We start from the raw sequence: 55,457 nt of genomic DNA on the forward strand, positions 1-55,457 counted from the left end.
GCGAACCTGAGCCTCTGCAAGCTCAACCAAACCCAAAAATGTAGTGGTAACACTCGCGCCGGTGCGTGCATGTCATTGAACAAAAATGCCTTTTCCAAAAGCACTGTTCAAGTTGGGTCAGGCAGATCAAGGAGAACGTCAATTTCGAGCATCATGTGCCTTGTCCGCTTTTCAACGATTGTGAGAGCGGAAGCCATGCCATCGCCCCGGATCGCAGCACCTTCAAGTGCAAGGATGCTGGAAACTAGCCCATCGTCGCAATATTTTTCCAGCGTCGTTAACAAATTCCGGGCCAAGAATGCCAATTGTTGATAGTCATGATCTACAAGAGTGATATGAAAATCACGAATATGCTCCCGCGTTTTCTGCTGGGTTAGGCGCAGAAGGCGACATATTGATTCATGCCCGTAGCTTTTTGTGAGCTGATTAATCCGCACTTGGTTGAGATGATGCGTCACATGATTATGTGATGTTACAAATTCCATATTGTCGCGGTACGCCAAGCCAAGGTTGACATAGAGTTGACTCAGATCAATGGGCTTGCTTAAAACGGCATCAAATTCCTCAGCCGCAATTCGATAGTCCGGACTGCTTCGATTTGCGGCGGTCATGATCACAATTCGAGCATGGCTATCGAATTGACGGATCTGCTTGGCGGCCTCCAGCCCGTCCAGAAACGGCATTCGCATATCCATGAGAATGGCGTCGAAAAAGCCATTGGCGGCCTGTGCCGCATCAACAGCCGCCAGACCGTTGACGACCTCCGTCACGGACGCTCCCGCTTTTGTGAGGGCCATCCTCAACCACTCGCGGTAAAGCTCGTCATCATCTGCAATTAATATTTTCATGGCGTGGCTCTGGAAAATCTCAGATAGCGCAATCGCTTGCACGGCCACCGCGTGCAATAGTCCGTTCGATGGAACGAGCCATATACATTCCATCGAATGGACTATTTCATCCACAGCATACGCAGCGCTAGATGGTGCCAACGTTCGGGTCGCAAATGTCGAGCGTGGCCCGGCTCTGGCGCTCAGCAGCGTCCAGGGTCGGGTCTTTTCCAGGCAGGTAGCCGTAAAACAGGCTGAAAGGTTATTCGCGTGCTTGGGAATAGCGAATGAGCGCCTGCGACCTACTTGTCACGCCAAGTTTACTGAAGATTTTCGCAAGATGCGATTTAACCGTTGATTCTGCTAGGCTAAGTTCAAACGCAATCTGCTTGTTGCCAAAGCCGAGCAAAAGACACTGCATGACACGATCTTCAGCCGGGCTAAGCAGTTCAGCGTCAACATGGGCGTGCGAATCCAAGTTCGGCATAAAATAAGAGCCATCTGCAAACAATTTTCTTAAAGCGATGGTCATTTGGCTAAAAGACAAGGTTTTAGGAATGAATGCTACTACTCCTAAAGCCCGTACTTTTCGTAAAACATTTGCTTCAGTTCTTCCGCTAATAATTGCGACCGGATAATTCATGAATTTTGATATTATACGCTCCACTCCTGAATACCCATCGGAATCTGGAAGTATAAGATCCATAAGAATAAATTTAATGTGACGCCCATCAAAATTCTGATTTTCAACACCTTGAATTTTTTCGTATAGCAAAACTTCGCAATCAGGATAAATTTCACGTATCGAAGACTCTATTGCAGATGCATAGAGTGGGTGGTCCTCTATTATTATTATAGTTTCGTTTTTTTTATTCATATTTATTATTCTTTATTGTCCAGCCTTCGTATAAATTAAGTTTGCCGATTATCGTTTTTGATGAAATGAAAGAATCTTGTAAAATAAAGCAATCAATTTTTCCAGCTTGCCAGGCGATCTCATTGCACAGTGCGAAGTTGGTTTATAGTTACCTTCACGTCGCGGCGTGGCGAACGAAACAGTCCCTTTATAGTCGGAATTTTCGCGTGGGACGAGTGCTTTCGGGAATTTTCAGCAGGGAGTGTTGATTGCCGCTGAGAAGTGACCCCAGTAAATATGACTGCGATGCATTCGCCCTCAAACCGTAATGCTGCTCTGGCCAGCCCAACCGCAAAGTTGCCCGATCTCTCGACGAAGGCGCACGTGACTTGGCAAGGGATCTGCCTAAAGCTGACGCCTATGTCACATCCCGCCGCGAGCGGAGATGCTATTCACGCACCTCAAGCGCATCCTGAGGCTGGACCGCCTGCGCGGTCCAAACGGCGCAAGAGAAGAGTTCCTCCTCGCAGCCACCGCTCAACACCTCCGCAAGATGGCTAAGCTCATCCTGAGGCCCGCCACCCCACCGCCCGCATAAAGGGGACGAGCCCTCCAGAGCGTGCCTAAGCTGCACTAAGCCTCGATCTCAGCGGCGGGCTTTTCAACACAATCGGTCGACTGCTACCGGAAGCGACGCAACGCGAACGGCGGCTATCCGCCCCCCCTCCAAAGCGACGTTCGCTTATCGGCCATTAGCAAGACCCGACGAAAAGACAGAGTGGGATCGTCAGCCGGTGAGCAAGCCCGCCATGGATACTGGCAGCCCCCCTGTCTGATCCGCCTACCCAGTTCCATTCATGGTCCTTCCCTCGTATCTGCCATTCTGATATAAGTAATTGGGAAACCAATGAGATTCCCGATTCCAGCAAGAACGAACTGGGGCCTTCCTGGGGGCCTTACCGCTCATCTCATTTTCATTACATATCTGAAAATTAAACCAGAATTATTGTGGATTGGATTCCGGCTCGGCCTGTTCCGTCGCTGGTTTCCCGCTCTCGACTTATGCGCGCCGCTGCGGCTAAAGCAGCGGCATGATGAAGCTGTTTATCGGAAACAAGGCCTATTCGAGCTGGTCGCTGCGCGGCTGGCTGGCGTGCAAGCTGTCCGGCCTGCCCTTTGAAGAGGCGGTCGTCCCCCTCTATGATGAGGAGTGGGAAAAACGGCGCGAAGGCGACGAATTTGCGCCCTCGTCCGGCAAGGTGCCGATCCTGTGGGATGGCGACGATATTGTCGTGTGGGACAGTCTGGCCATCGTCGAATATCTCAATGAAAAGACCGGGAATGAGAAATTCTGGCCGGCCGATCCCGCCGCGCGCGCCATGGCCCGGTCGATGGCCGCCGAAATGCACTCCAGCTTCGCCGCGCTACGCCGCGAGCATAGCATGAATATCCGCCAGATTTACGATGCGGTGCCGCCGTCCGAAGCGGTCAAGCAGGATCTGGCCCGCCTGATGCAGCTATGGGCACAGGCCCGCGCCCGGCATGGCGGGGATGGCGATTTCCTGTTCGGCCCGTTCGGCGCCGCCGACGTGATGTTCGCGCCGGTGGTCACGCGCCTCATCACCTATCAATTGCCCGTGGCCCGCTTTGCCGAGGCCTATATGCACGCCATCATCGCGCACCCGTGGATGCAGGAATGGATCGGCGGCGCACAGGCCGAAGATTGGGTGATCGACCGGTTCGAAGTGCCACCGCAGGCTGTGTAGTCAAAAAAAGGGCCGGGAAGCACGCGCTCCCCGGCCCTTATTCATTCTCACGCCGCAGCGTGGATCAGCCGACAATTTCTTCCGGCTTGAAGAAGAAGGCGATTTCGGTCGCGGCATTTTCTTCGCTGTCCGAACCGTGGACCGAATTGGCTTCGATCGATTCGGCCAGTTCCTTGCGGATCGTGCCGGCGTCGGCATTGGCGGGGTTGGTCGCGCCCATGATGTCGCGGTTGCGCTGCACGGCGTTTTCGCCTTCCAGCACCTGGACGACGACGGGGCCGGAAATCATGAAAGCAACCAGGTCAGCAAAAAAGGGGCGTTCCTTGTGGACGCCGTAAAAGCCTTCGGCCTGTTCGCGGCTCATGCGGATGCGCTTGGATGCGACGACACGCAGACCGGCTTCCTCCAGCATCTTGGTGACAGCGCCGGTCAGGTTGCGACGGGTCGCGTCGGGCTTGATGATCGAAAAAGTGCGCGTGACGGCCATGGCCCTCGATACTCCGAATGGTTGGAAATGCTGGGCGCGCCTTTAGACGGGGCAGGGCCTGGCCGCAAGGGGCTTCACCCTGGCCCCTTCTATGCCATTTGCAGCCACTTGCGGCCGTCTTGCTTGAAATAGCGGGTTTCGATCCCGTCGCGCTTGGCCAACGCCCGCCAACTCGCCCGCGCCGCCTCGATCGTTGAATCGTCGAAAAAGTGAAAAACCCGATCGAAATCCAACGCTTCTTCGCGCCACAACCCGTCAGCCAGCGCGACGTGGCGCGCGCCATTGGCCGCATGGCAGGACGCGCCCAGCAGGATCGGCTGATGCCCATCCCCGGCCTCGCCCGCGCGGCCATGGGCTAGGAAACTGTCGGGCGGGCCATTCCACAGCCCGGCGGAAATCCGCTCCAGCCGGTCCGCTTCGTCCGCCACCACCAGCAAGCGCGCGCCCATGGCCAGGATGCGCGCCGCAATGGCGGGCAGCACCTGATCGACGGGATCGCGGCTCAGCTGATAGAAATCGACCTGCATCAGCTCTCAAACTTGTCCGCAACAAACTGGTCGAGCAGACGCACGCCATAGCCGGTCGCGCCCTTGTCGAAGGTTGCGCCGGGCTTGTCGGACCAGACCATGCCGGCAATGTCGAGATGCGCCCATTTGACGCCATCGTCGATGAAGCGCTTGATGAACTGCGCGGCGGTGATCGACCCGGCATAGCGGCCGCCGATATTCTTCATGTCGGCGATCGGGCTGTCGATCAGCTTGTTGTAGGCGTCGGACAGGGGGAAGCGCCACAGCGGTTCGCCGCTCGCCTTGCCAGCCGCTGTCAGATCGTCCGACAGGCCGTCATCGTTGGAGAACAGCCCGGCATATTGATCGCCCAGCGACACCAGGATCGCGCCGGTCAGCGTCGCCAGATCAACCACCGTATCGGGCGCATAGGTTTTTTGCGCCCAGGTCAGTGCGTCGCACAGCACCAGTCGCCCTTCGGCATCGGTGTTGATCACCTCGATCGTCTGGCCGGACATGGATGTCACAATGTCGCCGGGGCGCTGGGCATTGCCGTCGGGCATATTCTCGACCAGCCCGCAAATGCCCACGACATGCGCCTTGGCCTTGCGTCCCGCCAGCGCCTTGATCGCGCCTGCGACCGCGCCCGCGCCGCCCATGTCCCACTTCATATCCTCCATGCCGGCGGCGGGCTTGATCGATATGCCGCCGGTATCGAAGGTCACGCCCTTGCCGACGAACACGAGCGGCTTTTCGGCCGCGCCATTCGTGCCGTCCCATTCCAGCGCCAGCATCCGCGCGTCGCGCACAGACCCCTGCGCCACGCCGAGCAGCGCGCCCATGCCCAGTGCTTCCATCGCCGGGCGATCCAGCACGGTGATCTTGACGCCCAGCTCAGCCAGATGCTGGCAACGCGCGACGAAGCTTTCGGGGTAGATGATATTGGCCGGTTCCGACACGAGTTCGCGGGTCAGGGCCACGCCCGCCGCGACCGCCGCGTGCCTGTCCCATGCCGCACCGGCATCGGCCGATACGATGGTCACCGTCGCCAGTGTCGGCTTGGCCTTTTCCGGCTGCCGGGTGCGATAGGTGTCGATCCGCCAGCCACGCAGCAACGCGCCCAGCGCCAGCCGCGCCGCGCCCTCGCCGCTCGCGCCGCCGACAAATTCGACCGCCGCATGGGCCGCGCCGCTGGTCAGCAGCCGTGCGGTCAGCGCGCCACCAGCCCGCTCCAGGTCCGCGTCGCTGCCCGTGCCGGTGCCCAGCAGGACGATGCGCAGCACCTTGCCGCCCTCATCCGCGAAGCTCTCGAACGTCGCGCCCGCTTCGCCTGCAAAGCGCGCCGCCGCAGCGCCCGCCACCAGCGTCGCGGATGCGGCGACCGGCAGGCTGTCCGGCGCGCCCTTGGGCAGGGCCAGGACCAGAGTGTCGGCATCGGGACGGGTCGGGCTGATCGCGATATCCATCAAGGGACCTTTTCTTGTTCGGGCTTTGGGACGTAATCCTTGCCAAATAGTGCGGCTTGCCCCGTCTGGCAAAGGCGTTCGACCGATTTTGCCGGAAAAGAGCGTAGCGCAGCGATTGCGGCGCGCGCCAAGCAGTGCGATAGGCAGGCGCTGATACCGCCCCTTCATGAGGCCTGACCTTTTGGCTATCTCCTCTATGTCCCTGTCTTTGCGCCCTGCCCTGCTGATCGGCTGCGCTTTGTCCTGCCTTGCGGTCACCGCCCCGGCGGTGGCGCAGCAACTCAACGAACCGCAGGTGCCGATCAGCGCGCCCGACGCCCCCGTTCCGGCGAGCGACGACCAGATCGGCTTTTCCGCCGACGCGCTGCAATATGACAGCAATAGCGAAATCGTCACCGCCAGCGGCGCGGTTCAGCTGCTGCGCGATGGCAATCGCCTGCGCGCCGACAAGGTCGTGTGGAACCGCACCAGTGGCAAAGTGGAGGCGATCGGCAATGTCTCGGTCACCGATCCCGACGGCAATATCGCCTATGGCGACCGGTTCGATGTCACCGATACGCTCAAAGACGGCGTGGTCTACAATATGCTGCTGGTGCTCCAGTCGGGCGGTCGGCTGGCAGCGGCGACCGGCACCCGCACCAACGGCATCTACACGCTCAACCGCGCCGCCTATACCGGCTGCGCGGTGGAAGATAGCGACGGCTGCCCCAAAGAACCGACCTGGCAGATCAACGCGGTCAAGGTCGTCTATGACCCGACGCGCGAGCGGGTGACCTATACCAACGCCAATATCGAGCTGTTCGGCCTGCCGCTCATCCCGCTGCCCGGCCTGTCCCATCCGGTGGGTGAAGGCGGCGGCAGCGGCCTGATGGTGCCCAATCTGCGCTATGACCGGAACAACGGGTTTGAAGTGGCACTGCCCTATTATTTCAAGCTGGCGCCCAATCGCGACCTGACGGTCACCCCGCACGTCTATAGCAACAGCCTGCCGATGCTGGAGGCGGGCTTTCGCCATCTCTATGATCGCGGCGCATACCAGATCACTGGCTATGCCACCTATGGCAGCCGCGTGGCCACCGGCGACACCAGCGGCACGACGCCTGCCGCATCCGAAAAGGATCCTCGCTTTTATCTCGACGCCAGCGGCGGATTACAGCTGACGCCGGAATGGAGCGTCGATGGATCGATCCGCTTCGCCAGCGACCGCACCTTCCTGCGCCGCTACGACATCAGCCGCGATGACCGGCTGCGCTCGACCCTCGGCGCGCAGCGAATCGGCCAGAACAGCTATTTCTCGCTGCGCGGCTGGGCGGTGCAAACCCTGCGCGCAGGCGATTCGCAGGGGCAGACGCCGATCGCGCTACCAGTCATCGACTATCGGCTGCGATTGAAAGACCCGCTGCTGGGCGGCGTGCTGCAATTGCAGGCCAATACGCTGGCGATCACCCGCACCCATGGCCAGGATACGCAGCGCGCCTTTGCCGCTGCCGAATGGAATCTGCGCACGCTGACCGGCATGGGGCAGGAAGTGACCTTCACCGGCTATCTGCGCGGCGACGCCTATCACAGCAGCGACAATGCGCTGACGACGACCGCCAGCTATGCCGGCGATCCGGGCTGGCAGGCGCGCGGCATCGCCGCCGCCGCAGTGGACATGCGCTGGCCCTTCATCGGCGAAGCCTTTGGCGGGGTGCAGCGGATCGCCCCGCGCGTCCAGATCGTCGCCGCGCCAAAAGTCGCCAACCTCTCGCTCCCCAATGAGGATGCCCGCGCCGTCGATCTGGAGGACAGCAACCTCTTCGCGCTCAACCGCTTTGCCGGCTACGACCGGTTCGAGGATTCGACGCGAATCACCTATGGCATCGAATATAGCCTGGCCCTGCCCGACTTCTCGCTCCAGACCATCGTCGGGCAAAGCTATCGCCTCAGCAGCCGCACCAGCATATTGCCCGACGGCACCGGCCTGTCGGATCGCACGTCCGATATCGTTGGCCGCACGACAGTGCGCTACAAGGATTTCATCAGCTTCACCCACCGGTTCCGACTGGACAAGGACCATCTGGCCGTCCGCCGCAATGAGCTGGACGCGACCGTGGGCAGCAAGAATACCTATGCCATGGTCGGCTATCTGCGGCTCAACCGCGATGCATTGGCCGCGCTGGAGGATTTGCAGGACCGGGAAGAATTGCGGCTGGGCGGGCGTATCCAGTTCGCGCGCTTCTGGTCGGTGTTCGGCTCTACGGTGATTGATCTGACCGATGGGAAGGAAGATCCGCTCAGCATTGCAGATGGGTATGAACCGGTTCGCCATCGCCTGGGCATCGCCTATGAGGATGATTGTCTGACGCTCGGCCTCACCTGGCGGCGCGACTATCAGGCCAATGGCGACGCGCGAAAGGGCAATGCTTTCCAGCTTCGGCTAGCTTTCCGCAATATTGGCATATAAGGATCACCCTTCCCGCTACCCTGTCAGGGCTGGTTCAGGCGGATTGGCGCATTCGTGCCGGACCGTATTGGAGATATTTGCCGACGATGCTGCCTGTCGTTTCCACGCCCACCCGCATGTTTCCGGCCGTTCGTTCGGCCCTGCGCACCCTGTTCCTGTCCACCGCGCTGCTTGGCGTCGGGGTGCAGGGCGTTTCCGCGCAGACGGTCGATGATGGCGGCGACGTCGCAAGCCAGCAGCTCAACCTGCCCAAGGACGTCACCGTCTTTGGCAAGAGCGACCCCAATGTCCGCAAGGCCACGGCGATCGTCAACGGCCGCATCATCACCGGCACGGATATCGACCAGCGCCTCGCGCTGATCATCACCGCCAATGGCGGCAAGGTCGAAGCGGAAGAAAAAGAGCGTCTTCGGGTGCAGGTGCTGCGCAACCTGATCGACGAAACGCTCCAGATTCAGGAAGCCGCCGCCAACGACATCAAGGTCGATCCGGCCGAAATCCAGCAAAGCTATGAGCGGGTTGCGGCGAATTTCCGCCAGTCGCCGACCCAGTTCGACGCCTATCTGCGCACACAAGGCAGTTCGGCTGCCAGCATCAAGCGCCAGATTGAGGGCGAACTGGCCTGGAGCCGCCTGCAACGGCGCAATATCCAGCCCTTCGTCAATGTGTCGGAAGATGAAGTGAAGTCGGTGGTCGACCGGCTGAACGCGGCCAAGGGCAGCGACGAGCTGCGCATCGGCGAAATCTATCTGTCGGCGACCCCGGAAAATCGCGAACAGATACTCGCCAACGCCCGCAACATCATCCAGCAGATTCAGCAGGGCGGCAGCTTCGGTGCTTATGCCCGGCAATTTTCCGAAGCATCGACCGCAGCGGTCGGTGGCGATCTGGGCTGGGTCCGCCCGGTCCAGCTGCCGCCCGAACTGGCCACCGCTGCCGCCGACATGCAGGTTGGCCAGATTGCCGGGCCAATCGAGGTCGCAGGCGGCGTGTCGCTGATCTACGTGATGGACAAGCGCAAGGTGCTGACCGCCGATCCGCGCGATTCGCTGCTCAGCCTGAAACAGCTCTCGGTCCTGTTCCCGCAAGGCACGACCAAGGAGCAGGCGAGCGCCAAGGCCGCAGGTTTCGCCGCCGCGATCAAGGAGATCAAGGGCTGCGGTCAGGCCAATGAGGTCGGCGCAAAAATCGGCGCGGACGTGGTCGACAATGACAATGTGAAGCTGCGCGACCTGCCGCCCCAGTTGCAGGAAATCCTGCTCAACCTCCAGGTCGGCGAAGCCACACCCCCCTTCGGCTCCATCACCGACGGCGTGCGCGTGTTGATCGTCTGTGGCCGTGATGATCCGGCGTCCGCCAATGCGCCCAATCCCGAACAGATTATGGCGCAGCTGGAAGAAGAGCGGGTCAACAAGCGTGCGCGCATCTATCTGCGCGATCTGCGTCGTGATGCGATCATCGAATATAACTGACGCCGCGCCCCCGGTCGGCCAGTCGCCGCTGCCCTTTGCGGTCTCGCTTGGCGATCCCGCCGGGATCGGGCCGGAAATCGTCGCCAAAAGCTGGGTGATGCGCGACGCGCGCGGCCTGCCGCCCTTCTTCGCGGTAGGCGACGTCGCGGCTTTGCGCGCGGTCTGGCTCGGCCCGATTGCAATGATCAGCGCGCCGGAGGAGGCCGCCGCCGCCTTCGGCTCGGCCCTGCCCTGCCTTCAAGTCGGACAGGCTGGGGAGATCATTCCCGGCACCCCCAGCGTCGATGGCGCGCGCACGGCGTTTGAATCGCTCGAAGCCTCGGTCGGCCTTGCCCGGTCGGGGTCCGCAGCGGGCATCGTCACTGCGCCGGTGGGCAAGGAACAGCTGTATGGCGTGGGCTTCACCCATCCCGGCCAGACCGAATTTGTCGCCGAACGCTGTGGCGTGTCGCCGCACAATGCCGTGATGATGCTGGCCGGACCATCGCTCAAGGTGGTGCCTGTCACGATCCATATTCCATTGAGCGAAGTCCCGTCCGCGCTGACCATCGACCTGATCCGCGCCCGCGCCATCACCACGGTCAAGGGACTGCAAAAGAATTTCGGCATCGCCCGCCCGCGCCTCGCCGTCGCTGGGCTGAACCCCCATGCGGGCGAAGGCGGCGCGCTGGGGCGTGAGGAAATCGACATCATCCGCCCGGCGGTCGAATCGCTGCGCGACGAAGGCTATGACATAGTCGGGCCGCTGGCCGCCGACGGCATGTTCCATGCCCGCGCCCGCGAAGCCTATGATGCAGCGCTGTGCATGTATCATGATCAGGCGCTGATCCCGATCAAGACGTTGAATTTCGACGATGGTGTCAACATCACGCTGGGCCTGCCGATCATCCGCACATCGCCCGACCATGGCACCGCCTTTGGCATTGCAGGCACCGACAGCGCCAATCCCGGCGCGATGATTGCCGCGCTGCGCATGGCCGCCGACGCAGCCCGCGCGCGTGCCGCCTATGTCTGTTGAGGGCAAGATGAAGCTCCCGCCACTGCGGGAGGTGATCGCCACACACGGGCTTCAGGCCAGCAAGGCGCTGGGGCAGAATTTCCTGCTCGACGAACAATTGCTCGACCGGATCGCCGCCGTCCCCGGCGCGATCGACGGCCAGCCCGCGTTCGAGGTCGGTCCCGGTCCCGGCGGCCTGACCCGCGCCATCCTGCGCGCGGGGGCCAGGCTGGTCGCCGTCGAGCGTGACCGGCGCTGCCTGCCGGCGCTCGCTGAACTGGACGCCGCCTTTCCGGGGCAACTGCGCATCCTGTCGGGTGACGCGATGGAGATCGACGCCCGCGCTGAAGCGGGGGATGGCGCACATATCATCGCCAACCTGCCTTATAATGTCGGCACCGCGCTACTGATCGGCTGGCTGTCGGCCCCATGGGAGCCGCTGCCCTGGTGGTCCACCCTGACGCTGATGTTCCAGATGGAGGTCGCCGAACGCATCGTCGCCCAGCCCGGCACCGACCATTATGGTCGCCTTGCCATCCTGTCCCAATGGCGCAGCGATGCGCGTATCGCGATGAAGGTCCACCGCAGCGCCTTCACCCCGCCGCCCAAGGTCATGTCCGCCGTCGTCCACCTGACGCCCAAGTCCGCGCCGGACGGTGTGCAACTCAAACATCTCGAACGCCTGACCGCCGCCGCCTTTGGCCAGCGCCGCAAGATGCTCCGGCAAAGTCTGAAAGGCCTGCCCGGCGCGCTCGATGCGCTGGCCGAAATCGGCATCGACCCGCAACGCCGCGCCGAAACGGTCAGCGTCGAGGAATTTGTCGCGGTGGCGCGGGTGCTGGGGCGGTAGCCTCGTCTTGCGCACTACGGCGCGCGGACTTCACTTTGATCCGTTCGTTTCGAGCGAAGTCGAGAAACCGGCGCGCGCCCGTTTCTCGACTTCGCTCGAAACGAACGGAGGTGGAGGAATTACCACCCACCAGACGCACGGCAGGGCCACTGTCCTACTCGCAGCCAGCCATGTTATACCAAGCTGCATGATCGTGCCCTGTCAGACTCCTCCCCCTTGAGGGGGAGGTTGGGTGGGGGTGTACCACGCCAGCGTGGACGCTCGGCTTCGCCTCGCTCCCCCTCCCCTTGATTGGAGGCGCGTGACTCCAATCAACCCTCCCCGTCGGGGAGGGTTGATGAGTCACAATCATCGCACGTCGGTATTACATTGCGCGCGCACGCTCTTTCTCACCGTCCACACCCAAAACGGCCCGCATAATAATCTATCGCAATCCGATAACAAAATGTCGCATTTACCGGGAAATATGCGAAGTTAAGCGCCGCAAATCCTATTTACGGCGTCTCGGTCGGCACCGTCTTGGGCGCGGTCGGAACGGCATCCTTGGCAGTCAGCGCCACCGCGGGCGGCCCTTTCTGGATCGCGGCGGCCAGCTTGCCCACCGGCGCGCAATCGGTCTTGCACAGGCTCTGCGCCTTGGCCAGCACCTCCTTGGCCTTGGCCAAAGCGCCCTTCTCCACCATCGCCTCGCCCTGCCCCGCCAGCGCGGTCACGTCGGTCGGGTCGAGCAACAATGCTTCCTTGTAAAGCCGGATCGCCTTGCCTTGCAGCCCCTGCGCGCGCGCGACCTGGGCCAGATCGACATAGGCGGCGCGGTTGCGCGGATCGACCGCCAGCGCGCTTTCCAGCGCATCGGTCGCGCCGTTCAGATTGCCTGCCGCGAAGGCCGCAGCACCGGCTTTCTGCCATTCGATCGAGCGCGGCTCGATCTGCGCGTCGGGACGCTGGGTCAGGCCGACGCTGGACACGGTGGTCAGGACAGCGGCGAGCGCGATCGAGGCGGGGGTAAAACGCATGAGTGTCTCCAGCCATGTTTCAGGCATTGATGTGGCCCAACTGTCGCCATTTTGCGGGCGCTTGTCCATGGCCTGTTTCACGCCGCCGCTTTCATGCCGACCGGCGCAGCCGCGCAAAGAAGAAACCATCAGTGCCATCATGGCCCGGCGTCAGCAGCCAACCAGCCCCATGGGCGCGGCCCAGCGGCATATCCAGCACTTCCGCCGTCCATCCGTCATGCCGGTTCAGAAAGCCATCCACCCGATCGCGTCCCTCCCGATCCGTCAGCGCGCAGGTAGCATAGACCAGCGCCCCGCCGGGGGCCAGCAAGGGCGCGGCAAAATCCAGGATACGCGCCTGTTCCGCGACCAGCCGATCGAGCCGCGCCTGCGTCAGCCGCCACCGCGCCTCCGGGTTGCGCCGCCAGGTACCGGTGCCTGAGCAGGGCGCATCGACCAGCACGACATCGGCCTGGGCCTTCAGGCTGTCCAGCCCCCGCCCCTCATGCCCCTGATCGATCAGCAGCGTTTCGATGAAGGTCGCGCCCGCCCGCTCGGCCCGCGGGCTGAGCCGCGCCAGTCGCGCGCGGATCGTATCGGCAGCAATCAGCGTCCCCTGCCCCGCCATCGCGGCGGCCAGCGCCAGCGTCTTGCCGCCCGCCCCGGCGCACATGTCGACCACGGTCATGCCGGGCGCGACGGCGCAGGCCAGCGCAATCATCTGGCTGCCGCCATCCTGCACCTCGACCAGCCCCTGTCTCCACGGATCGGCCTGTTCGACCGGGAAGCCTTCGGGCAGGCGCAGGCCATCGGGCAATCCGGCGATCGGCTGCGCGTCGGGCAGGTGCGGCGCGACAGCGGCAGGCGTGGCCTTCAGCCGATTGACCCGCAGATCGACTGGCGCGCGGCCCAACAGGGCGTCCTGCTCGACCGGCGCAGCCAGCAGCGGCACGAGCCAGGCTGGCACCGCCCCGGCGCTGGCCCCGGCCTCGCCCGGCTCGATCGGCATCGGCGCATGGGCCGACCCGTCGAACAGCGCAGCCAGATCGGGCCGTTCCTGCGCCAGCCCGATCATCGCCTCGCGCCCTGTGTCGGGCCGCTCGCCCGCGCGCCGGATCGCGTCATAGACATGGTCACGCACCGCCCGCCGGTCACGCGACCCGGCATAGCGCCGCTCCTTGAAATAGCGCGCGATCAGCGTGTCGGCGGCAGGCCCACCGTCCCGCGCCGACGCGATGATGGCGTCGAGCAGCTCGATCGCAGCCTGAAGGCGGGCGGCGGGGGTCATATCCTCCCCGGCACGGGGAGGGGGACCGGCCGAAGGCTGGTGGAGGGGGCGGGAGGCAAGCGCAACGACAGGAGAGGTAGCGCCAAACAGCATCCCCCCTCCACCACTGGCTTCGCCAGCGGTCTCCCTCCCCGTACCGGGGAGGACTCAGCGCGTCGGATAATTAGGGGCTTCCCGCGTGATGGTGACGTCATGGACATGGCTTTCGGACAGCCCGGCATTGGTGATCTGCACGAAGCGGGCGCGCTCCTGCAGGTCGGGGATAGTGCGGCTGCCGGTATAGCCCATTGCGGCCTTCACGCCGCCGACCAGCTGGTGAATGACATCCTTGGCCGGTCCCTTGAACGGCACCTGGCCTTCAATGCCTTCGGGAACCAGCTTCATCTGGTCCTTGATATCCGCCTGGAAATAGCGGTCGGCACTGCCGCGTGCCATCGCGCCGACGCTGCCCATGCCGCGATAGCTCTTATAGGCGCGCCCCTGATAGAGGAAGGTTTCGCCCGGCGCTTCGGCGGTCCCGGCCAGCAGCGATCCCACCATGACGCAGCCTGCGCCCGCTGCCAGCGCCTTGGCCACGTCGCCGCTCGTGCGCAGGCCGCCATCGGCGATCACCGGCACGCCGAGCTTCGCGGCAGCTTCGGCGGAATCCATGATCGCGGTCAGCTGCGGCACGCCCACGCCTGCCACCACGCGGGTGGTGCAGATCGATCCCGGCCCGATGCCGACCTTCACGCAATCCGCGCCCGCGCCGATCAGCGCGCGGGTTGCTTCGGCGGTGGCGACATTGCCGGCAACCACCTGAACATGGTTGGACAGGCGCTTGACCGCTTCGACGGCGGCGGAAACCTGTTTGCTGTGGCCATGGGCGGTGTCGATGACGATCAGGTCGCATTCCGCGTCGATCAGCGCCTCGCTGCGCTCCAGCCCCTTGTCGCCCACCGTGGTCGCCGCCGCGACGCGCAGGCGGCCGGTGCCGTCCTTGGTCGCCTGCGGATAGGTGACCGCCTTTTCCATATCCTTGACCGTGATCAGGCCGACACAGCGATAGGCGTCATCCACCACCAGCAGCTTTTCGATCCGGCGCTGGTGCAGCAGACGCTTGGCCTCATCCTGGCTGACGCCCGCGGGGACGACGGCGAGATTATCCTTCGTCATCAATTCGCTGACCGGCTGGGCCGGGTTTTCGGCAAAGCGGGTGTCGCGGTGGGTCAATATGCCGACCAGCTTGCCCGATTCTTCCACCACCGGAATGCCGCTGATCTTGTGCCGCTGCATCAGCATCTGCGCGTCGGCCAGCGTGGCGCTGGGCAGAATGGTGATGGGGTTCACGACCATGCCGCTCTCGAACCGCTTGACCGCGCGCACCGCGTCGGCCTGTTCCTCCACCGTCATGTTCCGGTGCAGCACGCCGATGCCGCCCAGCTGCGCCATGACGATCGCCATGTCGGCCTCCGTCACCGTGTCCATCGCTGACGACAGGATCGGGATGTTCAGCTTGATCTCGCGCGTCACATAGGTGGACGTGTCCGCCTGACTGGGCAGCACGTCGGATTCGCCGGGCTGCAACAGCACGTCGTCAAAGGTGAGGCCAAGGCGGATATCCATGGAAAATGCCACTTTCTGATGCGGAACCTCTGGTTGGTTCCGGGGGATTTGTGGCGGCTCATGTAACCACTATGGGCGCGGACGGCCAGTCCCTTTGGGGCATTTTATTGCGCTGGCGGCAGGGGCGTGAAAAAGGGCGCGCAACCCTGCGGTCGCGCGCCCTGTCGATATCTTGGCGGATCAGGCTCCGGCGGGCGACGGGTTGCCGAACGGTCCCTTGCGCTTGCCCGCGCGGGGGATGGAGGAACCGGCTGCCGGAATGACCGACGGCTTGATCGTCGTGCCATCGTCGCGGGTGATCTCACCCTTTTCCAGCAGCGCCTTGATCTCGTCGCCGCTCAGCGTTTCATATTCCAGCATCGCGTTGGCCAGCAGGTGCAGCTGGTCCTCATGACCGGTCAGCAGTTCCTTGGCCCGGTTATAGCCCTGCTCGACCAGCCCACGAATTTCCTTGTCGATCAGCTTGGCGGTCTCGTCCGACATATGGACGCGCGCGCTCTGCGAATAGCCAAGGAAGGTTTCGCCCTGCTGCTCTTCATATTGCAACGGACCCAGCTTGTCGGACATGCCCCATTGGGTGACCATGTCGCGCGCCAGCTTGGTGGCGTACTGGATGTCGCCCGAAGCGCCGCTCGACACCTTGTCATAGCCAAAGATAATCTCTTCGGCGACGCGGCCACCCATGGCGACCGCCATGTTCGCGTGCATCTTGTCGCGATGATAGCTGTAGCTGTCCCGTTCGGGCAGGCGCATGACCATGCCCAGCGCACGACCGCGCGGGATGATGGTTGCCTTGTGGATCGGGTCGGACGCGGCCTCATGCACCGACACGATGGCATGGCCAGCCTCATGATAGGCGGTCATCTTCTTTTCATCGTCGGTCATGACCATGGAGCGGCGTTCCGCGCCCATCATCACCTTGTCCTTGGCCGCTTCAAACTCGTCCATCGCAACCAGCCGCTTGCCGCGACGCGCCGCCATCAGCGCCGCTTCGTTGACAAGGTTGGCGAGGTCCGCGCCGGAAAAGCCGGGCGTCCCGCGCGCGATGGTCCGCGGTTCGACGTCGGGTGCCAGCGGCACCTTCTTCATGTGGACGGCCAAAATCTTCTCGCGACCTTCAATGTCGGGACGCGGCACGACGACCTGACGGTCGAAGCGACCCGGACGCAGCAGCGCAGGGTCCAGCACGTCGGGGCGGTTGGTGGCTGCGACGATGATGATGCCTTCATTGGCTTCAAAGCCGTCCATCTCAACCAGCAACTGGTTCAGCGTCTGCTCGCGCTCGTCATTGCCATTGCCAAGGCCCGCGCCACGATGGCGACCGACCGCGTCGATTTCATCGATGAACACGATGCAGGGCGCGTTCTTCTTGGCCTGCTCGAACATGTCGCGCACGCGGCTTGCACCGACGCCCACGAACATTTCGACAAAGTCGGAGCCGGAAATGGTGAAGAAAGGCACGCCTGCCTCGCCCGCGATCGCGCGGGCCAGCAGCGTCTTGCCAGTGCCGGGCGAACCGACCAGCAACGCGCCCTTAGGAATCTTGCCGCCCAGACGGGCGAATTTGGTCGGGTTCTTGAGGAACTCGACGATCTCCTGCAATTCCTCGCGCGCCTCGTCAATGCCCGCGACGTCATCGAAGGTGACCTTGCCATGCTTTTCGGTCAGCAGTTTGGCCTTCGACTTGCCAAAACCCATCGCGCCGCCGGCGCCGCCGCCCTTCTGCATCTGTCGCAGCACGAAGAAGGCTATGCCCAGGATCAGCAGGAAGGGGAGCGACTGGTAGATGAGGATCATCCAGAAGCTGGGCTGCTCCTCGGCCTGGCCCGAATATTTGACGCCATTGTCATCCAGCAGAGTCGTGAGGCCCGGATCGCTGACGGGAATGGTGTTGAACTTCTGGCCGCTGGCCAGCGTACCCGAAATCTTGTTGGGCGCGATGGCGACGTCCTTGACCTGCCCTTCCTGCACTTTCGAGCGGAATTCGGAATAGGCGATCCCTGTCCCGGCAGTGGAGGCGGAACGGCTGTCGAACATGGACACGAACAGCAACAGGGCAACAATCACCCCTGCCCAAATCATCGCGCTCTTGATCCAGGGATTGCCCTGCGGGTCTTTCTCGTCGTTCATCATCACTCTCTTTCACCGGCCAAGATAGGGCGCGTCGGGCAAAGCGCAAGCTTGGGCCTGACCCTATATGGCAAGGATTAACCGACGGTGAGTTGGACAATGACGAGATAGGCCAGCACCAGCGCCAGCCCCGCCGACAGGCCGCAGAGAAGATAGCCCAGATAGAGCAGCAGTGGCGGGTGTGGCCGGGCCAGCTTCTGGTTACGTTGCGCTGCCGAAAGAATGACACTGGCCAACAGGCCATAGGTCAGGGCCGCAAATTCCACCATCGCTGCAAATCTCCGCTTATTTCCGCGCAGAATGGCGCATGGGCGGCGTTAAGGAAAGACTGTTGCGGCGCACAAAAACGGCAGGCCGTTGGGTTCATACGTCGGGTTGTGGAACTTTTTTGGAATCGGCGCGCGGCGGCGCAAGGCGTAACGTCCAGACCGACCCACCCCGCAGCAGCCAGTCCCCCAGATTCGCTTGCCCCCCGGCCTGCGCCGCGCAGATCGCGCGATCCAGCGCATCGCCCCGCGGCAAGGCCGCATCGGGCGCAGCGGCGTGCAGCATGTGGAGGATCAGGCGACGCAGATATTCGCGCGGCAGGTCGGTGCGATCGAGCCGCCACTGCGCGTCGTTCCGTTCGACATGACGCGCCGCCAATTCGGCAATACTCCAGTCCAGCGCAGCCTCCGCCTCCGCCAGCGCCGCTGCGCTGCGGGCTGCAGCTTCCGGGTTCAGCCAGTCGGCCCCGGCAAGCGCCACACGCAATGCCGCCCGGTCGAACCGTGGATCGGCATTGGAGGGGTCATGGACATGCGGCAGCGCTTCATCATCCACCAGTTGCTGCAACGCCGCCTTGCGCACGCCCAGCAGCGGGCGGATGACCGTGCCTGACCGCCCGCGCACCCCGGCCAGACCGCCAACCCCCGACCCCCGGTTGAGCCGCATCAGCAGGGTTTCAAGCTGATCGTCGGCATGATGGGCCGTCATGATCCAGTCGATGCCCTGCGTCAGCCGCCATTGTTCGATCATCGCATAACGATGCGTGCGCGCCCAGGCCTGAATGTTGCCAACGGGCGGCGTATCGGGCGTTGCGACATGGTGAGTGATGCCCTGCCCCGCGCACCAGCGCGCAACCATGGCCGCTTCGTCGGCGGAAGCGGGGCGCAGGCCATGATCGATCGTCACCGCCGCCACCCGCCCGGCAAAGGCCTGTGCGGCCAGATAGAGCAGCGCCATGCTGTCCGGCCCGCCCGACACCGCAACGCCAAAGCGCGCCGCCGGGTCATCCCCGACCAGCGCCTGTGTCGCCGCGATCAGCCGGGCTTGCAGGCCAGCGCGGTCACTCGTCAGCTGCACTTCGCCCTGGCGCGGCCCTTGTCCATCATGCCCCGCAGGCTGGCGGACAGGCTCGTTCCATAGACCTGCTCCAGTTCTGCATAGACTTTGCAGGCGTCGGCGGGCTTTTTGAGCTGGATCAGCGCTTCGCCGAGATAGGCGAGGCTGTCGGGCGCGCGGTCGCCGCGTGGGCGCTTCTGATAATTTTCATAGAAGGCGACCGAGGCCAGAGCAGGTTTGCCCTCGTCCAGATAGGCGCGGCCGAGCAGATTCTGCGCCCGGCTGGCAACCGGCGACGTGCCATATTTGTCGACCGTGGCTTTCAGCTGCGCCTGCGCTTCGGGATAATATTTCGCGTCCCACAGACGATAGCCATAGCTGTAGGCATCCATCGGCGCGTCGCCCGTATCGGGCCGCTCGATCGCCGCGACCGCCGCCTTGCGGGCCTCGCTCACGACCGGGGTGGCAGACGCAGGCGCAGGCTTGGGTGCCGCTGGCTTGGACGCAACCGGTGCGGGATCGACCGTCACGGGCGCCGCCGCCGTCGGCTTCACCGCGGGCGGGGTTTCGGGCTGGAGCAGGCGGCCTTCGATTTCGGCCTTATATTTGTTGAAAGCCTCTTCCAGCTGCTTGAGCTTGAAGCTGTTTTCCTCGACCTGGCCTGTGATCGACGCCAGCTGCGATTCCAGTGCGCCGACGCGCGCGGTCAGGTCCGATATGGGCGAAGAGGATGGCGATCCGGGCGCGAGCGTCGGGGCAGCCGGACGGACAATCTGCGCTTCGATGGGCGCGCCGGCCGGAAACACCTTGCGCTGGACCGCCTTCATTTCCTTTTCCAGCCGGTCGACCCGCACCTCGACCGGCGCGGTTTGCGCGATGGCGGACGGCGCGATCGCCAGCAGCAGCGGCGCGCTCCATGCCAGGCAGGAGGTCGCGAAAAAGGCGTGACGCATGATATTCCCCGACTAACTCTATCGCCTTAACCATAAGGCGTTATTTCGCGCGGTAAAGCGTGACGTTTGGCCACGCCCGCGCCCGGAACCGACACTCAGCCGCCCGTGCCATCGCCCGATGCCGCCGGTGCCGGCGGAGCAGATGCAGGCGCGGCGGCGGGTGCCACGTCGCCAGCTGATGGAGACGTGGTTTGGCGCGGGGTCGCCCGGCGCTGCGCAGGACGGGACGACGGCGTTGCAGACGAAGCAGCAGCGGCGGGCGCGGCAGCGGCAGTGCCGCGCGCCAGCAGCGCTTCGGCACTGACTGGCACATCGGCGATCGTCCGATCAGGTGCGCCCAGCGGCGCCACGACCTTGCTCCCGACAGTGACGCTCAGCGATTGCGGCCGCCCAGTCAGGATCATCGGGTTACGCGCGCCCGTTGGCAGGGTGAAAGCCTCGCCCTTCTTGAGCAGGCCGTCCTTCAGCCGTTCGCCCGCTTCATCATAGATACGCAACCATACATCGTCGATGGCGGTAAAGACGACCGGCTGTGCGGCTGGCGCGACCCGCGCAGCACTGGCGGCGGCGGGGGCTTTGGCCTTTGCCTGTTCCTGGGCGATTTCCTCGCCGGTCGGCGGCGTCAGCGATTGCGAGCGCCAGAGCGTATAACCCGCGATCAGGACAAGGACGATGATGGCCGCGGTCCAGGCCAGCGTGCGCGAAGGCACGCGGGCGGGATCGACTGGCTCGAACGCTTCGTAGCGATTGGCGCCCATGTCGCTGCTATGCACCGCCTGGCGCACTTCGGCAGCAATCGCCACCTCGTCCAGATCGACCGCGCGGGCATAGGCGCGTGCGAAACCGACGGCATAGGGGATGCCCGGCAGGGCAGCATAATCGTCACGCTCGACTGCTTCGAGCTGCCGCAGCGCTATGCGCGTGCGGGTGGCGACCTCCGCCAGCGACAGGCCCAACGCCTCCCGCGCGGCACGCAATTTCGCGCCGGGGGTGTCGGGCTGCATTTCCGGTGCGCTGTCCGCACCGGTGTCCAATTCTGTTTCGTCTGCCATGCTGCTCCGCGACCTTCGATGGTCGGTCTTGTCTCACTGTGGGACGGGGATTGTCAACGCCGCGCCGCGTTCTTGCGGCTCACCTCACCCCAGTTCGATGTTCCGTTCAACCGCCCATTGCGTCAGCCGCGCCCGGATGTCGCGCGCGCCGCCGTCCAGCAGTTCGCGCATCAGCGCCTGCAATTCCGCAGCGTCGATCGCGCGGATCATCGCCTTGACCGGCCCGACCGATGCCGGGGTGATCGACAGGCGGCGGATACCCAGGCCAACCAGCGCCATGGCTTCAAGCGTGCGCCCGCCCATTTCGCCGCAGACGCCGACCGGAACCTGATAATCCTTGCAGGTCCGCACCACCCGGTCGAGAAAGCGCAGGATCGCGATACTCAGCCAGTCATAGCGTTCAGCCAGGCGCGGGTGGGCGCGGTCGGCCGCGAACAGAAACTGGGTCAGGTCGTTGGTGCCGATCGACAGGAAATCGAGCCGGGGCAGCAATATGTCCAGCACCTCGGCAAGCGCCGGCACCTCCAGCATCGCGCCATATTTGACCGCGATCGGCAGCTTCTTCCTGCGTTCCTGCAACCATAAGCGCTGATGTTCGACCAGCGCACGCGCCTCCTCATATTCCCAGGGTTCCGACACCATCGGAAACATGACATGCAGCACCTTGCCCGCCGCCGCCTCCAGCAGGGCGCGCGCCTGCGCCTTCATCAGCCCGTCGCGGTCGAGCGCCAGCCGCAGCGCGCGCCAGCCCATCGCCGGATTATCCTCCAACTCCTCATCTTCACGCTGCATATAGGGCAGCGCCTTGTCGCCGCCGATGTCGACAGTGCGGAAGATGACCGGGCGGTCGCCCGCCGCGTCCAGCACATCCTTGTAGAGCCGCTGCTGCTTTTCGCGCTGCGGCAGGGTGGCCGACACCAGAAACTGGAATTCCGTGCGGAACAGGCCGATGCCGTCCGCGCCCACCATGTCGAGCGCCTGCGCATCCTCGCGCAGGCCCGCATTGACCATCAGTTCCACCCGCTGGCCGTCGGCGGTGACCGATGGCAGATCGCGCATCGCGACAAATTCGGCGCGGCGCTTTTGCGTCACATGCAGCTTATTGTCGAACGCCTCCTCCATGTCGGCGGTCGGGCGGATCAGCAGCGCATTGGCGTTGACGTCCATCTGGATGAGGTCGCCCTCATTGACCAGATGGCGGATGTCCCGCACCCGGCCCAGCACCGGCACGCCCATGGCGCGCGCGACGATGGTGACATGGGCGGTCAGCGATCCTTCCTCCAGGATCACGCCCTTCAACCGGCGGCGATCATATTCCAGCAGTTCGGCCGGCCCCAGGTTGCGCGCGATCAGGATCGCGTCCTGCCGCAGCCCCATCTGCGCCGCCGTACCCAGCTGCCCCGACACGATCCGCAGCAGCCGGTTGGCCAGATCCTCCAGATCATGCATCCGGTCGGACAGCAGCGGATCGTCAATCTGGCGCATCCGCATCCGGGTGCGCTGCTGCACCCGTTCGATCGCGGCTTCGGCGGTCAGGCCGCTGTCGATCGCCTCATTGATCCGGCGGGTCCAGCCTTCGTCATAGGCGAACATCTTGTAGGTTTCCAAAACCTCCTGATGTTCGCCCTCCATGCCGAATTCAGCAGCGCCGGTCATCCGGTCGATCTGTTCGCGCATTTTGGCGAAGGCGGAAATGACCCGCTGCCGCTCGGCCTCGGTATCCTCCGCGACCGTATGTTCGATATGGACGCGCGGCTGGTGGAATACCGCATGGCCGCGCGCCATGCCCATCACCAGTTGCAGCCCGTGCAGCATCGTCGTGCCGGTGTCGGTGACGCGCTGGTCGCTGGGACCGTCATCGGCGAGTTCTGCATTGGCGATCAGTTCCGCCATCACCATCGCGACGGTCTGGAGCGCCTCTATCTCCACTTCCTCATATTTGCGCGGTTCGGCATGTTGCACGCACAGGACGCCGATCGCCCGTTCGCGCCGCACGATCGGCACGCCGGCAAAGCTGTGGAACAGCTCCTCGCCGGTTTCGGGACGGTAGCTATAGTCGGGGTGCGACGCGGCTTCGTCCAGGTTCAGCGTCTCGACATTAGTGGCGATCAGACCGACAAGCCCCTCCCCCATTGCCATGCGGGTGACATGGACCGCCTCCTGCTTCAGCCCGCGGGTCGCGAACAGTTCCAGCACGCCCTCGCGCACCAGATAGATGGAGCAGACCTCGCTCGACAGCGACTGGCCGATAATCTCCACCACCTTGTTCAATTTGGCCTGCGCGCTGGTGCGCGACGCCATCACTTCCTGAAGGCGGGTGAGGATCTGGCGGGCGGCGGCGGCGGGTGTGCTGGGCATGGCGTCAGCGCTATCAGATCGGCGGCCTGCTTTCCAAGGCGATTCATGCAGCGCGACGTTCAAGCAGAGGTCATTTGCATGGCGGAAACATTCTGTACAATCGTCTAAGAATGTAAAATCGGCTTTCAGGGAGAATGGGACCATGGCGACATCAGGTGAAACGGCGTTTGAACGCGATCTTCTGGACCGGGGCTATTCGCGGCGGCAACTGGCCAAGGCGACCGCGCTCCTGGGCGCTGGCGCAGCGGCGATCCGCGCGACGAGCGCCGTGGCGCAGCAGGCGGCCAAGCCGGTCGCTGGCGCTGTCCGAATCGGCGCGAATGAATGCTGGACCGGCCCCTTCCCGATTGCCGCCGAAGCCGCGTTCAAGCTGGTGACCGAGGGCAATCGCTACGAGCCGGACAATGAGCATCAAAAACTGTTTGATGCCGTGGCCGCAGTCGAGGACGTTCCTGCCGACCGTATCGTCGCCTGGCCCGGATCGTCCGATCCGCTGAGCCGCGTCGCGATCGCCTTTGCCTCGCCCACGCGCGGCATCGTGACGGCCAACCCGACCTATGAGGCCATCTGGCGGACCGGCGACTGGCTGGGCGCGAAAGTGACCAAAGTGCCGCTGACCAAGGATTATGCGCATGACGTGAAGGCGATGCTGGCGGCTGATCCCAATGCCGGGCTTTATTATGTCTGTTCGCCCAACAATCCGACCGGCACGGTAACGCCGATCGCCGACATCCAGTGGCTGGCCGACAACAAGCCCAAGGACGCGATCCTGGTGGTGGATGAAGCCTATATCCACTGGACCGAGACCGGCACCGCCGCCAGCATGGCCGCGACCCGCAATGACGTCATCGTGCTGCGCACCTTCTCCAAATTGTTCGGCATGGCGGGGATGCGGCTGGGCCTGACCTTCGCCGCGCCCGTGCTGATGGAAAAGATGATGCGTTATGATGGCGGGCAGGTGACTGGCATGTTGCCGATGACCGCCGTCGCCTGCGGCACGGTATCGGTCGCGCAGGCTGACCTCATCAAGGCGCGCCGCGCGGAGATGAACGCCAATCGCGACAAGGCGATCGCCTTCCTGACGAAGAAGAAGATCAAGGTCATCCCCGGCAGCCACGCCAATATGTTCATGATCGATTGGGGCAAGCCCGCCAAGCCCATGGCCGACGCGCTGTTGGCGGAAAATGTCCAGATTGGCCGCAGCTGGCCGATCTGGCCCAATGTCTCGCGCGTGTCGGTGGGGTCGGCGGTGGAAATGGACGCTTTCTGCGCGGCCATCGACAAGGTGTGGAAAGCGTAACGTCATGTCTTTTTAGGGTCCGCACCGGCCCGCACCCCCACCCGACCGCCCACAGAGTGTATCCTGAATGGGAGGTCGGGTGGGGGTGGGCCGGTACGGTAACCGAAATGCGCTCTTTCGCGCATTTCGCAACAGACCCTTCACCGCCATAAATTTTGCAAACTCTGGCGGCGGCGCATTGCGGAAATGCGCCGCCGCTTCGTTTATCCCCATGAACCCCCGGAAAGAACGCCCGGACGGCAGGACAAAGGGACAGACGACATGACCATGATGCTCGACAAGGATGCCAGAGACGATCTGATCGAACGCGGCTATTCGCGCCGCCAGCTGGCCGAAGTGGCCGCGCTGCTGGGCGCAGGCGTTGCCGCCAGCACGTTGCTGGGCAATGCTGCGATGGCGCAGCAGCAGGCCGGGCGCGGCATCAAGGGTGCGGTGCGTATCGGCGCGAACGAATGCTGGACCGGCCCCTTCCCGTCCGGCGTCGCCGCCGCCGCCGAAGCTGCATCCTTTGGCAACTGGTATGATCCCGACAATTATCGCGGCGACCTGGTCAAGACCGTCGCCACGGTCGAGGGCATCCCCGAAAGCCATGTCATGCCCTGGCCCGGTTCGGGCGGCCCGCTGGTCAGCATCGTCGCGGCCTATTGCTCGCCGACCAAGGGTCTGGTGACCGCCGACCCGACCTTCGAGTCCGCCTGGCGCACCGCCGACTATATGAAGGCCCCTATCGCCAAGGCACCCCAGGCCATCGGCAAGGGCCATGACGTAAAGGCAATGCTGGCCGCCAATCCCAATGCGGGCCTCTATTATATCTGCACGCCCAACAACCCGACCGGCACGATCACGCCTTTGGCCGACATCCAGTGGCTGCTCGACAACAAGCCTGCCGATTCCATGCTGCTGGTGGACGAAGCCTATCTCCATTTCTCGGAAAGCCCGAGCGCCGCGACGCTGATCGGCACCCGCAAGGACATCATCGTCATGCGGACCTTCTCCAAGCTGTTCGGCATGGCCGGTGTGCGCCTGGGCCTCACCTTCGCCGATCCCGAAGTGCAGAAGCGCATCATGCTGTTCGGCCCGGCGGCCGGGGGCCTCGCGATCACCGCGATGCATTGCGGCAATGCGGTCTATACCGAAGCCGCCCTCATCAAGGCGCGCCGGAACGAGATGATCGCCAATCGCGAGGAAACCATCGCCTGGCTCACCAAGAAGGGCATCGAGGTCCATCCCGGCAGCCAGGCCAATATGTTCATGGTGAACTGGAAAAAGCCCGCCAAGGAGATGCAGGCCGCGCTGCTGGCTGCCCCGGAAAAGGTGCAGATCGGCCGCAGCTGGGCAATCTGGCCCACCGTCTCCCGCGTCACCGTCGGCTCCGCCGACGACATGGCCAAATTCCGCGCGGCAGTCGACAAGGTCTATAACGCGTAAGGCCTCCCCTTTCCTTACGACACGAAGAAGGGCGTCCGGGCAACCGGACGCCCTTTTTTTGGGAGGGGGGGGAGACGGGGTGGCGGATGGGATGGATGCTGGTTAACCTATGCGGATGAACCCGAAGACTTCTCTGTGTTGGAAGGGCTTGCGGTAGTGCAATGAATGCACTAACCTCCTCTTATGGTCACGATGTATCGCGCTGCCCGCTGGAAGATCGCTGTGTATGGCCGCGATCATGGCGTGCCGCATTTTCATATCGAAGGCCCGGATTTTCGCTGCTCGGTGGCGATTGCCTCGTTCGAATTGATCATAGGGCATGTGCCAACGGCGATATTGGATGATGCAGTCGAATGGGCGCGTCGCAATCAGGCCTTGCTTATGCAGACCTGGCAGGAGTTGAACGGATGAGCATAACCGACAAGATGCGCACGATTAGCGCCGTCCATGCGACCGGAGCGACGACGCTGCATATCAGCTGGTCGGACGGGACCGAGGCCGATCTCGATCTGGCCGGATTGATGGCCGACCGCGCCTTTGCCACGCTACGCGATCAAGCAGAGTTTGCGCGGGTGGAAATCGGCGATTGGGGGCATGGGCTGGCATGGCCCAGCGGGGCGGAGTTGGGGGCGGACAGGCTCTGGCTGGAAACGCTGGCGGCGACCGGCCATGATGATGCGCGGACATTTCTGGAATGGCGAATGCGGCATGGCCTGTCGCTGTCCAAGGCCGCCGAGGCGCTGGGGGTGTCCCGGCGCATGGTCGCTTATTATTCCAATGGCGAGAAAGTCGTACCCAAGCCGGTCTTGCTGGCGTGCAAGGGCTGGGAGGTGAGTGAGGGGTTGAGGGCGGCGTGAAAGGTAAGCTACTACTAGAGATCAGCCGCTTCATCGGAAGGATTGATGGTATCATTATCCAGCATTTGACCGAAACTTGGCCTCATATGCAGAGGGAGCGGTTCCAACGGACCGAAATATTCGACTGCTGGAGCAATGCTTCCTTGCGCTCTCACGTAAAGATTTAGCGCAAGTGCTGAAGGTTCAATGTTTACAATATTGGATCCGACCCAAAATCCACCTCCTTCTTCAACTAGGCCAATTTTTCTTAAATGATCCAACTGAATATCAAGTGATATTATATCATCTGTTCCAGCAATTTTGCATAATTCACTAATATTTATTTTGAATTCATTACTTACTACAAATCCCAATTCATCTTGGAATTTTTTAGTATTGAAGCACATATAATTTAGTAGATGAACTTCCATCGCTGTCATTTGCGCAAGTAAATTCATGAAAATTAGGTTCTCTTGCGATTGCCCAGAACCATCACAGGCGGATGCCAACAGTCCTGCCCATGCCTCCTGAACCTCATCCGCGTCGTTCCACGAACCCTGTTCAAGAGCCAACATGACCAATCGCGGATGAGCGTGAAGCCGTTCAGCATTCATTCTCTTTGCTAACTTAGCTTCGGCCTTCCTAATTATACTCGCCGCCTGATCTTGACGCCAACTGCTTATTCGGTCCCTCAAAAGGAGGCCGAATTCCTCAGCGGCAGGCAGGCATATTCTACTGAGGAATGATCCGAGGCCATCGACCGTACCTTTAGTAGCAATTTCTACCGCTTTACTGACGGGTTTTATGCCTAAGAGATCAACGCTCCGTCCTTTGTCGCCCATGACCCACCTTTTGCCTTATTTCAAACTCGACTTCTGTATCTCACGTTATTGTTGCGGACAGACAAGTCCTACAAAATTCGCCGATTTGCACGGATATAAAACGCAAAACAATGAATGTAGATCGCCTCAATCCAAATTCGGCCTTAAATACCGTTCCGCCGTGTCGATATCGATCCCCCGCCGCACCGCATAGTCCTCCAACTGATCACGCCCTACCCGCGCCACGCCGAAATATTCCGATTGAGCGTGGCCGAAATAGAAACCGCTAACGGCGGCGGTCGGGAGCATCGCGAAACTTTCGGTCAGCGTAATGCCGGTGGCGTGATGGGCGTCCAGCATCTCGAACAGGATCGTCTTGAGGCTATGTTCGGGGCAGGCTGGGTAGCCGGGGGCCGGGCGGATGCCGCGATATTGTTCCTTGATCAGGGCTTCGTTGGTCAGCTGCTCCCCTTCCGCATAGCCCCAGAGCGCGGTGCGGACATAATGGTGGAGGCGTTCGGCGAAGGCTTCGGCCAAGCGATCGGCCAGTGCTTTCAAAAGAATGTCCGAATAGTCATCGATCGCATTCTTGAACCGGGCCAGATGCGGTTCAATGCCGTGCATCCCGACGGCAAAGCCGCCCATCCAATCGCCGTCATGGCTGATGAAGTCGGCGAGGCACATATTCGCGCGGCCCTCGCGCTTCTGGATCTGCTGGCGCAGCATCGGCAGGGTGTAATGTTTCTCATCCTCGACATGGACGATGATGTCGTCGCCTTCGCGGCGGCAGGGCCACAGGCCCGCGACGCCGCGCGCGACCAGCCATTTTTCGGTGACGATCCGATCCATCATCGCCTGCGCATCGGCAAACAGGCTGGACGCGCTTTCGCCCACCACCGGATCGGTCAGGATCGCGGGATAATTGCCTGCCAGTTCCCAGGCGCGGAAGAAGGGCGTCCAGTCGATATATTGGATCAGATCCTTCAGATCCCAGTCGGGGAAGCGATGGACGCCGGGCAGGCGTGGGCGCGGGGCTTTCAGGCTCTCATCAATCTCGAACCCATTGGCGCGGGCGTCCTCCAGCGGCACGAGCGCGCTCTGTCCCTTATTCGCGCGGGCGACGCGGACATGCTCATAATCATCCTTGGTTTTCTGGACGAAATCATCCCGCTGGGTTTCGGACACGAGCGCGGTGGCCACGCCGACCGCGCGGCTGGCGTCCAGTACATGCACCACCGGGCCGGTATAGGCAGGGTCGATGCGCAGCGCGGTGTGGACTTTGGAGGTGGTCGCGCCGCCGATCAGCACCGGCATGGTCATGCCCGCGCGCTGCATTTCGGTGGCAACCGTGACCATCTCGTCCAGCGAAGGGGTGATGAGGCCCGACAGGCCGATCATGTCGGCGTCATGATCGTTCGCGGCCTTGATGATGTCATGCCAGGGGACCATCACGCCCATGTCGACGACTTCAAAGCCGTTGCACTGCAGGACGACGCCGACGATATTCTTGCCGATGTCATGGACGTCGCCCTTGACCGTGGCCATGATGATCTTGCCCTTGCCCTTGGCGCCCGGTTCCTTGGCCGCCTCGATAAAGGGGAGAAGGTGCGCGACCGCCTTCTTCATGACGCGGGCGGATTTGACGACCTGGGGCAGGAACATCTTGCCTGCGCCGAACAGGTCGCCAACGACGTTCATGCCGTCCATCAGCGGCCCTTCGATCACATGGATCGGCTTGTCGGCGGTCAGGCGGGCCTCCTCGGTATCATCGACCACATACATGTCGATGCCCTTGACCAGCGCATGTTCCAGCCGCTTGGCGACCGGCCAGCTGCGCCAGGCTTCGGCGGCCTTGTCCGCCACCGCGTCGGTGCCGCGATATTTTTCCGCCAACGTGACCAGGCGGTCGCCCGCTTCGGGATCGCGGTTGAGGACGACATCCTCGCAGGCGGTGCGCAGTTCGGGGTCGATCGTGTCATAGACGTCGAGCTGGCCCGCATTGACGATCGCCATGTCGAGGCCTGCGGGGATGGCGTGGTAGAGGAACACGCTGTGCATCGCCCGGCGGACGGGTTCGTTGCCGCGGAAGGAGAAGCTGAGGTTCGACAGGCCGCCGGAGATATGGACATGCGGGCAGCGCGCCTTGATCTCCTTGCACGCCTCGATGAAGTCGACGCCGTAATTATTATGCTCCTCGATCCCCGTCGCGACCGCGAAGATATTGGGGTCGAAGATGATGTCCTCCGGCGGGAAACCGATGCCGACCAGCAGGTCATAGGCGCGGGCGCAAATCTCGACCTTGCGTTCCTTGGTGTCCGCCTGCCCCGTTTCGTCAAACGCCATGATGACCGCGGCGGCGCCATAGGCCATGCATTTGCGGGCGTGGAACAGGAAGGCCTCCTCGCCCTCCTTCATGCTGATCGAATTGACGATCGGCTTGCCGGACACGCATTTGAGGCCCGCTTCGATGACTTCCCATTTAGAGGAATCGATCATGACGGGGACGCGGCTGATGTCCGGTTCCGACGTCATGAGTTTCAGGAAGGTCGTCATCGCCTCGACCGCGTCGAGCAGCCCCTCGTCCATGTTGACGTCGACGATCTGCGCCCCATTCTCCACCTGCTCGCGCGCGATGTCGATGGCGGTGGCGTAATCGCCCGCCATGATCAGCTTCTTGAACTTGGCCGATCCGGTGACGTTGGTGCGTTCACCGATATTGACGAAGGTGGCGGTGGATTTCTGGGTGGTCATGTCAGCCTTCTTCTCCCTCTCCCCTTCAGGGGAGAGGGCTGGGGAGAGGGGATACTGGGTGAGGTCGCGTACAGCCCCCTCTCCCAACCCTCTCCCCTGAAGGGGAGAGGGCTTTTCAGGTCAGGCAGCGATGTGCATCGGCTCCAGGCCCGCCAACCGCGTCACGACCGGCAATTCCGGCACGACACGCGGCTTATGCCCGTCCAGCGCCTTCGCCACCGCGCCGATATGGGCGGGCGTCGTGCCGCAACAGCCGCCGACCATGTTGACCAGCCCTTCGTCCACCCATTCGCGGATCAGCCGCGCGGTGGTGGCGGGCAGTTCGTCATATTGGCCCAGCTCATTGGGCAGGCCCGCATTAGGATAGGCCAGGATCAGCGTGTCGGCATTTTTCGACAGCTCGGCCAGATAGGGCCGCAGCAAATCCGCGCCGAACGCGCAGTTCACGCCGATAGTGAGCGGCTTCAGATGACGCAGCGAATACCAGAAGGCGTTGATGGTGTGGCCCGACAGGTTACGGCCCGACATGTCGGTGATGGTGAAGCTGAGCATCAGCGGCACGGAGCGGCCCGCCGCTTCCTCCGCCTCGCGCGCGGCCATGCCCGCAGCCTTGGCGTTCAGCGTATCGAAGCAGGTTTCGACCAGCAGGAAATCGACCCCCCCCGCGATCAGCGCCTCGCATTGCTCGCGATAATCGGCTTTGAGCGTATCATAATCGACCTCGCGGAAGGCGGGGTCGTTGACGTCGGGGGAAATGCTGAGCGTCTTGTTGGTCGGGCCGATCGAACCGCAGACGAAGCGCGGCTTGCCGTCCTTTGCCGTCGCCTTCTCGCACGCGCTGCGCGCCAACTTGGCCGCCGCGATGTTAATGTCCCACACCAGATGTTCGCAGCCATAATCGGCCATCGCGATCTTGGTCGAGCTGAACGTGTTGGTCTCGATCATGTCCGCGCCCGCTTCCAGATAGGCGCTGTGGATACCCTCCACGATGTCGGGCCGGGTCAGGCAGAGCAGGTCGTTATTGCCCTTCTGGTCCTTGGGCAGATCGAGATCACCGCGATAATCCGCTTCGGTCAGGCCATGCTTCTGGATCGACGTGCCATAGCCGCCATCGAAGATCAGTATCTTGTCCGCGGCCAGCGCGCGCAATGTCTGTTCAGCTGTCATATTAAAAACTCCGTTCGGGCTGAGCGAAGTCGAAGCCCTTGTCTGAGCGGAGGCGAAGACACCTCCCTGCGGTCGGTGGAACCCTTCGACAAGCTCAGGGCGAACGGATGAGGATAGATCATGCCGTTCCTCCATTGCTCACCGTCGCCCGCAAGCCCAGCAAATGGCAGATCGCAAAACTCAGTTCCGCCCGGTTGAGCGTGTAGAAATGAATGTCGCGCACGCCGCCGCCATAGAGGCTGCGGCACAATTCCGCCGCGATCGTCGCCGAGACAAGCTGGCGCGAGGCGGGATGATCGTCCAGCCCTTCAAACAGGCGCCCCATCCAGCTGGGAACCTGCGTATTGCACATCGCCGCCATACGCTGGGTCGCGGCGAAATTGCTGACCGGCATGATGCCCGGCACGATGTCTGCCGTGATCCCCGCCGCCAATGTCTTGTCGAGGAAGCGGAAATAGGCGTCGGGGGTGAAGAAGAATTGCGTGATCGCGCGGGTCGCCCCGGCGTCCAGCTTGCGCTTGAGATTATCAAGGTCGCTCTGCGCGCTGGCCGCTTCGGGATGGACTTCGGGATAGGCCGACACGGAAATTTCGAACGGATGACGCTGCATCAGCCCTTCGACCAGTTCGGCGGCGCCCTTGTAACCGTCAGGGTGCGGCTCGAACGTGCCGCCCACTTCGGGCGGATCGCCGCGCAGCGCAACGATATGGCGCACGCCCGCTTCCCAATAGGCGTCGGCAATCTCGCCAATCTCGGCCTTGCTCGCTCCCACGCAGGTCAGGTGCGCCGCAGCCGCCAGCGGGGTTTCCCGCGCGATCCGCGCGACCGTATTATGCGTGCGCTCACGGGTCGAACCGCCCGCGCCATAGGTTACCGACACGAATTTGGGGTTGAGCGGCGTCAGCGTCTCGATCGCCGACCAGAGCTGGGCTTCCATCTTCTCCGTCTTGGGCGGGAAAAATTCAAAGCTGACATGGCAGTCGCCCGCAAGGTCCGCATAAAGCGGGGCGACGGGATCGTTCAAAGTCATGCGGAAATCCGTCCTTCTTGCTGCTGGACAGGCGCGCTTTTGCGTCGCCCCAGCCACAGTTGCACCGTCAATTCATGGCCGGGCAAAGTGTCCACCCGTTCCAGTTGCAGGCCCGCCGCCGCGAACCAGCCTTCTATCTGCTCGTCGGAAAAGCCCAGCCGCGCATGTTGATCACGCACGCGCAATTCTTCCCGCTCGTGCGGCGCGAAGTCCGCGATCAGCACCCGGCCGTCGATCGCAGTGACGCGCGCCGCCTCCCCGATCACCTGTTCCGGCACCTGCGCATAATGCAGCACCTGATGCAGCAGGACGGTATCGACGCTGCCCGGCTCCAGCGGCAACGCGCCAAAATCGCCCAGCAGCAGCACATATTTGTCGCCCGCATCGTCAGGCAGCTTGGCCCGCGCCAGCCGCAGCATGTCCGGACTGCGATCGATCGCCGTCACCGCCTGCGCCGCGCCGCCGAACAATTCGATCATCCGCCCGGTGCCTGTGCCGATGTCGAGCAGATGGCCGATCGGTTCGCGCCCCAGCAGCGCGGTCATCGCCGCCTCGACATCCGCCTCCGCCACATGGAGCGATCGGATCGCGTCCCATTCCTCGGCATGGTCGGCGAAATAGCTCTCCGCCGCCCGCGCCCGGTCCGCCCGCACCGCCGCCAGCCGCGCCAGATCGGCCGCCTGCCACAAAGTCTCGCTATCGGACGGGGTCAGGCGGTCAAACAGCGACAGGAACGGGGCGACATCATCGCCCTTGCCCAGCCGCAGGAATACCCAATTGCCTTCCTTGCGCCGCTCCACAAGGCCCGCTTCGGCAAGGATGCGGACATGGCGCGATACGCGGGGCTGGCTTTGCCCCACGACCTGCGCGATCTCCCCCACGGCCAGTTCCATTGCCCGCAACAGATGGATGATGCGCAGCCGCGTCGGGTCGCCAAGTGCCCGGAAAATATCGAGTGCCGTGTGCATGACTGCATCATATAAAGAAATCTTTATATGCGTCAATGGCCGCTATTTTTCCGCAACTGCGAACAAAAGCGCACCCGTTTCCCGCCCGGATTGCAGGAATGGGATTGCCTTGCATCAACCAAAGCATTACGAATCAACGCGCAGGCGCAATGGGGGGTGAGCTTTTCTCCGAGAGTGGTCTGCACCGTTTTTATTCTCAGAGAGGGGTTTCTGCCCATGACCAAGTCTATCGCTCTTTCGCTCGTTCTCGCCGCTTCGCTCGGCCTGGCCGCCTGCTCGGGTGGCGCGGAAAACGCCGCCAACAACGCCGCCAACTCGGCTGAGAACGCGTCGAACGCTGCCGACAACGCCATGAACGCCGCGCTGAACGCTGCTGACAACGCCGCGAACGCTGCGTCGAACGCGACCAACAACGTCGCGAACGCGATGTAAGTCCAGACGGACTTTTAGAATTCGGAAAGGGGTCGCGCCGGAAACGGGGCGGCCCCTTTTCCATTGGGGACTGACCGATGATCCGCACCATCTTCATCGCAGCCGCGCTGCTGCCACTGACCGCCTGCGGTTCGGGATCGCCCGATGGCGTCGGCGGGGTCAGCGCGAGTGAAGCCAGCGCGCTCAACGATGCAGCCGCGATGCTCGACGCGCGCACCGGCGCAGCGCAGAGCGGCGAGGTGGGCCTCAATCCCGCTGCCAGCGCGGCAGCGGGTGCCGATCGTGGCAGGGTTGCACCGCAGCCTGATCCCAAACCCTGACCCAAAAAGGCCGCCTCGGATGAGACGGCCTTTTCGTTTTTGCTTCTGCAAAATGTGTTCCCGCGCGGGAACACGCAGTCTCACTTGCGCTAGCTTTTAGCAGTTGCGGTCGATCGCCCGGCCGGCCAGTGCGCCTACGCCTGCACCGATGATCGCGCCGGTCGTGCCGTCACCGCGACGGCCATAGCGGCCCGAACCCTTGCCGACCTCATTGCCCAGCAGGCCACCGGCAATCGCACCGATGATGGTGCCGCCCGTGCCATTGTCCCGGCAACGATAGCCACCGCGATAACCGCCGCGATAGGCGTTGCTGCGATAATAGCGGTCATTGCCGCGATAATAGCCGCCGTCGCCGCGATAGCCACGGTCACCACGATATCCGCGATAGCCACGGTCGCCATAATAATCGCCACGGTCATAACCGCGATAATAGCCGTCACGGGCCATGGCCGGGGTTGCCGTCACGGCCAGGGAAGCAGCGCCCATCGCCAGAGCGGCTCCCATATTGATCAGAAACTTTATCTTCATGGCGTTGCTCCTTCCAAAATTCGTCTTTTCGTCGGCGCTTCCCAGGGACGGGTTTCGCCAGTGATGAACGTCTTATGGGTGATTCGCCTTGAGCCGACCCTGAATGGGGCTGACAGCCGTTGTTAAGAGTCTGTCGTGAAATGCGCGAAAGAGCGCATTTCGGTTGCCGCACCGGCCCTCACCCCCACCCGACCGCCCATTCAGGATACACTCAGTGGGCGGTCGGGTGGGGGTGAGGGCCGGTGCGGATGCGCCGAAGGCGCATTTCCAAGCTAGCAACGCCTTGCTGCGCCCTGCCTGATATTATCCTATGGCGGAGGGAATGTCGCGAATCCTGATCGTCCTGGCGCTTGCCATCCTGCTGCTGCCAGCCCCGCACAACAGCAAGCCCGCTACGGTGCAGCCCGGCGCTTTGCTGGTCACCGCACGCGCGCTGCCACTCAGCGCGAGCGATCCGGCGCTGCGGCGGGTGGGGGCGCTCGACTATCTGGGCGGGTGGGAATTGCGCAGCGCCAATCCGGGCTTTGGCGGCATCTCAGCGCTGCTCGTATCGCCGCCGGGCGATGTACTGGCACTGAGTGATTCCGGCATATTGATGGGGCTGCATGTCGGGCCGGGAGAGGCACGCCGCCGCCCCTTCATCGCCCCCCTGCCCATCCGGCCGCAGGACCGCGATCGTCCCTGGTGGGCATGGGATTCAGAATCGCTGACCCATGATCCGCTGACCGACCGCTATTGGGTGGGGTTCGAGCTGCAACAGGCGATCTGCCGCTATGCGCCCGGTTTTGCACGGGTGGAGGCGTGCCGGACCTGGCCACAGATCATGGCATGGCACCCGACCGGATCGATCGAATCGCTAGCCCGCCTGCCCGATGGCCGCTTCATGGCGATTGGCGAGATGGGGATGACGCCCGACGGCCGGCATGACATGCTGCTGTTTCCGGGAGATCCCGCCGAGCGCGATACCGCCGACCCGATCCATCTGCGCTACAGCCCGCCCCAGGGCTATCGCCCGACCGATGCGGTGGCGCTGGATGCACGCCATCTGCTGGTCCTCAACCGCCGCCTGACATTGCAGGAATTGTTCACCGCCACGATCGCGATCGTCGATCTGCCTGAACGGCTGGAACCGGGCATGGAGCTGAAAGCCCGCACCCTCGCCCGCCTCGCCCCGCCGCTGCTGGCCGATAATTTCGAGGGGCTGGCGGTGAGCCGGGAAGGCGGACGGACGATCCTGTGGGTCGTGTCCGACGACAATCACGAGTTTTTCCAGCGGACCTTGTTGCTGAAGTTCGGGCTGGATTGAGCTTTGTTCCCCCTCCCGTCTACGGGAGGGGGCTAGGGGGTGGGCTTGCGCGCGTGGCGTTGGCCCACCCCGCTGCGACTAAGGCGCTACGCGCCCAAGTCTCGCTGCCCCTCCCGCTTGCGGGAGGGGTGCGCAACGCAAAAAAGCGGCCCGTTGCGGGGCCGCTTCTTATGCCGAAACGAATCGAGAAAATCAGGCGGCTGCGGCAGCCTGCTTCTTGACGATGTCGCGCTTCAGGCGACGGGCCTTGAGCGACAGCTTGTCGTCGCTGGTCTTGACCAGCCAATTGTCCAGGCCGCCATTATGTTCGACCGAGCGCAGACCATGGGTCGATACGCGCAGTTTGAAGCTGGCTTCCAGCGTTTCGGAGATCAGCGAAACATTCTGGAGGTTGGGCAGGAACACCCGCTTGGTCTTGTTATTGGCGTGGGAAACATTGTGACCCACCTGGCGACCCTTGCCGGTCAGCTCGCAAATGCGCGACATAATCAATAAACCTTGTAGTTCGGGTTCGTTCGGAAAGCCGCGCCGATAACGGGATTCCCGCTGGCCGTCAACCCGCCGCACGGCCGGTCGCAACCCTTTTGCACGGCGAAGCGTTGTGGCCCCGTAACATATGGGAGGTTGAAATGCGATTCATTGGTGGGCTTTTGATCATCATCTTGCTCGTGCTGGCTGGCGGCATCGCCACCGGCTTCATCGACCTGCAAAAAACGCAGGACGGACGCCTGCCCGAAATCGCGGTCAAACATGGCGCGCTGCCCAAATATGAAGCCAATGTCGCCAAGGTCGAGGTCGGCACCCGCAACGAGACGGTCGAAGTACCGACGGTCGACGTCAAGAAGCCCTGAGTTCGCATGAAGGGCAAGATGCTGTAAGGGCGGGGATGTCATGTCCTCGCCCTTTCCCTTGCCCGACCCTATGCGCCGCGCGCTGGCGCTGGCCCGCGCGGCGGAGGCGGCGGGCGAGGTGCCGATCGGCGCAGTCGTGACGAAGGATGGCGTCATCATCGGCGAGGGCGAGAATCGCAACCGCCGCGACCATGATCCCACCGCCCATGCCGAAATCGTCGCGATGCGCGCGGCGGCGATCCATCTGGGTGACTTTCGCCTGACCGGCTGCGACCTGTGGGTGACTCTGGAACCCTGCCCGATGTGCGCGGGCGCCATTTCCCACGCCCGGATCGCGCGCCTTTATTATGGCGTGGGCGATCCCAAGGGCGGGGCTATCGAACAGGGACCGCGCCTGTTCGCCCAGCCGCAATGCCTGCACCGGCCGGAAGTCTATGGCGGCCTCGCCGAAGCCGAAGCCTCAGCGTTGCTGCGCGATTTTTTCGCCGCCCGGCGCTGAATAATTTATCCGGTAGAGTTGATAGGGCAAAGTCATGCCACTGTTGAGCGTCACCGGCACCAGCCAGCCCGGAATTTTACCCCGCATCAGATCCGCATAGAAACCGCGCGGGCTGCGTGACTGGTAGATCGTGCCTTCGGGGAAATTGGGGCAAACGAGCAGATAAGTGGCATGATGCCGCGCCGCGATTCCGCGGAAGGCATCGGCCGGGCCGTCATAGGCGTGGTGGATGTCCAGAATGGTCGCGCCGTTGCGATGATAGGGACCGGCCAGCGCGCTATGATGGGTGGTGGCGATCAGGCGGGGGCCGAGATCGACCATGGTGAAGATGGTGGCGGGTGGCAGCTGGTCCAGCACTTCGAGCGCGGGCAGTGTACGGCACCGGCCATTGGCCTTTTTGATCGCATCATTGCGGGCGATGGCGGACGGACGCCAGGGCCTGGGCTTGTTGCCGGTCAGCTGCGCCCACCCACTCATGATTTGCGGATAGAGCGGATAGGCGCAGGCAATCGCCGCCAGCAGCGCCACCCCTGCCCCCGCGGCGATTCGCACCTGGCGCGTGCCGGTAAAGATCGCGCCGATCAGCCGGTGCGCGGCCCAGGCAGCGGGCGGGATCGCCAGCAACTGCGCCGCAGGCCCCGCGCGCAGCTGCCAGAACAGCAGGGCCGTGGAAAACAGCATCATGAGGCCAACGGTCGCCCAGGCCCAAAGCCGCTCAGCGTCACGCCGCGCATCCCACAAGGCCCAGAGCAGGCCGATCAGCCCCGCAACCGGAATCGCCAGCAGCGGCACGACCAGGCTTTGCGCCTGCGCGGTGATCGGCTTGGCCTCGCGAATATTGGCAAGCCAGAGCCGTTCGAGTTCAGGCGAAATCTGATAGGGGCTGAGGCATTGCGGCCAGTTCAGCCAGAAGAATAGCGCGATCGCGCCGCCGACGATGAGGCCCGCCGCCAGCCGCATCGCCCAGCCGCGTAACGGGGCCAGCGAGAGCAGCACCATACCGGCCGACGCCGCGCCGAACACTGCCACCCAGATCGGCGAAATCGCATCGCATACCATCTCGCGATTGGCGTAGCTGGCGAACAGCAAATAGCAGAGCGAGGTCGCGCCGCCCAAACTCAGCGCATAGGGCAGCATCCGCCGCTCCGCCCCTTCGCGGAACACCCAGCGCAGCGCGATCAGGCCGCCACCCGCCGCCAGATAGACGATCATCTCCATGCCGATCGCGATCGACAGCGCGCTGCTGACCCCGGCCATCACCCCGCCGCGCAGCCGGTTGGTGTCGATCACCCCTGCCAGCATCGTCACCGCCAGCGCCAATTGCCAGCCATGATGGTCGATCCGCATCGGCGCATACATGCCCAGCCCCATCTGCGCGGCGAGCGGGGCGAGCGCCGCCAGCAGCCAGCCATGCGGCCCGGCCAGCCGCCGCCCGATAAAGCCAAGGCTGAGCATCAGCAGCAACAGCGGGAGCAGCGGCGCGATGCCGCAGGCCAGCCGATCCGCCAGTCCCTGATCGACAAAGGCGCGGAAGAAGAGGATCAGTCCGGCGATCGGGATATCAACCAGCCGCGACCAGTGGATATTCGCGCCGCCCGGCGGATCGAGCCGATACTGGCGCAAATCATACCAGCCTTGGCCCGCCAGCCAGTCCTTCACCTGCACATAGCGGATATTGTCGTCGGTATCGCTCAGCACCAGCCAGTGGATCGCGGGCCAGCGAGTCGTGACCATGGCGACCGCAATGACGATCCAGATCATGAACGTGAGCCACTTCCAGTGCCGCGCGCTCCACGCCAGCAAGGGGGGCAGGATATGGGTCACCCGCGCGCGCAGGGCATCGGCGCTTTTCAAGCTCATCCTTGCCCCCTAAACGAGCCGTGGCAAAGCGCAACGGGGACCATGGCCATCATCAACCGACTTTCACCGCAACATCGCGCACTCTTCTGGCAAATCGTCCGCTATGGCGTGACCGGCCTGTTCGTGACGGCGTGTCAGGCGAGCATCTACTGGAGCCTTGCGGCGCTGGCCGGGCTGCATCCGCAACTGGCCAATCTGATCGGCTATGGCGCGGCGGTGGTCATCGGCTATGTCAGCCATAGCGCCTTCACCTTCCGCGGCCATGGCACCCGCGACAAGGCGGCAGCGCGCGGCTTCCGCTTCGTTGCGGTCTCACTGGTCAGTTATGCGCTCAACGCCCTGTGGGTGTGGCTGTGCGTGACCCATATGGGCTGGCCCGAATGGTCGCCGATCCCGGCGATGATCTTCGTGACGCCCGCGGTGATGTTCGGGCTGAACCGGCAATGGGTGTTTCGCTAGCGCTTTGCGCTGGGAATCAGCCTGTATTGCACAGTCTCTCCACCGTTAGCCCTGAGCCTGTCGAAGGGCTGCACTTCTTGAAGAGAAGGACAAGGCTTCGACAAGCTCAGCCCGAACGGACTTTGAGCGTTGCCGCAATTTCAAGCGGCGTAGAAATCAATGAACAAACCGCGCCACAACATCGCGGTAGGAGCGGCTGACCTTCACCTGCGCGCCCGATTCCAGCACCAGGAAACATTCGCCGTTGGTGTGGGGCTTGACCTGCTTGACCTGGCTCAAATTGACGATGGTGGAGCGATGGACGCGCTGGAAATTACGGGGGTCTAGACGCTTTTCCAGATCCTTCATCGTTTCGCGCAGAATCAGCGAATTGTCGGCGGTGTAGATGCACATATAATCGCCGGCCGCGTCGATCCGCTCGATCGAATCGACATCGACACGGAAAATCTGGCCGCGATCCTTGATGTTGATGAGCTTTTCGAAACGGTTGGAGGCCGGGCCTTCTTCATCCGCCGCATTGAAATCGCTCATCGCCTGGGGTGCAACCTCAGCCAGCACTTCGCGCAATTTCTCCGCTTCCTGCACCTGCCGCTTGTCCGACAGGCGCAAGCGCACCCGGTCGAGCGCATCGGCGAGACGGCCCTCTTCCACCGGCTTTAGCAGATAGTCGACCGCCTGCGCCTCGAACGCGCGAATCGCATGATCCATGTAAGCGGTGACGAAGATGAAGAGCGGCGGCTCGACTTCCATAATCCCCTGCACGACGGAAAAACCGTCAAAGCCAGGCATCTGAATATCGAGGAACACGAGGTCGGGCTTATGCGTCTTGATGGCGCGGATCGCTTCGCGCCCATTGTTGCAGGTCTCGATAATTTCGACATCCTCATGCGCTTCCAGACGGAGCATAAGCCCTTGGGTCGCCAGGCTTTCGTCGTCGACGAGGATTGTTCTGATCGTCATGCGGCCACTTTCGATGAATCTTCCAAATGTAGCGGAATTTCGATGATCACCGAAAAACCACTGGGACTTGAACGTGTTTCGAAGCTCTGTCGTTCCCCGAAGGCCTGAATGAGCCGGTCGCGGATGTTCGGCAGGCCAACGCCCGTCCCTTCGCTGACGGCAATGTGTGGCTTCATTCCGCCTTCATTCAATCCCGGCCCGCTGTCGGATACGACGATCCGCACATTTTCACCGGCAGGCTGCGCGCTGACCGATATTTCCGCGCCTTCCTCCTTGGGGGTCACGGCATATTTGATCGCATTTTCGACCAGCGGCTGGAGCAGCAGCGATGGCAACCGCGCCTGCCCGACCGCCGGGTCGATGGTGAATACCGGACGCAACCGGTCCTCGAACCGCATCTTCTCAATCTCCAGATAGAGTTTGAGCGTCTCAATCTCCTGCTCGATCGTCACCTGCGCCGTCGGCTCGTTGATGAGTGTGTAGCGCAGGAAGGAGGACAGACGCGACAGCATGGCGTTCGCCCGATCGGTCTGCTTGAGCAGCACCAGTGTGGAAATGGAGTTCAATGTATTGAACAGGAAATGCGGGTTGAGCTGATAGCGCAGCATCGCCAGCTGCGCGCTCGACGCCTGATTTTCCAGATGGAGCAGCTGGTCCGCCTGCTCCTCCACCGTCAGGTAGAAGTTGATGGCATAATAGAGTGCCGACCATGCGCCCAGCAGCGTCATCGACAAATAGAACGCGCCAAGAAACAGTTGCAGCCCAGCCGTGTCGCTGCCCTTATTCTGGGTCGAAAAGACCCAGGCGTCGATGAAGGCGACCAGCGCAGCCGCCGCCACGACGGTGACGATCGACACGCCCCAGGTGATGATCGGCTTTTGCCGGAGCAGGAAGCGGAACATCACCGCGATCAGCAGCGTCACCGAATAGCCGGTGACGGTGGAAATCAGCACCGGCACCAGGCTGGAAAGCGGCTGGCCGTTGGCGATGGTGGACGATCCGCGCAGCAGGAACGCGCCGGCCCAGCCCAGCGACTGCAGGTTCCAGAAAGCGCGATTCTTGTCCGCGAAAAAGGGCTGGGGCTGAAAGGGATGAACAGACATTACAGGCAGCCTAGGCGATTTGAGCCGGCGGGTGAAGCCGCCGCGGCCTATCCCCTGCTGCGCCCGCCCGTCAGGCGGCGGCAGCGGGTTCCTCCGCCATCGGCGTGACTTCATCCGGGCACAGCCAGACCAGATCGCTCAGTTCCAGCACGCGGCCATCATGCGCCTGGATCGTGACCCTGCGGATCGGCAGTCCATCGCGCCGGTCGGCCAGCACCTGGCAGGACACGGTGCCGCAACCCCATTTTTCGCCCCACTGGCGCAGCGCGATCATGACGGGGGCCAGTTCCTGCCCCTTTTCGGTCAGGCGATATTCCACCTTGCGCTTGTCGCACTGCATCGGCTGCCGCAGCATGATGCCATTTTCGACCAGTCGGGAGAGACGGTTCGCCAATATGTTGCGGGCGATGCCCAGCGTCGACTGAAACTCCTCAAAATGGCGGATTCCCGACAGGGCGCCACGCAGGATGAGGAAGGACCAGCGTTCCCCCATCGCCTCCAGCGCCGCGGGAAGCGCACATTGTTCGAGATCCTGGGCCAGATTATGTTTCATGATCATGACTAGATAGCCCAAAGCGGGCGCAGTTGCAAAAGCGCCGTGTATTTAGGGCAAATGGGATTTTTTTGTTGCGCCGCAAGGCACTTCCCACACAATCGGGAAACCATGTTACGCCAGTATGAACTTGTCGAGCGCGTCAAACGCTATGATCCCAATGCGGATGAAGCGATGATAAACCGCGCCTATGTGTTTTCGGTCCAGAAGCATGGCAGCCAGAAGCGCGCCAGCGGCGACCCTTATTTCAGTCATCCGATCGAGGTGGCGGGCATCCTCACCGATTTCGGGCTGGACGACCAGACGATCGTGACCGCGCTGTTGCACGACACGATCGAGGATACGCTGGTCACCTATGAAGAGATAGAGGCCGCGTTCGGACCCGATGTCGCGCGCATGGTCGACGGCGTGACCAAGCTGTCGAAGATCGAGGCCATGTCCGAAAATGAGCGGGCCGCGGAAAATCTCCGTAAATTCCTGCTCGCCATGTCGGACGATATCCGGGTGCTGCTAGTCAAGCTCGCCGACCGGCTGCACAATATGCGGACGCTGCACTTCATCAAAAATCCCGACAAGCGCCGCCGCATCGCCAAGGAGACGATGGATATCTATGCGCCGCTCGCCGAGCGGATCGGCATGTATGATTTCATGCGCGAAATGCAGCTGCTGGCCTTTCGCGAGATCGAGCCGGAAGCCTATGCCAGCATCACCAAGCGGCTGGAGCAGCTGAAGGAGGGCGGCCATGACAAGGTCGACCGGATTGGCGCGGAACTGCAATTGCTGCTGGGCGGATCGAACATCCCCGTCACCGTGTCGGGGCGCGAGAAACATCCTTTCTCGATCTGGAAGAAGATGCAGGAGCGTCATATCAGCTTTGAACAGCTGACCGACGTCATGGCCTTCCGCGTGATTACCGAGACGACGGCGGATTGTTACCGCGCGCTGGGCGTCATCCACCAGACGTTCAAGATGGTGCCGGGCCGGTTCAAGGATTATATCTCCACCCCCAAACGCAACGGCTACCGCTCGCTCCACACCACCGTCATCCATCAGGACAATGCCCGGATCGAGGTGCAGTTGCGCAGTCGCGACATGCACAACGACGCCGAACTGGGGCTGGCGGCGCACTGGGCCTACAAGCAGAAGGGCGATGCGACCGACCAGAATGCCGCCTGGCTGCGCGATCTGGTCGAGATATTGGAGCAGAGTCAGGACGCGGACGAGTTGCTCGAACATACCCGCATGGCCATGTATCAGGACCGCATCTTCGCTTTCTCCCCCAAGGGCGAACTGCACCAGCTGCCCAAGGGATCGACCCCGGTCGATTTCGCCTATGCGGTGCATACCTCGCTCGGCAACCAGACGGTCGGCGCAAAGGTCAACGGCCGGGTCGTGCCGCTCCGCACCAGTCTGGAAAATGGCGATCAGGTCGAAATCCTCAAATCCGCGGGCCAGGAGCCGCAGCCCGGCTGGCTGACCTTCGCCATCACCGGCAAGGCGCGCGCGGCGATCCGCCGCTATATCCGCCAGAAGCAGCGCGGCGAGGAAGTCGCGCTGGGCGAGAAACTTTATGAGGAGATTGTCGGCCGCTTCTCCCATGACCTTGCCAGCGAGCTGGGCGACAAGGCATTGAAAGCCGCGCTCAAGCGGCTGAAGCTGGACGATCGCGCGGCGCTGATGGTGGCGATCGCCACCCATCGCCTGCTCGATTCCGAAGTCATGGAGGCGCTGGTCCCCGGCTCCACCACCGGCACCGGCATGGAGGAAGCCCATCCGCGCCAGCACGCACCCATCTCCATTCGCGGGCTGACGCCGGGCATCGCCTACAGCCTTTCCGATTGCTGCCATCCCGTGCCCGGCGACCGCATCGTCGGCATCCGCCGCACCGGCGGCCCGATCGAGGTCCACACGATCGACTGCCGCACGCTGGAGGCGGGGCAGGATGACGACTGGGTCGACCTGTCCTGGGACAGCAAGTCCAAAGGCGGCACCGCGCGGTTGCAGGTCATCGTCAAGAACCAGCCGGGCGCGCTGGCGGCGGTCACCAACGTGTTCGGCGCGACCAAGGCGAACATCCTCAACCTGCAACTGGTCAACCGCGAAGGCCCGTTCCACACCGACATCATCGACCTGGAAGTCGCCGACGCCCAGCATCTGATGCGCATATTGTCAGCCCTGCGCGCGCTCGACACGGTGGTGCAGGCGGACAGGGTTTAAGGCATCATCCGTTCGGGCTGAGCGAAGTCGAAGCCTTCACCTGAGCGGAGGCGAAGGCACCTCGCTTCGCTCGGCAGAACCCTTCGACTTCGCTCAGGGTGAACGGTGTAAGGAATTTCCGCGTGACATTGCGCCCCTTCCCCGCTAATGGCCCCGCAGCGAACCCCCTGTGGGTTCACCGTCCGAGACAGTTGGTGAGGGGAATGTGCCCCTCTTAATGTCCAGCCTAGACGGGGAAAAGTTCTTTACCGGACAGGTCCTTACGGTCTGTTTCGGGTCTGCCGCCTTCCTTCAAACGGACGAAGGGCCAGTCGATCTCTCCCCTTCGGACTAACATCCCGTGTGCTTGCACGCGGGTTTTTGCCGTTCATCGGGCTTTCCGGTGGACATGAAGTGGAGAATGGCATGGATCGTAATCAGAAATCTGAGGTCGTCACCACGCTGAACGCTACTTTTGCCGACCTGGGTGTTGTCGTGGTCACACGCAACCTGGGCATGACCGTCGCACAGTCGACAGTCCTGCGGCAGAAGATGCGCGAAGCGGGCGCGTCCTACAAGGTTACGAAGAACAAGCTCGCCAAGATCGCGCTGAAGGACACGCAATACGAAACGATCAGCTCCATGCTGACCGGCCCGGTTGCGCTGGCCACCTCGGCCGATCCGGTCGCCGCCGCCAAGGTGGTGATCGATTTCGCCAAGACCAACGACAAGCTTGAGATCGTTGGCGGCGCAATGGGCGGTGTGCTGCTCGATGCAGAGGGCGTCAAGGCGCTCGCATCGATGCCCTCGCTGGACGAACTGCGTGCAAAGATTATCGGCCTCATCCAGGCGCCGGCAACCAAGCTCGCTACCGTCATCCAGACGCCGGCTTCGCAGCTCGCTCGTGTCTTCAACGCCTATGCGGAGAAGGAAGCGGCCTGATCGGTCGCAACCAACTTCCTGTAATCGTTTCAACATATTGCGGGGTTCACCCCGTTTAGAAGGAAAAATATCATGGCAGACATCAACGCACTGGTCGAACAGCTTTCGGCCCTGACCGTCCTCGAAGCCGCCGACCTGTCGAAGGCGCTGGAAGAAAAGTGGGGCGTTAGCGCCGCTGCCGCCGTCGCCGTCGCCGGCCCGGCCGCTGCCGCTGCGCCTGCTGCTGAAGAGCAGACCGAATTCGACGTGATCCTGACCGGCGACGGTGGCAAGAAGATCAACGTCATCAAGGAAGTCCGCGCCATCACCGGCCTGGGCCTGACCGAAGCCAAGACCCTGGTTGAGTCGGCTCCCAAGGCGATCAAGGAAGGCGTGAACAAGGAAGAGGCCGAGAAGGTCAAGAAGCAGCTTGAAGAAGCCGGCGCGACCGTCGAACTCAAGTAATCGGGATGCCCTGCTTTATGTGGGGCTGACTGGCTGGCCTTTGGGCTGGCGGATAATGGGGCGGTGCCGAAAGGTGCCGCCCTTTTTCTGTTTTGCGGGGCGGTCCACACGCCCCGTCATCCCGGACTTGATCCGGGATCCATTCACGCAACGGTCGTGATTCTGAGCAAAGGTAGAGCCAATGGATCCTGACTTTCGTCAGGATGACGGCGTTGGTGATTGGCAGGTGACGACCATTAGTTGCCGGTTACCCTAATTCCTGCGTTCCTTCAAAGCCGACATTGCGTAAAGGCGTGGCTAACTGCTAGAAATCGCATCATAATGGATTGTGCTGGATGAGTGCCAACGTGATTATCGTGAGCAACAAAGTGCAAATCAGGAGATGCGCGCGGCTTTCGCAGGTATTTTTGGCCTATGTGCCAGCAATCATGTTCGCGGCGGCAGTCGTGTCTTTTTTTGCCCAGTCCTACCTCGGATTTTTGTTTTTCTTGGCGGTGCCAGTTTCTCTCGCGGTAGGCTTCATCATTGCCGCCATAGGAGTGGCGCGCCTTCGATGCTGGCATTGCGGCGACCGCTTTCTATCGATCGCTTACCCAGCATGGCCCTTTCAAAGCTCCTGTGCCCACTGCTGCACGTCGATCAATGAACCGGACTGATCGCACATAACGACCATTTGTTTTCCTAAAGCCGCAAGTCCGCTTACCACCCCTCCCCGTCATGCTGACGACCCGAAGGGCAGCGTAGCTAAAGTCAGCATCCAGGGTCGCGCAAACCGCCCTGGATCCCGGCGTGCGCCGGGATGACGGAACAGGCATATGATCGCTCCCCTCCCCGCCCCACACTGGCACGCCACCACCCCAAAAACCCGTTCCCACTTTCCCCCAGTCTGTTCTACAAGCGGAACAGAGATGCCGCGCGCCCTTTCATCCGAGACGCTTCATGCGACCAGCGTGGCCATTGGTGGCCGCGCGGTTTTGCTGTGCGGGGTGAGCGGGATCGGGAAGTCCGATCTGGCGCTGCGGCTGATCGATCGGGGGGCGGTGCTGATCAGCGATGATTATACGCTGGTCAAGCGGGTGGACGGCCAACTGGTCGCCACCGCGCCCGTGACGATCGTCGGCAAGATGGAGGTGCGCGGGCTTGGCATCGTGGCGATGCCCCATGTCGCCGATGTGCCGGTCGCGCTGCTGGTCGATCTGTTCGACAAGGTGGACCGGATGCCGCTGGAGCCGCTGATGCGCACGGTGGCGGGGATGGACGTGCGCGTCGTGAAGATCGCGCCGCTCGAAACCTCCGCGCCGATCAAGGTCGAACTGGCGCTGCGGACGCTGGGTCAGGGATCGGGCACGCCATGACCCAATCCCACCCCAAATCCATCCTCCTCCTGTCCGGCCTGTCCGGCGCGGGCAAGACCACGGCGCTGAAAACGCTGGAAGATATGGGCTGGGAGGTGGTGGACAATCTGCCGCTCGTCCTGCTCGACCGGCTGCTCGACACCCCCCTGCCCGCTGGCCATGCGGGCGCAGACGACCGACCGCTGGCGCTGGGCATCGACGCGCGCACCCGTGGGTTCGACGCCAATGCCATCGTCCAGCGGATCAAGGCGCTGCGCGACAATCATGGTCATGATGTCGAAACCCTGTTCCTCGATTGCTCCGGCACCGAACTGGAGCGCCGCTTTGCCGAGACGCGGCGGCGGCATCCGCTGGCGCTCGATCGCCCGGCAGCCGACGGGATTGCGCGCGAACGCGAACTGACCGAACCGCTGCGCCGCTGGGCGACCCAAGTGATCGACACCACCAATTTCTCAAGCAACGCGCTGCAACAGGCAATCCGCGACCGTTTCTCGCGCGAGCGGCTGTCGGACCCGGTGCTGACCATCCTGTCCTTCGGCTTTTCGCGCGGGATGCCGCGCAACGCCGACCTGATGTTCGACATGCGATTCCTGCGCAACCCGCATTGGGACGAGGCGTTGCGGGCCAAGACGGGGCAGGATGCGGACGTCGCCGCCTATATCATCGCCGATCCGGCCTATGAGGAGGCGGTCGGGAAAATCGAGGAACTGCTCAAAATCGTCCTGCCGCGCTACGCGGAAGCGGGGAAAGCCTATATTACCGTAGCCTTTGGCTGCACCGGGGGACGGCATCGGTCGGTTCATGTGGCCGAACGTGTCGCCAGATACTTGCAAGATGCGGGCTTTTCGCCCACGGTCTCGCACCGCAATATGGAATCGGCGCCACAGGATAGTCTGGAGAAGCGCCCACCGGGAGGCCCGAAAGCAATATCATGAAGCAGGTGGGCCGCAAAAGCACATGATCGGACTCGTACTCGTCACCCATGGGTCGCTTGCGACCGAATTCGTCGTCGCGATGGAACATGTCGTCGGCCCGCAGCAGCAGATCGAAACGATCTGCATCGGGCCCGAGGATGACATGGAATTGCGCCGCGCCGACATCGCGACCGCGGTTGCCCGCGTCAATGACGGCAGCGGTGTCATATTGCTGACCGATCTGTTCGGCGGCACCCCTTCCAATCTGGCGATTTCGCTGCTGAAGGCGGGCGAGATCGAGGTGATCGCGGGCATCAACCTGCCCATGCTGATCCGGCTGGAAAGCGCGCGCAAGGTGATGGACGTGAAAGCCGCCGTCGCCGCCGCGCGGGAGGCGGGACAGAAATATATCAGCGTCGCGTCGGAACTGTTGGGCAGCACCACATGAATGAAGTCAGCCAGGAAGTCCTTATCAGCAACAAGCGCGGCCTCCACGCCCGCGCCAGCGCCAAATTCGTGACCCTGGCGAGCGGCCTGCCCGCCGACATCATCGTAAGTAAGGATGGCAGCGACGTGACCGGCACGTCGATCATGGGCCTGATGATGCTGGGCGCGGCAATGGGAGACAGCATCACCATCAAGGCGACCGGCCCGGAAGCGGTCGATTCGCTGGGCAAGCTGGTCGGCCTGGTCGAGGATAAATTCGGGGAGGAATGACCCCTCTCCCTTCGAGGGTCGGCCAGAGTCACGTGCCTCTGGCCGAGGTTGCGCAGACTTGGCAGCTTGCTGCCTAGTCGAAGCTGGGAGAGGGTGTGCCGTCCTCTCGCAAACACGCGACCCCCGCGCCTAACCTCACTGCGTTCGGCAAGGCTTCATATCCTTCTCCCCGCCGGGTAGAAGGCGCATCAACTCCCCACTTCGCCTTCGCGCCGCATCTGCGTAAAGATATTCCACGTCGCGATGAACAGTGCCGCGATCACCGGGCCGATGACGATGCCGTTAAAGCCGAACATCTCGATCCCCCCCAGCGTCGAAATCAGCACGACATAGTCGGGGATGCGTGTCTCGCGGCCGACCAGTATCGGACGCAGCAGATTGTCGACCGATCCGATGATCAGCGCGCCTGCCGCAACCAGCACGACCCCCTGCCAGATTGCGCCTGTGGCGAACAGATACAGCGCAACCGGCGCCCAAACCAGCGCCGCGCCAATAGCGGGCAATAGCGAGAAAGCGCCCATCAGCACACCCCACAGCAAGGCGCCCTGTATGCCGAGCATCCAGAAGATGACCCCGCCGATAAAACCCTGCACGATGGCAACGACCAGGCTGCCCTTCACGGTAGCACGGATCACCACGACGAAACGGTGGAGCAGCGCCTCGCGCTGATGCGCGCGCAAGGGGGCGGCATCGGCGAAGCGCTGCGACAGCCGCTCCCCGTCACGCAGCAGGAAGAAGGCGAGATAGAGCATGACGCCCAGCGCGACGATGAAGCTGAATGCGCTCTGCCCGATCAGCAGCGCCTGCCCCGCCAGCGTGCGGAAGCTGCTGGTGATGCCCTGCGTCACAGTGACGCGGGCAGCGTCGAAATTGCTGAACCCCATGCGCCGCAACATGCCATGCGCCCAGTCGGGCAAGGCGTTCTGCATCTGCGCGAACATGCGGGCGAAATCGATCTTGCCCGACTGGATCTGCGCGTAGAAATGCGCCGCTTCCTGAATCAGCGCGATCGACAGCAAGATGGCCGGAATGATGACGATGGCGATGATCAGCAGCAACGTCAGCAGCGCCGCGCTATTGCGATGGCCCGGCATCCGCGCCGCGATCCGCTGGTTCACCGGCCAGAACAATACCGCGATGATTACCCCCCACAGCACGGCGGCAAAGAAAGGCTCCAGCACGAACGCAAAGGCGATGCTGACCAGAATGACGAGGCCAAGGAAGAATCCGTCCTCGATGCGGGTGTGGCTGGTATGCGGCGTGGTCATTTCACCCCCGTAAGCAAGATCGGGCGGCAAATCCATGGGGCAGCCCATCGGTTCCAACCCCCCTGTCCTTTTATGTATTCGCCCGGTAGAGAAGCCGCTTCATCCGCCTATCGGGAACAGACGCAACGTGGCACGCGAAATCACCGGATTTTCCAACCCGCTGGTGAAGCGCGTCCGATCTCTGCGTGAAAAGAAATTTCGCAAGGCCGAGGGGCTGTTCCTCGCCGAAGGGCTGCGCATCCTGACCGAAGCGCGCGAGGAAGGAGTGCTGCCCGAAATGCTGTTCCATGCCGGGTCCACCCACCCGCTGGCGATCAACCTGATCGCGGCGATGGAGGCGGCGGGCGGCGATGTGATCGAAACATCCGCCGACATCCTCTCCAAGATCAGCGGCAAGGATAATGCGCAGGCCGTGGTCGGCGTCTATCGCGACCGGCTGACCCCGCTGGAAAAGCTGGACCGCAACACGGCGGACATCTGGATCGTCGCGCAATCGCTGCGCGATCCGGGCAATCTGGGCACGATATTGCGCACCGGCGACGCGGTGGGGGCTGGCGGGCTGATCCTGATCGACGATTGCGTCGATCCCTTCTCGGTCGAATCGGTGCGCGCGTCGATGGGCGCGCTGTTCACCCAGTCGATCACCCAGGCGCGCTGGGGCGAGTTCATGCACTGGCTGCGGCAGGGTCCGGGCGAACTGATCGGCACCAGCCTGAAGGCCACCCATGATTATCAGGAACCGCGCTATGCCAGCCCGTCCTTCCTGCTGGTCGGCAATGAGGCGCAGGGACTGCCGGAATCGTACGAGGCGGAATGCGACCTGCTGGTCAAGATGCCGATGTTGGGCAAGGCCGACAGCCTGAACGCGGCGGTGGCGACCGCAGTGATGGCCTATGAATTGCTGAACCAGAAACGGAGGGCGTGAGGATGGCGGGTGCGGGGGCGCAAATGAGCGGCATCGGCGAAATGTGGCGGCACAAGCGTGTGCTGACCGCCAGCCTGGTCGGCACGGCAGTGGAGTTTTACGACTTCTACATCTACGCGACCGCCGCCAGCCTGATCTTCCCCTCGCTCTTCTTCCCCTCCTCCTCGCCCTCCGCGCAGCTGATGGCTTCCTATGGCAGCCTGGCCCTCGCCTTCTTCGCGCGGCCCGTGGGTGCGGCGGTGTTCGGCCATTATGGCGATCGCGTCGGACGCAAGGCCACGCTGGTCGCGTCGCTGATGCTGATGGGTGGCTGCACCCTGCTGATCGGATTCCTGCCGACCTATGCGATGATCGGTTACTGGGCGCCGCTGATCCTGTGCGTGCTACGCTTTGGCCAGGGTTTCGGGCTGGGCGGCGAATGGGGCGGCGCAGCGCTGCTGGCGGTGGAGAACGCCCCGCCCGGCTGGCGCGCGCGCTTTGGCATGTTCCCGCAACTAGGCGCGCCGGTCGGCTTCATAGCCGCCAACGGCCTGTTCCTGATATTGGGCGCGCTGCTGACCGAAGAGGATTTTCTGGCCTGGGGCTGGCGCCTGCCGTTCCTGGGCAGCGCGGTGCTGGTGATATTGGGGCTGTGGGTTCGCCTGAAACTTACCGAAACCCCCGAATTTGCCGCAGCCCAGAAAGAAACGCCGCCGCCCGCCGTGCCGCTCGCCACCCTGCTATCCTCGCATCTGGGCGCGGCGATCGCCGGCACCTTCGCCTGCGCCGCCTGCTTTGCGGTCTATTATATCGCGACCGCCTTCGCGCTCGGCTACGGCACCACGGCGCTGAAAATCGACCGGGAAATCTTCCTCGCCATCCAGCTGGGCGCGATCCTGTTCATGGCGGCCAGTATCATCTTGGCGGGATGGTGGGCCGATCGCACCAGCCCCACCACCGCGCTTGCCTGGGGCTGTGTCGGCACGGTCGTGATGGGACTTGTCTTTGGTCCGATGATCGGCACCGGCGCGCTGCTGCCGATCTTCGTGGCGCTCAGCCTCGCCCTCTTCATGATGGGCTTCATCTACGGGCCGCTGGGTGCCTATCTGCCCGCCCTCTTCCCGATCCAGCTGCGCTATACCGGCGCATCCTTCGCCTTCAATCTGGGCGGCATCATCGGCGGCGCGCTAGCCCCGATCGTCGCCACCTGGCTGATCGGCGCGCAGGGTGTCGGGCTGGTCGGTCTCTATATGTCGCTGGCGGCGCTCATCAGCCTTGGCGGGCTATGGTGGACCAGCCGCCAGCAAAGCTTACCGGATCGCTGACAAACAGCGTTAATCCCGGCTTTACCATGTTGTGGCAAAGCCGGTCGGATGACGATCCGACGCCTTGCCCTTGCTGCCAGCATGATACTGACATTGGCCACCGCGCCGATGGCAAAGGCTGCGCCAGCGACCGGCGGGTCCAGCGCGACCATATTGGGCGGCCTGCGCGTCACCAAGACCAGCGATCTCAATTTCGGGCAATTGGCGGTGCCTGCCCAGCCGGGCGTCGTGCGGGTGCGCGCCGACAATAGCCGTACGTGCAGCAGCGGGCTGGTCTGCATGGGCAGCGCCAGCGCGGCCTCCTTCACCATCTCCGGGCGGCCGAATGAGCGGGTAGAGATTGATCTCGACCGGTCGTCAGTGGACCTGACCAATGCAGCCGGCAACCGGATAGCGGCCAGCCTCAGCCGGTCCCATTCCTTTATCCGTCTGAACGGGGGCGAAGCGGTGTTCCAGATTTTCGGCACGTTGCAGGTCCGCGCCAATCAGGCGGTTGGCACCTATCGCGGCAGTTTCAACGTGCTCGTGCAATATCACTGAGGCCGCCGTCGGTCAGTCCATCGCCTTGCGCATCAGGATCATGGGCACACCGCTATCTTCAAACGGGCGCACATCGACAAAGCCGAAGCTGCGGTAGAGCGGCGCGCCCGCCAGCGTCGCGGACAATTCCAGCGCGGCAAAGCCCTCCGCTCGCGCCGCGGCCTGACAGAGCGACAGGACGAGCGTGCCCACGCCTTTGCGGACATGGTCGGGGTGGGTGTACATCGCCCGGACCTTCGCGGCCTCCGTCGCCGGATCGAGCAGCCGGTCATCACGCCCGGCGCTGTGATTGCCGCCATAGGCAGTCGCCCGCCGGCTCCAGCCGCCACAGCCCGCGATTGCATCGCCCTCTTCCACCACGAAATAGGTGCCATCGGCGATCAGGCGGCTGTCCAGCCCCATAAAGGCATGGCTGGCCCGCACCTGATCGGGCGTCAGGAAGGGTGATTGCAACCGGTCGATCGCCTGCTGCATCAACGCGGCGAGCGTGAGTTCGTCAGCCGGGGTGGCGAGGCGGTGGGTCAGCGGCATATTTTTCTGCTGCATAATTCCCTCGCCTTTTCAATCCCGACCCAGTCTCGTCCGGCAATGCTTCAGCAAAAATCGAAGAATCTGTTACATTTATGTAACAGTTAAAAAAGATGCCGCGCAAATGTGAAACGACATGGCGGATCGAACCACATCGCCCGTTTTACACTCTAGCAACAAAACCAAGTGTCAGGGGATGGATGGAAAGGCCCATACACCAAAGTAGGGGGCTTTAGATGATGAACAATTTACTCGCTGGTGGGCTGACCAAGGCTCTGCTGGCGACCACCGCACTTGCCGCCTTTACGGCACCGGCCTTCTCTCAGACGCCCGCCGCGGAGCCTGCGGTCGAAGCGGATGCCACCATCGTGGTTCTGGGCACGCGCCGCACGGACCGATCCGTAACGGACTCGGCCTCGCCGATCGACGTGATCGGGTCAGCAGAACTGGCAACCCAGCCCGCGGCCGACATGCTGGAAATCGTGAAGAACCTCGTTCCCAGCTTCAACGTCGCGCAGAACGCGATTTCCGACGCTTCCACCTTCGTTCGCGCGCCGTCTATCCGCGGTCTGGCGGGCGACATGGCGCTGGTCATGATCAACGGCAAGCGCTTCAACCGATCCGCGCTGGTGCAGGTCGCGGCCGGGGATCCGACCAACAATCTCTCGCAAGGCTCCGACATTTCGGTGTTGCCATCCATCGCCTTTGGCAACCTGCAAATCCTGCGTGAAGGTGCGACGGCGCAATATGGTTCGGACGCAATTGCCGGCGTGCTGAACTATACGCTGCGCGAGGACGAGGGGCTGGAAGTCAGCACGCGCTACGGACAATTCTATGACAATGGCGGCGACGGCACCTCCCGGCAGATCGCAGGCTATGCCGGCGTCAAGCTGGGCGACCGTGGGTTCATCTCGGTCGCGGGAGAATATAACAAGGACGACGGCACGATCCGCAACGCAACGCGGCCGAGCGCCGTGCTGTTCGCGCAGGCAAATCCGGGTCTGGCATCACAACTGCCCAACTATCCCGACCCGGTGCAAATTTTCGGCAATTCACCGGCTGAAGGATGGAAGGCTGCGGTCAACGCTCACTATAACGTGACCGATGCAACCCAACTCTATGCCTTTGGCAACTTCGCACATTCGAAGATTACGCAAAGCTTCAACTATCGTCCGCCCATCACCTATTCTGCGACCGATACGGCTGGCGTTGTGCGCGCGCAGACACGCAACACGGCGTTCAGCCACCCCATCTACCTGACCCCCTGTCCTGCAAACAGCCAGACCTGCGCTGCGGGCGGGTTCGTTAAGGACGGCAACACCTTCTCCTTTTCGACATTGTATCCGGCAGGCTTCACGCCGCAGTTCGTCGGCGTGAAGGACCAGGCATTCGGTGTGTTGGGTATCAAGGGTGACCTGATCGAGAACCTGACGTTCGACGTTTCGGGATCGCTCAGCCGCAACGAACTAGCCCTGTCCATGTTTGATTCGCTCAGCCCCTCCTATGGGCCGCTCTCGCAGACGGAATTTGAATTTGGTTCGTTGATCCAGAAAGAGACCAACCTGAACGCCGATTTCGTCTATTCCCTCGATGCTGGCCTCGCCAGCCCGGTCACCATCGCGTTCGGCGGCGAATATCGCAAGGAAACCTATTCGGCCACCGAAGGCGACGAACAATCCTATGGCATCGGGCCTTATTCCAACCAGGCGCTGTATGTCGAAACGGCTCCGGGGGTATACACTCTGGATTCCACCGTCACCATGCCGCCGGGTGCG

General features: G+C 62.7%; 54 protein-coding genes and 1 pseudogene (1 of these 55 running past the window's edge). 28 read left to right on the forward strand and 27 right to left on the reverse strand.

Going from position 1 to position 55,457, the window contains the following annotated elements:
• Nucleotides 1-107: 107 nt before the first annotated feature.
• A complete protein-coding gene (locus Q0D44_RS09375) occupies nucleotides 108-896 on the reverse strand; it encodes a response regulator (protein ID WP_294135768.1) in 789 nt (262 codons plus the stop codon).
• A gap of 193 nt (nucleotides 897-1,089) precedes the next feature.
• Complete coding sequence (locus Q0D44_RS09380) at nucleotides 1,090-1,704, reverse strand: response regulator transcription factor (protein WP_294135770.1); 615 nt, start codon at nucleotides 1,702-1,704, stop codon at nucleotides 1,090-1,092.
• Nucleotides 1,705-2,000: 296 nt separating this feature from the next.
• On the opposite strand from Q0D44_RS09380, the pseudogene Q0D44_RS09385 reads away from it, so the two are divergent.
• A pseudogene (locus Q0D44_RS09385) lies at nucleotides 2,001-2,281 on the forward strand (IS5/IS1182 family transposase); the annotation flags it as partial.
• Between the two features lie 493 nt (nucleotides 2,282-2,774).
• The gene (locus tag Q0D44_RS09390) at nucleotides 2,775-3,449 is read left to right on the forward strand and encodes a glutathione S-transferase family protein (RefSeq protein WP_294135771.1); all 675 of its coding nucleotides are present in this window, start codon (nucleotides 2,775-2,777) and stop codon (nucleotides 3,447-3,449) included.
• A 64-nt stretch (nucleotides 3,450-3,513) separates the two neighbouring features.
• Here the strand turns inward: Q0D44_RS09390 and ndk are convergent, their stop codons facing one another.
• The 3 genes from ndk to Q0D44_RS09405 all read right to left on the reverse strand — a co-directional run bounded on the left by ndk (nucleotide 3,514) and on the right by Q0D44_RS09405 (nucleotide 5,908).
• Nucleotides 3,514-3,936: a nucleoside-diphosphate kinase gene (gene ndk / locus Q0D44_RS09395; RefSeq protein ID WP_006953431.1), complete on the reverse strand. Its 423-nt coding sequence runs from the start codon at nucleotides 3,934-3,936 to the stop codon at nucleotides 3,514-3,516.
• Between the two features lie 89 nt (nucleotides 3,937-4,025).
• Entirely contained in the window at nucleotides 4,026-4,463 is a 438-nt protein-coding gene (locus Q0D44_RS09400) for a DNA polymerase III subunit chi (RefSeq protein ID WP_294135775.1), read from the reverse strand.
• A complete protein-coding gene (locus Q0D44_RS09405) occupies nucleotides 4,463-5,908 on the reverse strand; it encodes a leucyl aminopeptidase (protein WP_294136166.1) in 1,446 nt (481 codons plus the stop codon). The genes Q0D44_RS09400 and Q0D44_RS09405 overlap by 1 nt, the downstream gene beginning before the upstream one ends.
• A 196-nt stretch (nucleotides 5,909-6,104) precedes the next feature.
• On the opposite strand from Q0D44_RS09405, the gene lptD reads away from it, so the two are divergent.
• From lptD to rsmA, 4 genes are all read left to right on the forward strand, one after another.
• Nucleotides 6,105-8,354: an LPS assembly protein LptD gene (gene lptD / locus Q0D44_RS09410; protein WP_294135777.1), complete on the forward strand. Its 2,250-nt coding sequence runs from the start codon at nucleotides 6,105-6,107 to the stop codon at nucleotides 8,352-8,354.
• An 86-nt stretch (nucleotides 8,355-8,440) separates the two neighbouring features.
• Nucleotides 8,441-9,826 (forward strand): peptidylprolyl isomerase, encoded by a 1,386-nt coding sequence (locus Q0D44_RS09415; protein ID WP_294135779.1) that lies wholly within the window; start codon nucleotides 8,441-8,443, stop codon nucleotides 9,824-9,826.
• Complete coding sequence (gene pdxA / locus Q0D44_RS09420) at nucleotides 9,804-10,844, forward strand: 4-hydroxythreonine-4-phosphate dehydrogenase PdxA (RefSeq protein ID WP_294136168.1); 1,041 nt, start codon at nucleotides 9,804-9,806, stop codon at nucleotides 10,842-10,844. Before Q0D44_RS09415 ends, pdxA begins: the two co-directional genes overlap by 23 nt.
• A complete protein-coding gene (gene rsmA / locus Q0D44_RS09425) occupies nucleotides 10,834-11,673 on the forward strand; it encodes a 16S rRNA (adenine(1518)-N(6)/adenine(1519)-N(6))-dimethyltransferase RsmA (protein ID WP_294136170.1) in 840 nt (279 codons plus the stop codon). Before pdxA ends, rsmA begins: the two co-directional genes overlap by 11 nt.
• Before the next feature lie 494 nt (nucleotides 11,674-12,167).
• On the opposite strand, the gene Q0D44_RS09430 is transcribed toward rsmA, so the two are convergent.
• The 9 genes from Q0D44_RS09430 to ptsP all read right to left on the reverse strand — a co-directional run bounded on the left by Q0D44_RS09430 (nucleotide 12,168) and on the right by ptsP (nucleotide 23,377).
• A complete protein-coding gene (locus Q0D44_RS09430; protein WP_294135780.1) occupies nucleotides 12,168-12,689 on the reverse strand; it encodes a hypothetical protein in 522 nt (173 codons plus the stop codon).
• 91 nt (nucleotides 12,690-12,780) lie between these two features.
• On the reverse strand, nucleotides 12,781-13,956 hold the full coding sequence (locus Q0D44_RS09435) for an RsmB/NOP family class I SAM-dependent RNA methyltransferase (protein WP_294135781.1): 1,176 nt from the start codon (nucleotides 13,954-13,956) through the stop codon (nucleotides 12,781-12,783).
• A gap of 147 nt (nucleotides 13,957-14,103) precedes the next feature.
• Complete coding sequence (gene guaB / locus Q0D44_RS09440) at nucleotides 14,104-15,561, reverse strand: IMP dehydrogenase (RefSeq protein ID WP_217673477.1); 1,458 nt, start codon at nucleotides 15,559-15,561, stop codon at nucleotides 14,104-14,106.
• A 180-nt stretch (nucleotides 15,562-15,741) separates the two neighbouring features.
• The gene (ftsH, locus tag Q0D44_RS09445; protein ID WP_119747404.1) at nucleotides 15,742-17,691 is read right to left on the reverse strand and encodes an ATP-dependent zinc metalloprotease FtsH; all 1,950 of its coding nucleotides are present in this window, start codon (nucleotides 17,689-17,691) and stop codon (nucleotides 15,742-15,744) included.
• A 77-nt stretch (nucleotides 17,692-17,768) separates the two neighbouring features.
• Nucleotides 17,769-17,960, reverse strand: coding sequence for a hypothetical protein (locus tag Q0D44_RS09450; RefSeq protein ID WP_294135785.1), 192 nt, complete (start codon nucleotides 17,958-17,960; stop codon nucleotides 17,769-17,771).
• Between the two features lie 94 nt (nucleotides 17,961-18,054).
• Nucleotides 18,055-19,035: a tRNA lysidine(34) synthetase TilS gene (tilS, locus tag Q0D44_RS09455; protein ID WP_294135787.1), complete on the reverse strand. Its 981-nt coding sequence runs from the start codon at nucleotides 19,033-19,035 to the stop codon at nucleotides 18,055-18,057.
• Nucleotides 19,026-19,967: a hypothetical protein gene (locus tag Q0D44_RS09460; RefSeq protein ID WP_294135789.1), complete on the reverse strand. Its 942-nt coding sequence runs from the start codon at nucleotides 19,965-19,967 to the stop codon at nucleotides 19,026-19,028. The genes tilS and Q0D44_RS09460 overlap by 10 nt, the downstream gene beginning before the upstream one ends.
• A 95-nt stretch (nucleotides 19,968-20,062) precedes the next feature.
• A complete protein-coding gene (locus tag Q0D44_RS09465) occupies nucleotides 20,063-21,019 on the reverse strand; it encodes a helix-turn-helix domain-containing protein (RefSeq protein WP_294135792.1) in 957 nt (318 codons plus the stop codon).
• 84 nt (nucleotides 21,020-21,103) lie between these two features.
• Entirely contained in the window at nucleotides 21,104-23,377 is a 2,274-nt protein-coding gene (ptsP, locus tag Q0D44_RS09470) for a phosphoenolpyruvate--protein phosphotransferase (RefSeq protein ID WP_294135794.1), read from the reverse strand.
• A 142-nt stretch (nucleotides 23,378-23,519) separates the two neighbouring features.
• Here ptsP and Q0D44_RS09475 point away from each other — a divergent pair, with 142 nt between their 5' ends.
• The 4 genes from Q0D44_RS09475 to Q0D44_RS09490 all read left to right on the forward strand — a co-directional run bounded on the left by Q0D44_RS09475 (nucleotide 23,520) and on the right by Q0D44_RS09490 (nucleotide 26,962).
• Complete coding sequence (locus tag Q0D44_RS09475; protein ID WP_294135796.1) at nucleotides 23,520-24,677, forward strand: pyridoxal phosphate-dependent aminotransferase; 1,158 nt, start codon at nucleotides 23,520-23,522, stop codon at nucleotides 24,675-24,677.
• A gap of 261 nt (nucleotides 24,678-24,938) precedes the next feature.
• Nucleotides 24,939-26,105 (forward strand): pyridoxal phosphate-dependent aminotransferase, encoded by a 1,167-nt coding sequence (locus tag Q0D44_RS09480; protein WP_294135798.1) that lies wholly within the window; start codon nucleotides 24,939-24,941, stop codon nucleotides 26,103-26,105.
• A 183-nt stretch (nucleotides 26,106-26,288) separates the two neighbouring features.
• Nucleotides 26,289-26,516 carry a DUF4160 domain-containing protein gene (locus Q0D44_RS09485; RefSeq protein ID WP_294135800.1) on the forward strand — a complete coding sequence of 76 codons (228 nt, stop codon included), beginning with the start codon at nucleotides 26,289-26,291 and terminating at the stop codon, nucleotides 26,514-26,516.
• Nucleotides 26,513-26,962, forward strand: a complete 450-nt coding sequence (locus tag Q0D44_RS09490) for a DUF2442 domain-containing protein (RefSeq protein ID WP_294135803.1) — start codon at nucleotides 26,513-26,515, stop codon at nucleotides 26,960-26,962. The genes Q0D44_RS09485 and Q0D44_RS09490 overlap by 4 nt, the downstream gene beginning before the upstream one ends.
• A 14-nt stretch (nucleotides 26,963-26,976) precedes the next feature.
• On the opposite strand, the gene Q0D44_RS09495 is transcribed toward Q0D44_RS09490, so the two are convergent.
• From Q0D44_RS09495 to Q0D44_RS09515, 5 genes are all read right to left on the reverse strand, one after another.
• A complete protein-coding gene (locus tag Q0D44_RS09495; protein WP_294135806.1) occupies nucleotides 26,977-27,783 on the reverse strand; it encodes an Abi-alpha family protein in 807 nt (268 codons plus the stop codon).
• 126 nt (nucleotides 27,784-27,909) lie between these two features.
• Nucleotides 27,910-30,513, reverse strand: coding sequence for a methionine synthase (gene metH / locus Q0D44_RS09500; RefSeq protein ID WP_294135809.1), 2,604 nt, complete (start codon nucleotides 30,511-30,513; stop codon nucleotides 27,910-27,912).
• A 120-nt stretch (nucleotides 30,514-30,633) separates the two neighbouring features.
• Nucleotides 30,634-31,680 (reverse strand): homocysteine S-methyltransferase family protein, encoded by a 1,047-nt coding sequence (locus Q0D44_RS09505; protein ID WP_294135810.1) that lies wholly within the window; start codon nucleotides 31,678-31,680, stop codon nucleotides 30,634-30,636.
• Nucleotides 31,681-31,798: 118 nt separating this feature from the next.
• Nucleotides 31,799-32,710 carry a methylenetetrahydrofolate reductase [NAD(P)H] gene (gene metF, locus Q0D44_RS09510; protein ID WP_294135811.1) on the reverse strand — a complete coding sequence of 304 codons (912 nt, stop codon included), beginning with the start codon at nucleotides 32,708-32,710 and terminating at the stop codon, nucleotides 31,799-31,801.
• Nucleotides 32,707-33,678 carry a metalloregulator ArsR/SmtB family transcription factor gene (locus Q0D44_RS09515; RefSeq protein WP_294135814.1) on the reverse strand — a complete coding sequence of 324 codons (972 nt, stop codon included), beginning with the start codon at nucleotides 33,676-33,678 and terminating at the stop codon, nucleotides 32,707-32,709. The genes metF and Q0D44_RS09515 overlap by 4 nt, the downstream gene beginning before the upstream one ends.
• Nucleotides 33,679-33,894: 216 nt before the next feature.
• Here Q0D44_RS09515 and Q0D44_RS09520 point away from each other — a divergent pair, with 216 nt between their 5' ends.
• Nucleotides 33,895-34,110, forward strand: coding sequence for a circumsporozoite protein (locus Q0D44_RS09520; protein WP_119747887.1), 216 nt, complete (start codon nucleotides 33,895-33,897; stop codon nucleotides 34,108-34,110).
• Between the two features lie 77 nt (nucleotides 34,111-34,187).
• Complete coding sequence (locus Q0D44_RS09525) at nucleotides 34,188-34,430, forward strand: hypothetical protein (RefSeq protein ID WP_294135817.1); 243 nt, start codon at nucleotides 34,188-34,190, stop codon at nucleotides 34,428-34,430.
• A gap of 96 nt (nucleotides 34,431-34,526) precedes the next feature.
• Here Q0D44_RS09525 and Q0D44_RS09530 read toward each other — a convergent pair whose 3' ends face one another.
• A complete protein-coding gene (locus tag Q0D44_RS09530) occupies nucleotides 34,527-34,958 on the reverse strand; it encodes a glycine zipper 2TM domain-containing protein (RefSeq protein WP_294135819.1) in 432 nt (143 codons plus the stop codon).
• 322 nt (nucleotides 34,959-35,280) lie between these two features.
• Here Q0D44_RS09530 and Q0D44_RS09535 point away from each other — a divergent pair, with 322 nt between their 5' ends.
• Entirely contained in the window at nucleotides 35,281-36,264 is a 984-nt protein-coding gene (locus tag Q0D44_RS09535) for an esterase-like activity of phytase family protein (protein ID WP_294135822.1), read from the forward strand.
• A 192-nt stretch (nucleotides 36,265-36,456) separates the two neighbouring features.
• Here Q0D44_RS09535 and rpmB read toward each other — a convergent pair whose 3' ends face one another.
• A complete protein-coding gene (rpmB, locus tag Q0D44_RS09540; protein ID WP_119747881.1) occupies nucleotides 36,457-36,750 on the reverse strand; it encodes a 50S ribosomal protein L28 in 294 nt (97 codons plus the stop codon).
• Between the two features lie 143 nt (nucleotides 36,751-36,893).
• Between rpmB and Q0D44_RS09545 the strand changes: the two genes are divergently transcribed.
• Nucleotides 36,894-37,115 carry a hypothetical protein gene (locus Q0D44_RS09545; protein WP_294135828.1) on the forward strand — a complete coding sequence of 74 codons (222 nt, stop codon included), beginning with the start codon at nucleotides 36,894-36,896 and terminating at the stop codon, nucleotides 37,113-37,115.
• 40 nt (nucleotides 37,116-37,155) lie between these two features.
• Nucleotides 37,156-37,614 carry a nucleoside deaminase gene (locus Q0D44_RS09550; protein ID WP_119747876.1) on the forward strand — a complete coding sequence of 153 codons (459 nt, stop codon included), beginning with the start codon at nucleotides 37,156-37,158 and terminating at the stop codon, nucleotides 37,612-37,614.
• Here the strand turns inward: Q0D44_RS09550 and Q0D44_RS09555 are convergent.
• Entirely contained in the window at nucleotides 37,576-39,474 is a 1,899-nt protein-coding gene (locus tag Q0D44_RS09555) for a hypothetical protein (RefSeq protein WP_294135837.1), read from the reverse strand. The genes Q0D44_RS09550 and Q0D44_RS09555 overlap by 39 nt on opposite strands.
• A gap of 42 nt (nucleotides 39,475-39,516) precedes the next feature.
• Here Q0D44_RS09555 and Q0D44_RS09560 point away from each other — a divergent pair, with 42 nt between their 5' ends.
• A complete protein-coding gene (locus tag Q0D44_RS09560) occupies nucleotides 39,517-39,933 on the forward strand; it encodes a GtrA family protein (protein WP_294135840.1) in 417 nt (138 codons plus the stop codon).
• Between the two features lie 156 nt (nucleotides 39,934-40,089).
• On the opposite strand, the gene Q0D44_RS09565 is transcribed toward Q0D44_RS09560, so the two are convergent.
• The 3 genes from Q0D44_RS09565 to Q0D44_RS09575 form a co-directional block, all read right to left on the reverse strand.
• Nucleotides 40,090-40,893, reverse strand: coding sequence for a LytTR family DNA-binding domain-containing protein (locus Q0D44_RS09565; RefSeq protein WP_006956171.1), 804 nt, complete (start codon nucleotides 40,891-40,893; stop codon nucleotides 40,090-40,092).
• Nucleotides 40,890-41,996 (reverse strand): histidine kinase, encoded by a 1,107-nt coding sequence (locus tag Q0D44_RS09570; RefSeq protein ID WP_294135843.1) that lies wholly within the window; start codon nucleotides 41,994-41,996, stop codon nucleotides 40,890-40,892. The genes Q0D44_RS09565 and Q0D44_RS09570 overlap by 4 nt, the downstream gene beginning before the upstream one ends.
• Nucleotides 41,997-42,066: 70 nt before the next feature.
• Nucleotides 42,067-42,549 carry a helix-turn-helix domain-containing protein gene (locus Q0D44_RS09575; protein ID WP_217673695.1) on the reverse strand — a complete coding sequence of 161 codons (483 nt, stop codon included), beginning with the start codon at nucleotides 42,547-42,549 and terminating at the stop codon, nucleotides 42,067-42,069.
• Nucleotides 42,550-42,660: 111 nt separating this feature from the next.
• Between Q0D44_RS09575 and Q0D44_RS09580 the strand changes: the two genes are divergently transcribed.
• The 8 genes from Q0D44_RS09580 to Q0D44_RS09615 all read left to right on the forward strand — a co-directional run bounded on the left by Q0D44_RS09580 (nucleotide 42,661) and on the right by Q0D44_RS09615 (nucleotide 49,117).
• Nucleotides 42,661-44,766 (forward strand): bifunctional (p)ppGpp synthetase/guanosine-3',5'-bis(diphosphate) 3'-pyrophosphohydrolase, encoded by a 2,106-nt coding sequence (locus tag Q0D44_RS09580; RefSeq protein WP_119747864.1) that lies wholly within the window; start codon nucleotides 42,661-42,663, stop codon nucleotides 44,764-44,766.
• Nucleotides 44,767-45,171: 405 nt separating this feature from the next.
• On the forward strand, nucleotides 45,172-45,687 hold the full coding sequence (gene rplJ / locus Q0D44_RS09585; RefSeq protein WP_006956162.1) for a 50S ribosomal protein L10: 516 nt from the start codon (nucleotides 45,172-45,174) through the stop codon (nucleotides 45,685-45,687).
• Nucleotides 45,688-45,759: 72 nt separating this feature from the next.
• The gene (gene rplL / locus Q0D44_RS09590) at nucleotides 45,760-46,131 is read left to right on the forward strand and encodes a 50S ribosomal protein L7/L12 (protein ID WP_006956160.1); all 372 of its coding nucleotides are present in this window, start codon (nucleotides 45,760-45,762) and stop codon (nucleotides 46,129-46,131) included.
• Between the two features lie 335 nt (nucleotides 46,132-46,466).
• Complete coding sequence (locus Q0D44_RS09595; protein WP_294135856.1) at nucleotides 46,467-46,787, forward strand: hypothetical protein; 321 nt, start codon at nucleotides 46,467-46,469, stop codon at nucleotides 46,785-46,787.
• Nucleotides 46,788-47,039: 252 nt separating this feature from the next.
• Nucleotides 47,040-47,486, forward strand: a complete 447-nt coding sequence (locus Q0D44_RS09600; RefSeq protein WP_294135859.1) for an HPr kinase/phosphatase C-terminal domain-containing protein — start codon at nucleotides 47,040-47,042, stop codon at nucleotides 47,484-47,486.
• Nucleotides 47,483-48,421 (forward strand): RNase adapter RapZ, encoded by a 939-nt coding sequence (gene rapZ, locus Q0D44_RS09605; RefSeq protein WP_294135861.1) that lies wholly within the window; start codon nucleotides 47,483-47,485, stop codon nucleotides 48,419-48,421. Before Q0D44_RS09600 ends, rapZ begins: the two co-directional genes overlap by 4 nt.
• A 22-nt stretch (nucleotides 48,422-48,443) precedes the next feature.
• Entirely contained in the window at nucleotides 48,444-48,848 is a 405-nt protein-coding gene (locus Q0D44_RS09610; protein ID WP_119747856.1) for a PTS sugar transporter subunit IIA, read from the forward strand.
• Entirely contained in the window at nucleotides 48,845-49,117 is a 273-nt protein-coding gene (locus Q0D44_RS09615; protein WP_294135874.1) for an HPr family phosphocarrier protein, read from the forward strand. Before Q0D44_RS09610 ends, Q0D44_RS09615 begins: the two co-directional genes overlap by 4 nt.
• A 188-nt stretch (nucleotides 49,118-49,305) precedes the next feature.
• On the opposite strand, the gene Q0D44_RS09620 is transcribed toward Q0D44_RS09615, so the two are convergent.
• Entirely contained in the window at nucleotides 49,306-50,385 is a 1,080-nt protein-coding gene (locus Q0D44_RS09620; protein WP_294136177.1) for an AI-2E family transporter, read from the reverse strand.
• 127 nt (nucleotides 50,386-50,512) lie between these two features.
• Between Q0D44_RS09620 and Q0D44_RS09625 the strand changes: the two genes are divergently transcribed.
• The 3 genes from Q0D44_RS09625 to Q0D44_RS09635 are packed head-to-tail and all read left to right on the forward strand — an operon-like array spanning nucleotide 50,513 to nucleotide 53,154.
• A complete protein-coding gene (locus tag Q0D44_RS09625) occupies nucleotides 50,513-51,310 on the forward strand; it encodes an RNA methyltransferase (protein ID WP_294135877.1) in 798 nt (265 codons plus the stop codon).
• Between the two features lie 23 nt (nucleotides 51,311-51,333).
• Nucleotides 51,334-52,614: an MFS transporter gene (locus Q0D44_RS09630; protein ID WP_294135880.1), complete on the forward strand. Its 1,281-nt coding sequence runs from the start codon at nucleotides 51,334-51,336 to the stop codon at nucleotides 52,612-52,614.
• A 48-nt stretch (nucleotides 52,615-52,662) separates the two neighbouring features.
• Nucleotides 52,663-53,154: a DUF4402 domain-containing protein gene (locus Q0D44_RS09635; RefSeq protein ID WP_294135883.1), complete on the forward strand. Its 492-nt coding sequence runs from the start codon at nucleotides 52,663-52,665 to the stop codon at nucleotides 53,152-53,154.
• Between the two features lie 12 nt (nucleotides 53,155-53,166).
• Here the strand turns inward: Q0D44_RS09635 and Q0D44_RS09640 are convergent, their stop codons facing one another.
• Complete coding sequence (locus tag Q0D44_RS09640) at nucleotides 53,167-53,685, reverse strand: GNAT family N-acetyltransferase (protein WP_294136179.1); 519 nt, start codon at nucleotides 53,683-53,685, stop codon at nucleotides 53,167-53,169.
• Nucleotides 53,686-53,918: 233 nt separating this feature from the next.
• Here Q0D44_RS09640 and Q0D44_RS09645 point away from each other — a divergent pair, with 233 nt between their 5' ends.
• Nucleotides 53,919-55,457 carry the 5' portion of a TonB-dependent receptor gene (locus Q0D44_RS09645; RefSeq protein ID WP_294135886.1) on the forward strand. It continues 1,083 nt past the right edge of the window, so 1,539 of the gene's 2,622 nt are visible here — the first part of the coding sequence; its start codon is at nucleotides 53,919-53,921; its stop codon lies beyond the right edge, outside the window.

It is taken from the genome of Sphingobium sp., assembly GCA_023266575.1.
GTDB lineage: Bacteria > Pseudomonadota > Alphaproteobacteria > Sphingomonadales > Sphingomonadaceae > Sphingobium.

What these genes read in the sequence shown, in the direction of transcription:
- rpmB (WP_119747881.1), bottom strand. Translation starts at nt 36,750, where the DNA reads ATGTCGCGCATTTGCGAGCTGACCGGCAAGGGTCGCCAGGTGGGTCAC.
- ndk (WP_006953431.1), bottom strand. Translation starts at nt 3,936, where the DNA reads ATGGCCGTCACGCGCACTTTTTCGATCATCAAGCCCGACGCGACCCGT.
- Q0D44_RS09450 (WP_294135785.1), bottom strand. Translation starts at nt 17,960, where the DNA reads ATGGTGGAATTTGCGGCCCTGACCTATGGCCTGTTGGCCAGTGTCATT.
- Q0D44_RS09465 (WP_294135792.1), bottom strand. Translation starts at nt 21,019, where the DNA reads ATGGCAGACGAAACAGAATTGGACACCGGTGCGGACAGCGCACCGGAA.
- Q0D44_RS09535 (WP_294135822.1), top strand. Translation starts at nt 35,281, where the DNA reads ATGTCGCGAATCCTGATCGTCCTGGCGCTTGCCATCCTGCTGCTGCCA.
- Q0D44_RS09595 (WP_294135856.1), top strand. Translation starts at nt 46,467, where the DNA reads ATGAGTGCCAACGTGATTATCGTGAGCAACAAAGTGCAAATCAGGAGA.
- lptD (WP_294135777.1), top strand. Translation starts at nt 6,105, where the DNA reads ATGTCCCTGTCTTTGCGCCCTGCCCTGCTGATCGGCTGCGCTTTGTCC.
- Q0D44_RS09530 (WP_294135819.1), bottom strand. Translation starts at nt 34,958, where the DNA reads ATGAAGATAAAGTTTCTGATCAATATGGGAGCCGCTCTGGCGATGGGC.
- Q0D44_RS09620 (WP_294136177.1), bottom strand. Translation starts at nt 50,385, where the DNA reads ATGACCACGCCGCATACCAGCCACACCCGCATCGAGGACGGATTCTTC.
- Q0D44_RS09400 (WP_294135775.1), bottom strand. Translation starts at nt 4,463, where the DNA reads ATGCAGGTCGATTTCTATCAGCTGAGCCGCGATCCCGTCGATCAGGTG.
- Q0D44_RS09390 (WP_294135771.1), top strand. Translation starts at nt 2,775, where the DNA reads ATGATGAAGCTGTTTATCGGAAACAAGGCCTATTCGAGCTGGTCGCTG.
- Q0D44_RS09560 (WP_294135840.1), top strand. Translation starts at nt 39,517, where the DNA reads ATGGCCATCATCAACCGACTTTCACCGCAACATCGCGCACTCTTCTGG.
- Q0D44_RS09515 (WP_294135814.1), bottom strand. Translation starts at nt 33,678, where the DNA reads ATGCACACGGCACTCGATATTTTCCGGGCACTTGGCGACCCGACGCGG.
- metF (WP_294135811.1), bottom strand. Translation starts at nt 32,710, where the DNA reads ATGACTTTGAACGATCCCGTCGCCCCGCTTTATGCGGACCTTGCGGGC.
- Q0D44_RS09580 (WP_119747864.1), top strand. Translation starts at nt 42,661, where the DNA reads ATGTTACGCCAGTATGAACTTGTCGAGCGCGTCAAACGCTATGATCCC.
- Q0D44_RS09430 (WP_294135780.1), bottom strand. Translation starts at nt 12,689, where the DNA reads ATGCGTTTTACCCCCGCCTCGATCGCGCTCGCCGCTGTCCTGACCACC.
- Q0D44_RS09550 (WP_119747876.1), top strand. Translation starts at nt 37,156, where the DNA reads ATGTCCTCGCCCTTTCCCTTGCCCGACCCTATGCGCCGCGCGCTGGCG.
- Q0D44_RS09565 (WP_006956171.1), bottom strand. Translation starts at nt 40,893, where the DNA reads ATGACGATCAGAACAATCCTCGTCGACGACGAAAGCCTGGCGACCCAA.
- Q0D44_RS09635 (WP_294135883.1), top strand. Translation starts at nt 52,663, where the DNA reads ATGACGATCCGACGCCTTGCCCTTGCTGCCAGCATGATACTGACATTG.
- Q0D44_RS09405 (WP_294136166.1), bottom strand. Translation starts at nt 5,908, where the DNA reads ATGGATATCGCGATCAGCCCGACCCGTCCCGATGCCGACACTCTGGTC.
- Q0D44_RS09630 (WP_294135880.1), top strand. Translation starts at nt 51,334, where the DNA reads ATGAGCGGCATCGGCGAAATGTGGCGGCACAAGCGTGTGCTGACCGCC.
- rapZ (WP_294135861.1), top strand. Translation starts at nt 47,483, where the DNA reads ATGACCCAATCCCACCCCAAATCCATCCTCCTCCTGTCCGGCCTGTCC.
- Q0D44_RS09490 (WP_294135803.1), top strand. Translation starts at nt 26,513, where the DNA reads ATGAGCATAACCGACAAGATGCGCACGATTAGCGCCGTCCATGCGACC.
- Q0D44_RS09640 (WP_294136179.1), bottom strand. Translation starts at nt 53,685, where the DNA reads ATGCCGCTGACCCACCGCCTCGCCACCCCGGCTGACGAACTCACGCTC.
- Q0D44_RS09480 (WP_294135798.1), top strand. Translation starts at nt 24,939, where the DNA reads ATGACCATGATGCTCGACAAGGATGCCAGAGACGATCTGATCGAACGC.
- pdxA (WP_294136168.1), top strand. Translation starts at nt 9,804, where the DNA reads ATGCGATCATCGAATATAACTGACGCCGCGCCCCCGGTCGGCCAGTCG.
- Q0D44_RS09415 (WP_294135779.1), top strand. Translation starts at nt 8,441, where the DNA reads ATGCTGCCTGTCGTTTCCACGCCCACCCGCATGTTTCCGGCCGTTCGT.
- Q0D44_RS09495 (WP_294135806.1), bottom strand. Translation starts at nt 27,783, where the DNA reads ATGGGCGACAAAGGACGGAGCGTTGATCTCTTAGGCATAAAACCCGTC.
- Q0D44_RS09380 (WP_294135770.1), bottom strand. Translation starts at nt 1,704, where the DNA reads ATGAATAAAAAAAACGAAACTATAATAATAATAGAGGACCACCCACTC.
- Q0D44_RS09610 (WP_119747856.1), top strand. Translation starts at nt 48,444, where the DNA reads ATGATCGGACTCGTACTCGTCACCCATGGGTCGCTTGCGACCGAATTC.
- Q0D44_RS09545 (WP_294135828.1), top strand. Translation starts at nt 36,894, where the DNA reads ATGCGATTCATTGGTGGGCTTTTGATCATCATCTTGCTCGTGCTGGCT.
- ptsP (WP_294135794.1), bottom strand. Translation starts at nt 23,377, where the DNA reads ATGCCCAGCACACCCGCCGCCGCCGCCCGCCAGATCCTCACCCGCCTT.
- guaB (WP_217673477.1), bottom strand. Translation starts at nt 15,561, where the DNA reads ATGGATATCCGCCTTGGCCTCACCTTTGACGACGTGCTGTTGCAGCCC.
- Q0D44_RS09525 (WP_294135817.1), top strand. Translation starts at nt 34,188, where the DNA reads ATGATCCGCACCATCTTCATCGCAGCCGCGCTGCTGCCACTGACCGCC.
- Q0D44_RS09460 (WP_294135789.1), bottom strand. Translation starts at nt 19,967, where the DNA reads ATGCGTCACGCCTTTTTCGCGACCTCCTGCCTGGCATGGAGCGCGCCG.
- Q0D44_RS09570 (WP_294135843.1), bottom strand. Translation starts at nt 41,996, where the DNA reads ATGTCTGTTCATCCCTTTCAGCCCCAGCCCTTTTTCGCGGACAAGAAT.
- rplJ (WP_006956162.1), top strand. Translation starts at nt 45,172, where the DNA reads ATGGATCGTAATCAGAAATCTGAGGTCGTCACCACGCTGAACGCTACT.
- Q0D44_RS09575 (WP_217673695.1), bottom strand. Translation starts at nt 42,549, where the DNA reads ATGAAACATAATCTGGCCCAGGATCTCGAACAATGTGCGCTTCCCGCG.
- ftsH (WP_119747404.1), bottom strand. Translation starts at nt 17,691, where the DNA reads ATGAACGACGAGAAAGACCCGCAGGGCAATCCCTGGATCAAGAGCGCG.
- Q0D44_RS09555 (WP_294135837.1), bottom strand. Translation starts at nt 39,474, where the DNA reads ATGAGCTTGAAAAGCGCCGATGCCCTGCGCGCGCGGGTGACCCATATC.
- Q0D44_RS09435 (WP_294135781.1), bottom strand. Translation starts at nt 13,956, where the DNA reads ATGACCCCCGCCGCCCGCCTTCAGGCTGCGATCGAGCTGCTCGACGCC.
- rplL (WP_006956160.1), top strand. Translation starts at nt 45,760, where the DNA reads ATGGCAGACATCAACGCACTGGTCGAACAGCTTTCGGCCCTGACCGTC.
- Q0D44_RS09505 (WP_294135810.1), bottom strand. Translation starts at nt 31,680, where the DNA reads ATGACAGCTGAACAGACATTGCGCGCGCTGGCCGCGGACAAGATACTG.
- Q0D44_RS09520 (WP_119747887.1), top strand. Translation starts at nt 33,895, where the DNA reads ATGACCAAGTCTATCGCTCTTTCGCTCGTTCTCGCCGCTTCGCTCGGC.
- Q0D44_RS09600 (WP_294135859.1), top strand. Translation starts at nt 47,040, where the DNA reads ATGCCGCGCGCCCTTTCATCCGAGACGCTTCATGCGACCAGCGTGGCC.
- Q0D44_RS09615 (WP_294135874.1), top strand. Translation starts at nt 48,845, where the DNA reads ATGAATGAAGTCAGCCAGGAAGTCCTTATCAGCAACAAGCGCGGCCTC.
- Q0D44_RS09475 (WP_294135796.1), top strand. Translation starts at nt 23,520, where the DNA reads ATGGCGACATCAGGTGAAACGGCGTTTGAACGCGATCTTCTGGACCGG.
- Q0D44_RS09485 (WP_294135800.1), top strand. Translation starts at nt 26,289, where the DNA reads ATGGTCACGATGTATCGCGCTGCCCGCTGGAAGATCGCTGTGTATGGC.
- metH (WP_294135809.1), bottom strand. Translation starts at nt 30,513, where the DNA reads ATGACCACCCAGAAATCCACCGCCACCTTCGTCAATATCGGTGAACGC.
- rsmA (WP_294136170.1), top strand. Translation starts at nt 10,834, where the DNA reads ATGTCTGTTGAGGGCAAGATGAAGCTCCCGCCACTGCGGGAGGTGATC.